The sequence below is a fragment of the Streptomyces sp. genome (assembly GCF_019510245.1).
In the GTDB taxonomy this organism is placed as follows: domain Bacteria; phylum Actinomycetota; class Actinomycetes; order Streptomycetales; family Streptomycetaceae; genus Streptomyces.
In genome coordinates this window covers 1-56,674 of sequence record NZ_JAEKKT010000153.1, presented here as the reverse complement: position 1 = coordinate 56,674, position 56,674 = coordinate 1, and the positions used below count along the sequence as shown (strand labels likewise).

Genomic DNA, 56,674 nt, shown 5'->3' with positions numbered 1-56,674 from the left:
GTGCCCGCCGGCCAGCCGGAGGCCGTCCACGCGCCGCTGAACTTGCCGTTGCCCGTGGTGGAGTGCAGCGTGAGGCCGCCGGAGGAGCTGAGGGTGGCCAGGTCGCCGTAGCTGTACCCGCTCTGGTCGTGGAAGCCCTGGGTGCCTCCGGTGTAGCCGAACTTCCCGCTCGTGGTGTACGTGCCCGAGCCCTCGACGGCGGTGGCGGTCAGCGTCCAGGTCTTCGGACCGTTGAGCGGATAGCCGCCCGAGTCGTTCGTCCCGTCCCAGTCGAGGTCGACGGACGCACCGCTGCCCTTGATGGTGCGGTCGGCGTGCCCGTGGGCGTCCTTCACCGTGAAGGTCCAGTTCGCGGGCTTGCTGAGCTGCCAGAGGCTGTCCCAGGTGGTGCTGCCGGAGACACCTTCCCTGGCGTCCTCGTCCGAGTCGTCCACATCCGACTCGATCCCCGTCAGGGACTGCGTCGGCACCCCGCTCGGCACGATCCGGATCACGTCGTCCGGGCCGACGTACGCGATGTCGCCGCCGAACTTGTCCACGGACCAGGTCAGCCGCCGCTGGTCGGCGGTGTGCCCGGCGGGCAGGTCGGCGATCGCGCGCGCCGCGGCCGCCGTCCCGGTGTGGAAGTCCGTCAGCATGAGCCTGCCCGCGGTCCGGTCGTGCTGGACGAGGTAGCCGTCGCCGACGAGCACCGGGCCGGAGGGCACCTTGATGTTCTTCTTCGCCGTACGGTCGTACACGCCCGCGGCGCCGGTCGGGCCGCAGTTCCAGTAGATCCAGCGGCCGACGACCTGGAGCTCCTTGACCGTGCAGGGCGCGCCGGTGGAGACGGTCGCGACCGTCTTCTTCGCCTCCAGGTCGTATCCGGTGACGACGCCGTTGCCGGTGCCCGGCGTCCACAGCGTCGACCCCCACACGGAGGCGGCGGTGACGGACCGGGTCATCCGGACGTCCTCGTAGCGGTACGGGTTCACCGCGTCGACGTACTGCTTGCCGGTGGAGGACGCCTGGTAGACGTAGTAGCGGCCGGTGGCGTCGACGAAACGGCCGCCGGTGACGGTGGGTTCGGGACCGCCGTCCAGCGTGGTGTCGGTCAGGTGGATCTGGGCCGTCTGCCTGCCGGTGCCGTCGTCCATGAAGTCGCCGACCCAGGTGTTGCCGAAGGTCCGCATCGGCACACAGCCCTGCGGACCCGCGTCGCACGGCACCCGCTGGAGATGGTCGCCGTACGCGTACGTGTCGGCGAACCCGCGGTCCGTCTTCTCCAGCACCGTGGATCCGTCGGCCGAGATCTTCCGGCCGATCACCCACTGGTAGCCGCTCGGCGTGTTCTCCACGGTGGTCAGGAAGCCACCCGCGTAGTCGATGCCCCAGACGCCGTCCGTCGTGATCGGCGTGGGGGTGGTGCCCGCGGCGGCGGTGCCCGCGGTGGTCAGCGAACCGGCGCCGAGGGCGGCCAGGCTGACAAGAGTGAGTGCGATCCGGGCATGCCGGCTCAAGGAACCCCCCAGGAAGTCAAGAAAGTCAAAGGATGTTAACAACCGGCACACAGGCACCAGTAGTGAATTGCCCGTGAACGGAAGGCTGTTGGCGGATCGGCGGCGGGGTCCGGGGACGCGGAAGGGCCCGTACGACAGGTCGTCGTACGGGCCCTTCCTCAGCTCACTCGGTGTCAGCCGTTGCGCTTCCAGCGCGGCTTGTCGTCGCGGCGGCCGAAGGAGCCGGAGGACGAGCCGCGGTGGTCGTCACGACGGCCGACCGGGCGGTCGTGGCCGCTGTGGCCGCCGCTGCGGAAGCCCGGGCGGTCGTCGCGGCGGTCGCGGTTGAAGGGACGGTCGCTGCCACGGTGGCCGGACGGACGGTCGTCACGGCGGAAGCCACCGCGGTCGTCACGACGCTCGAAGGAGCGGCCGCCACGGTCGTCACGGTCACGGTCGAAGGAACGGCCACCGCGGTCGTCACGGCGGAACCCGCCACGGTCGCCGCGGTCGCCCCGGTCGTCACGACGCTCGTCGCGGCGGAAGCCACCACGGTCGTCACGGCGGTCCCGGTTGAACGGACGGTCGGTGCGGTCCCGGTCCCGGTCGAAGGAACGGCCACCACGGTCGTCGCGGTCGAAGGGGCGGCGGTCCTCACGGCGTTCGAAACCGCGCTCGCGGTTTTCGCGGCGCTCGAAGGGGCGGCCGCCGCGGTCGTCACGGCGGTCGTCGCGACGCTCGAAGCCACGGTCACGGTCCCGGTTGAACGGACGGTCGCCGCGGTCCCGGTCCCGGTCGAAGGAACGCTTCTCGAAGCCGCGCTCCCGGTTGTCCCGGCGCTCGGTCTCCCGCGCCGCCGGAACCGTCGGCTCGGCCGCCACGACGGCCTCCTCGACCACCGCGGCCTCCGCCTGGGCCACCGCCGTCTCCGGGTCCTCGCCGCGCTCGCGGGCGACCCGGGCGACCAGCCGGTCGGCCTCGTCGCGCAGCTCGGCGGCCCGGCGCTGCGCCCGCTCCAGCTCCTTGGTGAGCTGGGCGACCTCGCGCTCGGCCTGCTGCGCCGCGTTGGCCGCGGACTCGGACTGGACCTCGGTCATCGAACGGGCGCCGGTGATCTCGGCCACGTCGGGCTCGAAGGCCGTACCGGAGTTGATGATGTGACGCCCGGCGTCGACGCCCGCGTCCTCCATGAGGCGGAAGATCTGGCGGCGCTGGTGCGGGAGCGAGAGGGAGACGACCGTGCCGGTGCGGCCGGCGCGGGCGGTACGGCCGGCCCGGTGCAGGTAGTCCTTGTGGTCACCGGCCGGGTCGACGTTGAGGACCAGGTCGATGCCGTCGACGTGGATGCCGCGGGCGGCGACGTCGGTGGCGACGAGGACGTTGACGTAGCCGTCCTTGAAGTCCGCCAGGGTCCTGGTGCGGGCGCCCTGGGTCATGCCGCCGTGCAGCGCGTCGGCCTTCACGCCGGAGTCGCGCAGCTGCTCGGCGACGCGGTCCGCCCCCAGCTGGGTGCGGACGAAGATGATCGTGCGGCCCTTGCGGGAGGCGATCGCGGCGGTGACCGGCGCCTTGTCCTTGGGCTTCACGATGAGGATGTGGTGCGACATGGTCGTGACCGCGCCCTGGGCCGCGTCCACCTCGTGGTGGACGGGGTTGTTCAGGTAGCGCTCGACGAGGGTCTGGATCTCGTTCTCCATCGTGGCGGAGAAGAGCATGCGCTGGCCGCCGGCCGGGATCTGGTCGAGCAGCTCGGTGACCTCGGGCAGGAAGCCCAGGTCGGACATCTGGTCGGCCTCGTCGAGGACGGCGATCTGCACGTCCTCCAGGGAGCAGGCGCCGCGGTTGATGATGTCGCGCAGGCGGCCCGGGGTGGCGACGAGGATGTCCACGCCGCGCTCCAGGGCGTAGATCTGGTTGCCCATGGACGTACCGCCGCAGACGACCTTCATCTTCAGGCCGAGGACGTCGCCGTAGGGCTGGAGCGCGTCGGCGACCTGCATCGCCAGCTCGCGCGTCGGGGTGAGGATGACGGCACGCGGCCGCTTCTTCTCGGTGCGGCCGCCGGCCAGCGTGGCCAGGGTGGGCAGACCGAAGGAGAGGGTCTTGCCGGAGCCGGTGCGGCCGCGGCCGAGGATGTCCTTGCCGACCAGGGCGTCCGGGATGGTCGCGGCCTGGATCGGGAAGGGGGTCGTCACGCCGTTCTGCGCGAGCTTGCGCACGACGCCCTCGGGGAGACCGAGGTCGGCGAAGGTGGTCTGGGGGGTGGTGTCGGTGGTGTCAGCGGTCTCCTCGGAGACCTGGGTCACCAGCTCGTCGTCCTGGATGTTCTCGGGCACAACGATCTGGTCATTACTGGACACGGACATGCGAATGCGAAACCTTCCGGAGTCTCGTCGGCACGCGCCCGTCAACTCCGTGATTCGCTCACGACCGCCTCAATGCGGTCCGCCACGGCAAGGGAGAGTACGCGCCACACGGCGCGCTCTGCGGTGGCGCCGGGCAAATGGGATCAAACGATCTACCACCATACGCACCCAACACCCACGAAGGCAAACCGAGCCACAACCTCGCAGCTCACAGCAGGTTCACCACAACCCCATCGACGCTCACGCCGATCCCTCGGCGCACAGATCACACAGATCACGTGCGCCGGACTGGATAGACCGGACGCGCAGCCCTACAGACGCTCCCAACACCCGACCCCACCCGTCTTCTTCCCCGACCTGAGAACGCCTTCCCCAAGCAGCCCGGACCCTACGCCGGTGTTCCCGCCGCCGGTGCCGGTTCCCGCTGGACCAGTTGCGTCCCCGTGCCCTCGTGTGCCGACGAGGACGGCTCGGCCGACGGCGGGTCCGTCGCCGGAGGCGGCGGGGTGGGGGAGTCCGGCGGCGGCGTGGGTGAGGCCGCCGGCGGCGCGGGCGTCGTCGGGGCCCCCGTCGGCCCGGCCGGCACCCCCGGCTGCACGCTCCTGCCCGGCTTCACCGGCACCCCCGGCACCGCGCTCGACCCCTTCGACGGCTCGGCGGACGCCGACGCCGACTCCCCCGGCTTCGCCTTCGCCCCGTGCCCGCGCTTCCCGTCGGCCGCCGCACCGCCGTACCCCGCACCGCCCTCGCCGGACACCCCGGACCCGCCGTCGGCCACGTCACCGTCCCGGTGCCCCGCGGAGTGCGACGGCCTCGCCTTGCCCGCGTCGTTCCCCACGTTCACACAGCCGGCGGCGGCCGCGACCGCCATCACCGTGACGGCCAGACGGACGGGTACGTTCAAGGGGCGCACGGCGGCCACCTCCGAGGGCGGAGAAAGAGTCAACCTGCCCAACTCCCGCCGCCCACAAGAGGACACGCAACCGGCTCGGCCCCCGTCAGCCGTATCCCAGGGCGTGCAGGCGCGCGTCGTCGATGCCGAAGTGGTGGGCGATCTCGTGCACCACCGTCACCTCCGTCTCCGCGACGACCTCCTCGCGCGACGCGCACATCCGCAGTGTCGGCCCGCGATAGACGGTGATCCGGTCCGGCAGCACGCCCGCGTACCACTCGCCGCGATCGGTGAGCGGAGTCCCCTCGTAGAGCCCGAGCAGCTCGGGGTCCGACGGATCGTCGGGTTCGTCCTCGACGAACACCGCCACGTTGTCCATCAGCCGGGTCAGCTCCGGCGGGATCCGGTCGAGCGCCTCGGCGACCAGTTCCTCGAACTCCTCGCGCGTCATCTCCAGCACAGGCCCATTCTCCGGTACGGAACGCCCGTGCGAGAGTCGTGAGCCCCGGGCAGGCAAGCCACGAGGCCCGCATATCAGCCCCCGAGCCTGGGCATACGGCACCAATGGCCCGCGTCCGCACCCGAACCCGAGCCCAGTCCCGCAACGGAGCCCAGACCGAGACCCACACCAGAGACCGAACAGGAACGCGCATCCGCACCGGCACCCGGGCCCGTCTCCGGGCGGTCGCCGGCCGGGCCGGAGTCCGGCCCGCGGGCCAGGCCCCCCTTCCCGTCCTGGAGCTGGCCCCCGAGGCGCACCGGCCGGCCGCCTGGAGCCGGGTCCTCGGCCTGACCGCCGTCGTCCTCGTCGGCGCCTGGCTCGGCCTGCTGATCGTCGGGAACGTCCGCGCCCAGGTCGGCCCCATGGACACGACGATGACGCTGCGCCCGTCCCTCACCGGCGGCACGAAGATCAACGTCTCCCCGCTGGGCGCCCTCTACCTGGACACCCACGCCGGTCCCGTCCGCCTCGACGTCAACGTCGACCAGCTCGACCCGGTCCGCGCCCAGGCCCTGGTCGACCACCCCGAGCGCCTCTCCGGGCTCCAGGACGAGGTCGCGCACGACGTCGAGCACGGCACCCTCGACCTGGCCGTACGCTCCGGCGTGGCCGTCGTCGCCGGCGCCACCGCCCTCGGTCTCGCGGTCTACCGCCGCCCGCGCCGCGCCCTGACCGCCGGCGGCCTCGCCCTCGCCCTGCTCGCCTCGTCCGGCGCGACCGCGTTCGCCACCTGGAACCCCGAGTCGGTCCTGGAACCGAGGTTCTCCGGCCTGCTCTCCTCCGCCCCGGCACTGGTCGGCAACGCGCGCAGCATCGTCACCGAATTCGACGTCTACCAGAAGGAACTGGCCCGCCTGGTGACCAACGTGACGAAGCTGTACGGCGTCACGTCCACGCTCCCCGCCTACTCACCGGACCCGGCCACCCTGCGCGTCCTGCACGTCTCCGACATCCACCTGAACCCGGCGAGCTGGAAGATCATCGCCTCGCTGGTGGAGCAGTACAAGGTGAACGTGATCGTCGACTCCGGCGACACCATGGACCACGGCATCGCGGCCGAGAACGGCTTCCTGGACCCCGTCGCCGACCTGGGCGTGCCCTACGTCTGGGTCCGGGGCAACCACGACTCCCGCACCACCCAGCGCTACCTCTCCCGCATGAAGAACGTGCACGTCCTGGACGACGGCCGCGCCGAGACGATCGCCGGGCTGAGCTTCGCCGGGATCGGCGACCCCCAGTTCACCCCCGACCGCTCTTCCGTGCCCGGCGGCGACGCGGCCGAGGAACTGGCCGGCGACCGCCTCGCCACGGCCCTGCGGGAGCAGCGGGCGGCAGGCACCCCGGTGGACGTCGCGATCGTCCACGAACCGTCGGCGGCCCGGATGACGGACGGCGAGGTGCCCCTGGTCCTGGCGGGTCACCTGCACCACGAGCAGACGGAGCTCCTCCCGCACGGCACCCGGCTCCGGGTGGAGGGCTCCACGGGCGGCAGCGGACTACGGGCCGTCGAGGGCAAGTACCCGGACCCGATCGAGGCCTCGATCCTCTACTTCGACCGGGACAGCCGCCGCCTCCAGGCCTGGGACGAGATCAGACTGGGCGGCCTGGGCGAGACGACGGCCGAGGTCAGCCGCCACCTCCCGGAAGACAACCAACCGGGCGCGTCCCCGTCCCCCTCGCAGAGCCCGTCGCCCCCAGGAGGCACGACCGGCACGCCCTCGCCCACGGCGCCGTAAACCGTTTTGGCGATACTCCCCGCCATCCCATATGCTTCTCACGTCCCCGACGCGCTGACGAAGCGCCCAGGCGGGCCGATAGCCCTCATCGTCTAGCGGCCTAGGACGCCGCCCTTTCAAGGCGGTAGCACGGGTTCGAATCCCGTTGGGGGCACGCAAGATCGTGTGCGACACTGTTGCACACAAGCTTGGTCCTGTGGAGCAGTTTGGAGTGCTCGCCACCCTGTCAAGGTGGAGGCCGCGGGTTCAAATCCCGTCAGGACCGCTGAGGTTTCACGTGAAACCTCGTGGCTGGGTAGCTCAGTTGGTACGAGCGATCGCCTGAAAAGCGATAGGTCGCCGGTTCGACCCCGGCCCCAGCCACAACAGACAGCCTCTCCGGGATTCCGGAGGGGCTGTTCTCATTCCGCGCCCGAGCCCCTGCGCTTCTTCCACTCCCGTTGCATCAGCTCCAGCTTTTCGTAGAAGTCGGGGTCCTCGGCGATCGTCCCCGATGTGAAGGGGATGGGCAGCAGGAACGACCTGCCATCGGTCCGGGTGACTCCGATCTGAGTGATGGACCCGTTGCGCCCACGACCCGTGAGCGCGTGGATGCTCTCGATGTCCCGCCAGCCCACGCGCCGGCGTCCGGTCATCCCGCGAGTGCGCAGGCCCTCCGCGTCGATGCGTGTCCAGCCTGTCGGCATCCCCGCCAGTGGCACGAACAGCACGGTCGGTATCAGCCCGAACATGAACCACAGGCCCACGGCGGAGCCGGTCTGGCCGTCGGCCAGGTACCTGGCCGCACGCACACTCACCGCCCCGGCCCACCCCGCCATCCCCAACGCGAACGCCCACATCACCAAGCGCTGCCTGCGCGTGTACCGAAAGACCGTCTCGCCCATCCGTGCAGTCTGGCAGCGGTCCGCCGGCGGACTCCGTTTTGATCAAGATCAGGGCGGAGTATGGCGTTCCTTTGAAGTCGAGCTGTGACCATGACGACCGCATGACAACGCTGAGCCGACCCGCCTCCTCCGGCGATCTCGTGACCCCACCCGCGAACGCTCCGTGGAGACCTCGTGCGCAGATCCCGCCCCACCGTCGGGCTGTCACTCGCCATGATCGTCACGGCGGGGGTGATGAGCGCCGATCGCCGCGCACGGCGTCCTGAGGCTCTCGGCGGCCACGCTGCGGGCCGACTCGAACGGCGTGGACGCGGTGCAGCTCCAGCTCGTCACCGGCAACGCGAAGGCGAGCGGCGCGCTCACCCTCTACCCCCACGGCATCACCCGCCCGGGCACCGCCGACACCGCCTTCGAGCCGGGCCGGGCGGCCACCGCCGAGACGACGGTGCAGGTCACCCCGACCGGTTCGGTCGACCTCTACAACGGCAGCTCCGGCGCGGTGACGGTCAACATCGCCACGGTCGGCCTCCAGTCCCACGCCCAGTATGCCGACACCTACCCCGGCGTCTACTCGCTGAGCTTCACGAAGGGGGATACCGCGGCCGGCCGCGCGCTGGTCAGGGTCGGCACCGGCGGCGAGGCCGACCTCTACAACGCCGCCACCGTCCCGGTGAACGTGTACGCCGACCTGGTGGGCGACTACGACGTCTTCCCCGCCGCGTCCTGAATCTCCTTGGCGGCGTGACCCGCCGCCGCTAGGTTCTGGCGGGTCAACACGTCACCAGGGTGGGGAAGATGAACCGGGATCAGGACATACAGCTGGAGAAGGACCGTGCCCGCTACGGCCTCCTCGCCGTCGTCGTCAGCAACCTCTCGATCGCCGCGGTCGCGGTCTTCGGCGTCTGGCGGCTCAACGGCAACGAGTCGGTGATCATCGGCGTCCTCACCGCCGCCTTCACGGCGGTGAGCAGCATGACCACGGCGTACCTGGGGATCAAGGCCGTCTCCAACACCGCGAAGTCCATGGCAGCGGCCGTCTCCACGCCCCCCACCGGAACCCCCGTCCCTCCCACCCAGCGAACCTCGTAGGGGGTTTCACTCACCCGCGCTGTTCGGTGCCGCCGCGCCCACCCTCCCCCACGCTCGGCTTCGCTCGCGCGGGGGTACCCCCGGCCGAAGGCCGGGGGAGGAACTGCGCGACCAGCCCCCACTCACTCGCAGCCGAAACACAAGGGCGTCCCCCAGAACCCTCGGCCAAACCGCCGGAGGCAATTCGTTCGCCATGAATTTCCCCGAGGTGAGATCCTGGACCGCGTATGTCTACGCATCCCGCCCCCGCCCTCGGCCCCCTCGCCCCCCGCCTGACCGAGCTCTCACTGCGCGACGCGCACCGGCTCGGGCGCAGGCTGGAAGGTGCGCGCAAGATCCGTAAGCCGGAGGCCCGGGCCGCCGTCCTCGCAGAGATCGAGGCAGAGGTGGCCAGGGCCGAGGAACGGATGGCCGCCCGGCGCGCCGTCGTGCCCGCCGTCTCGTACCCCGAGCAGTTGCCCGTCAGCCAGAAGAAGGACGAGATCGCCGAGGCGATACGCGATCACCAGGTCGTGATCGTCGCCGGCGAGACCGGCTCCGGGAAGACCACCCAGATCCCCAAGATCTGCCTGGAGCTCGGGCGCGGCGTACGCGGCATGATCGGGCACACCCAGCCCCGCCGGATCGCCGCCCGTACCGTCGCCGAGCGGGTGGCGGAGGAGCTGCGGACGCCGCTCGGGGAGGCCGTCGGCTGGAAGGTCCGCTTCACCGACCAGGTGAACCCGGACGCCACCTTCGTCAAGCTGATGACGGACGGCATCCTGCTCGCCGAGATCCAGACCGACCGCGAGCTGCGCGCCTACGACACGATCATCATCGACGAGGCCCACGAGCGGTCCCTCAACATCGACTTCCTGCTGGGCTACCTCGCCCAGCTGCTGCCGCGCCGGCCCGACCTCAAGGTCGTCATCACCTCCGCCACCATCGACCCCGAGCGCTTCTCCCGGCACTTCGGCGACGCCCCGGTCATCGAGGTGAGCGGCCGGACGTACCCGGTGGAGGTGCGGTACCGGCCGCTCCTCGAAGAGGACGCCGAGGACGCCGACCGGGACCAGATCACCGCCATCTGCGACGCCGTGGAGGAGCTCCAGGGCGAGGGACAGGGAGACATCCTCGTCTTCCTCTCCGGGGAGCGGGAGATCCGGGACACCGCCGACGCACTCACCAGGAAGAACTACCGGTTCACCGAGGTCCTCCCCCTCTACGCCCGGCTCTCGCACGCCGAGCAGCACCGGGTCTTCCAGCCGCACACCGGTCGCAGGATCGTTCTGGCGACCAACGTCGCCGAGACCTCGCTCACCGTCCCGGGCATCAAGTACGTCATCGACCCCGGCTTCGCCCGGATCTCCCGCTACAGCCACCGCACCAAGGTGCAGCGGCTGCCCATCGAGGCGATCAGCCAGGCCAGCGCGAACCAGCGCAAGGGCCGCTGCGGCCGTACCTCCGACGGCATCTGCATCCGGCTGTACAGCGAGGACGACTTCGTCTCCCGGCCGGAGTTCACGGACGCCGAGATCCTCCGTACCAACCTGGCGAGCGTCATCCTGCAGATGACCGCGGCCGGCCTCGGCGACATCGAGAAGTTCCCCTTCATCGACCCGCCGGACCACCGCAACATCCGGGACGGGGTGCAGCTGCTCCAGGAGCTGGGCGCGATCGACCCGGCCGAGAAGGACCCGCGCAGGCGGCTCACCGACACCGGCCGCAAGCTCGCCCAGCTGCCCGTCGACCCGCGCCTCGCCCGCATGGTCCTGGAGGCCGACAAGAACGGCTGTGTCCGCGAGGTCATGGTCATCGCCGCCGCGCTCTCCATCCAGGACCCGCGCGAACGCCCGGCCGACAAACAGACCCAGGCCGACCAGCAGCACGCCCGCTTCCGCGACGAGACCAGCGACTTCCTCGCCTTCCTCAACCTGTGGAGGTACGTGAGGGAGCAGCAGAAGGAGCGCGGCTCCAGCTCCTTCCGGCGCATGTGCAAGCAGGAGTACCTGAACTTCCTGCGCATCCGGGAGTGGCAGGACATCTACACGCAGCTGCGTACGGTCGCCAAGCAGATGGGCATCCACCTCAACGAGGAGGACGCCCCCGGCGACCGCGTGCACGTCTCCCTCCTCGCCGGCCTGCTCTCGCACGTCGGCATGAAGGACGTGAAGGACGGTGCCAAGAACGAGTACCTGGGGGCGCGCAACGCGAAGTTCGCGCTCTTCCCGGGCTCCGCGCTCTTCAAGAAGGCCCCGCGGTTCGTGATGTCGGCGGAGCTGGTGGAGACCTCGCGGCTGTGGGCCCGGGTCAACGCGAAGATCGAGCCGGAGTGGGTCGAGCCGCTCGCCGGGCACCTCCTGAAGCGGACGTACAGCGAGCCGCACTGGGAGAAGGACCAGGCGGCCGTGATGGCGTTCGAGAAGGTCACGCTCTACGGCGTACCGATCATCGCCGACCGGAAGGTGAACTACGGCCGGATCGACCCGGAGACCAGCCGCGAGCTTTTCATTCGCAACGCACTGGTCGAGGGCGACTGGCGGACCCACCACAAGTTCTTCGCCGACAACCGCAAGCTGCTGAGCGAGGTCGAGGAACTCGAACACCGCGCCCGGCGCCGGGACATCGTCGTCGACGACGACACGCTCTTCGACTTCTACGACCAGCGGGTGCCCGAGCACGTCGTCTCCGGAGCCCACTTCGACTCCTGGTGGAAGCGGAAACGGCACGAGCAGCCGGAGTTCCTGGACTTCGAGCGGGAGATGCTGATCCGGGAGTCGGCGGGAGCGGTCACCAAGACCGACTACCCGGATTCCTGGCGGCAGGGCCAGCTGAAGTTCCGGGTGACGTACCAGTTCGAGCCGGGCGCGGACGCCGACGGCGTGACCGTCCACATCCCGCTCCAGGTCCTCAACCAGGTGAGGGACGAGGGCTTCGACTGGCAGATCCCGGGCCTGCGGGAAGAGGTGGTGACGGAGCTGATCCGCACCCTGCCCAAGCCGATCCGCCGCAACTACGTGCCCGCGCCGAACTTCGCGAAGCGCTTCCTGGACACCGCGGTCCCCCTCCAGGAGCCGCTCACCACGACCATGACGCGTGAGCTGAAGCGGATGGTCGGCGTGCCCTTCGAGGCCGAGGACTTCGACTGGACGAAGGTCCCCGACCATCTGAAGATCACCTTCCGGATCGTCGACGAACGGCGCCGGAAGCTGGCCGAGGACAAGGACCTGGAGGCGCTGAAGCTCCGGCTGAAGCCGAAGGCCCGCCAGGCGCTCTCCCAGGCCGCCGCGGCCACCGCGGAACGCCAGGGCGGCGAGTCCCTGGAGCGCAAGGGCCTCACGGACTGGACGATCGGCACCCTCACCCGCGTCTTCGAGACCCGCCGGGCCGGCCAGCCGGTCAAGGCGTACCCCGCCCTCGTCGACGACGGCGACACGGTCTCCGTCCGCCTCTTCGACACCGAGGAGGAGCAGACCGAGGCGATGTGGAAGGGCACGCGGCGGCTCATCCTGCGCAACATCCCGGTGAACCCGGCGAAGTTCGCGTCGGAGAAGCTGACGAACGCCCAGAAGCTCGCGCTGTCGGCGAACCCGCACGGCACCATCCAGGCCCTGTTCGACGACTGCGCGATGGCGGCGGCGGACAAGCTGATCGCCGACTTCGGGGGGCCGGTGTGGGACGAGGAGTCGTACCGGAAGCTGTACGACAAGGTGCGTGCCGAGATCGTCGACACGACGGTCCGGACGGTCGGCCAGGTGCAGCAGGTCCTCGCCGCCTGGCAGGCCTGTGAGCGCCGCCTGAAGGCCGTACGCAGCCCCGCGCTGCTGGCGAACCTGACGGACGTCCGCAAGCAGCTGGACGCCCTCGTGAAGCCCGGCTTCGTGACGTGGGCCGGCATACGTCGCCTCCCCGATCTGATGCGCTATCTGGTGGCGGCGGACCGCCGCCTCCAGCAGATGCCGACCAACGTCCAGCGGGACACCACCCGCATGGAGAAGGTCCACGAGATGCAGGACGAGTACGCCTGGCTCCTGGAGCAGCTCCCGAAGGGCCGGCCGGTGCCGCAGCAGGTCCTGGACATCCGCTGGATGCTGGAGGAGCTGCGGGTCAGCTACTTCGCGCATGCGCTGGGCACGGCGTACCCGATCTCGGACAAGCGGATCGTGAAGGCGATCGACACGGCAGCTCCGTAACCGACCGGCCACGCTGGGTGAGTTCGACCAGGGCCCACCCCCTCCTGTACAGTCCTTCTCGCAGCACAGCGCAAGACAAAGTGCCGCGAAACCTGGTCCTGTGGAGCAGTTTGGAGTGCTCGCCACCCTGTCAAGGTGGAGGCCGCGGGTTCAAATCCCGTCAGGACCGCGTGAGGCTGAGGCCCCGCATCCCGTCAAGGGTTGCGGGGCCTCACACGTACCACGACCACCCGCCGCCCCGCCAGGGCCGAGGCCGCGCCCGCGGCGCAAGCCGCAATCGGATTCAGCAAATCCCGTCAGGACCGCATGAGGCTGAGGCCCCGCATCCCGTCAAGGGTTGCGGGGCCTCACACGTACCACCACCACCACCGCCCGGCCAAGGGTCGCGGGCCTTTCGCGTGCCCGCGGCGGCTGTCCCGACGGCACGGACGGTCGTGGTCCGGAAAAAAGTGGGCGGGAAGAGGGCCGGATCGGTCGCATGCGGTCGGTGTGGGGCGCGGCGCGTAGCGGTCTGCGCCCTTGACGGCGTCACATTCGCTGGCTACCCAGGAGGGAGGGCTCGGGTTGGTGTCGGCCCCTTCTGGAGGTGGCGTATGGCGGCTTCGGTGCGGCACGAGACGCGGGCGTTACTGAGGGCCCACCTGGCGGCCGCCTCGTCGTACCGGCATCTGACGCGCCACTGCGCGGTCTGCCGCCACCTGCTGCGGCTGGCCATGGACTCCGCCCCGCACGCCGCGGAGCCCCCCGAGCACGCCACGGAGGACCAGGGCGCCGCCGCCCCGTGACGGTGGGCCCCAACCGCCGTTGTCCCAGGGGCCGGTGGAGCGCGAGACTTCTCTAGCGCACCCGGGGCAGTACAAACAACCCGTGCGGTATGTGACGGGTGTCACCGCATGAGTTTCCGAAAGGGCGGTACTTACCCCCTTCCTACAACAGGTCAATTTAATATGTGCAATTGCACCACCCTGTGGACCCGGCTCCGGGCTCCCTCCGGTGCCCCGCACAGCGGATCCGACAGCGATCCCCAGACTCCGACAAGGCTGCTCACAGAGGCGCCGGTCAGGCTCGCCCAAGACCCCATGGGCGCACAAAAAAGATCGCGCTGGACCCGGCGGAGTCCAGCGCGATCTACGACGCACCCTGTGTCGCTTGCCTGAGAAGTTCTTGGCCTGGGCGTGGGCCCTGTTGGGGCAGGTCCCGCGTCGCTTGTAGCTAGGGTTGCGGGCGTCTCGGCCAGTTGGGGGACCGGTCGGTTTGCCCGCTATTCAGTTGGATCAGGCTTCGCTGCGCTGCTGCGGGATGCCCGCCAGCAGGGCGCGCACCTCAGCCTCGCGGTAACGGCGGTGTCCGCCGAGCGTGCGAATCGACGTGAGCTTGCCGGCCTTCGCCCACCGCGTGACCGTCTTGGGGTCGACGCGGAACATCGTGGCGACCTCAGCCGGGGTCAGCAGCGGCTCGGCATCAGGGGTGCGAGCGGTCATGAGCGGCCTCCTCGGGAGAACCGAACCTTCTCGGTTCTTTCCTCTAAATTCTGCACCTTGACCCGCGTTGCCCGAAATGGCGGACGCGAGTCGAGTCGGTTATAGGACGAACGGCTTGTCCTCGGCACTACAACTACACCATCTGTCCAGCCGCGTCGGCCAAACCGATGGAATTGCCCTCCCAGGTAGGCATCAGCCGCGGAAGCCGATGGACCATGCCATAGCGGACAGTCACGCCACTGTGACGATCAGTCACAGGACGATCAGGAGTCACCAGACCCCCCAAAGCACGTAATGCTGAGAATCCGCCCACAGTGCACCACACTTGGACGGATGGAGCCCTCCCCGGACTCCTTGTCCTATTTTGGCACGAGGAGTGGCAAGAGGCGCAAGAGCCGCGTAAGTGCTATCCGTCACCCTTGACGCAAAAGCCCGGATCAGGATCCAACGTCCTGTGCGTTCACTGAAGTGCCGTCAACGTACGTTGTTTCATGGCATCTGGGCCGTGACGTACATCACTCACCGCACACACGTCACGCAGGTGTCATCCGGTCGTAAACCGCATCCGACACTCCGTCACCCAGTACGGATCAGGAGCCACCCGCGCTCAGACCGGCACTCAGTTCGCCGAACGGCGGTCCCGTACCGTCCGCCACCGCTCCACCAGGCGCCCGTACGCCTCCCCGGCCGCCGCTCCGTCGCCCCGGCGCAGCGCCTCGATGCCGGCCGCCACGTCGGCCGCCGAGTGGTCGTCCTCCAGGGCCCCGGCCGACAGGGTGTGCACGAGACCGCCGTAGTCCAGCTCGACCACCGAGCGCGGATGGAACTCCTCCAGCCACCGGCCGACGTCCACCAGACCGTCGATCAGCGGCCCTTCCTCCACGGTGTCCTTGAGCGTGCGCAGCGCCCGGGCCACCCGGCGCCGGGCCTGCACCATGGGGGTGCGGTAGCGCAGCATCGGCGGGACCTCCGCGGTGCCCTTCTCGTACCGGCGCTCCTCGTCGGAGACCAGCACGAACCAGTTCAGCGGCACCTGCCAGGTCGCGGTGCGGATCCAGGGCCGGCAGTCGGGGTTGCGGACCAGCCAGCGCTCGTAGTCCATGGTGGCCTGCCGGCGCACGACCGGCGGCAGCATCGCGTCCAGGACCGGCTTCGGCAGTTCGCCGGAGAGCTCCTGCAGGGCCTGCCAGCCGCGCAGCCGGGTCCGCCACGGGCAGACGCAGACGACGCCGTCGACCTCCAGGACGAAGGCGTCGCCGCTCTCCTGGACCGGCACCGCGATCGGCGGGGTGGGCAGCAAGTCGGCCAGGGAGCGCCGGAGTTCGTCCTGGTAGGAGGGGCGCTCCGGACGGCGGGCGTAGCGCGTCCAGTGGTCGCGCTCCCGGTCCGGGAAGGCTGCCAGCGGCTCGTACACACGCAGGTACGTCGCGTAGGGGACGACCACCGAGGACACCTTGGGCACGCCTGCTCCCTCCCCATCGGACCGGGCTCGAAACCAGCGGGACCCACGACTGAGCCGGCCGGGGCCGGCCGCGGAAACCACAGCAAATCGTCCCACGCTCATACGTGCACAGACGGCACGGGAGAGTGATCCTGAACACTGCGCGGATGGTGTACGGGCAATGGCTCTACGCTCATGCCAGGCCCCCGCCACCCTTACGGGAGCCCCCGCTTCCAACCGCCGCGACACACGCGACACAACCGGGAGTCACCACAGTGACCGACGTTTCCACCGGCGTCCTGCACACCCTGTTCCACTCGGACCAGGGCGGTCACGAGCAGGTCGTGCTCTGTCAGGACCGCAAGAGCGGCCTCAAGGCCGTCATCGCCATCCACTCCACCGCTCTGGGCCCCGCCCTCGGCGGCACCCGCTTCTACCCGTACGCCAACGAGGAGGAGGCCGTCGCCGACGCCCTCAACCTCGCGCGCGGGATGTCGTACAAGAACGCCATGGCCGGGCTCGACCACGGCGGCGGCAAGGCCGTGATCATCGGCGACCCGGACCGGGACAAGACCGAGGAGCTGCTGCTCGCCTACGGGCGGTTCGTGGCCTCGCTCGGCGGCCGGTACGTCACCGCCTGCGACGTCGGCACGTACGTCGCCGACATGGACGTGGTGGCCCGCGAGTGCCGCTGGACCACCGGCCGCTCCCCGGAGAACGGCGGCGCCGGCGACTCCTCCGTGCTCACCGCGTACGGCGTCTACCAGGGCATGCGGGCCAGCGCCCAGCACCTGTGGGGCGACCCCTCGCTGCGCGGCCGCACCGTCGGCATCGCCGGCGTCGGCAAGGTCGGCCACCACCTGGTCGAGCACCTCCTGGAGGAGGGCGCCCGGGTGGTCGTCACGGACGTGCGCCGGGAGGCCGTCGGCCGGATCTCCGACCGCCACCCGCAGGTCCAGGTCGCCGCCGACACCGACGCCCTGATCCGCGTCGACGGCCTCGACATCTACGCCCCCTGCGCGCTCGGCGGCGCCCTGAACGACGCGTCCGTGCCGGTGCTGACCGCCAAGGTGGTGTGCGGCGCGGCCAACAACCAGCTCGCCCACCCGGGCGTCGAGAAGGACCTCGCCGACCGCGGGATCCTCTACGCGCCGGACTACGTGGTGAACGCCGGCGGGGTCATTCAGGTCGCCGACGAGCTGCACGGGTTCGACTTCGACCGGTGCCGGGCGAAGGCCGCGAAGATCTTCGACACCACACTGGCGATCTTCGCACGTGCGAAGGAGGACGGGATTCCGCCCGCCGCGGCGGCAGACCGGATCGCCGAACAGCGGATGCACGAAGCGTCGACGGCGGGCGTCCACTGATCGAACACCGGGTTTCCGGACGGATTTCCGGTACCCGCCGGCGGGCACTTGGAGAGAACTCTCACGTTCGTCGGCGGGTCGTCCGCCAGGAAGTGGTTAAAATCGTGGTTGACCAGCGGGGACGGGGCGCCTCGCGGGTCGTGCAGCCAGGCGCGTGGTGCGGGCGACGTACCGTATGGGCGCGGGCTCAGGTACCGTGGAAGCCCTACGGACCGGTCTCTCCGAGGAGAGCCCGTTCCGGATCATGAACGCGTGTCAGACTCTGGGGCCACCGAGCCCCGTCACCGAGGGGGTCGAGCCATGGGGCGCGGCCGGGCCAAGGCCAAGCAGACGAAGGTCGCCCGCCAGCTGAAGTACAACAGCGGTGGGACTGACCTGTCACGTCTGGCCAGCGAGCTGGGCGCATCGACTTCGAGCCAGCCGCCGAATGGCGAGCCGTTCGAGGACGACGACGAGGATGACGACCCGTACGCCCAGTACGCGGATCTCTACAACGACGACGATGAGGACGAGGACGAGGACGATCAGTCCGGTCCGCACTCCCGGCATCGTCGCGGTGCTTGACTCCGGCGGCTGCTGAGCCGCTTCCACTTACCCGGTCCGGGGTTTCATCGCCGGACCGGGTTTTGTGCTGGCGTCACGCGCTCCGCCCCGAACCCGGCTCCTCAGAGGCCGCAGGGGGCTGGGCTATGCGTAGTCGCCCACCAGTTCCGCGCCGGTGGTGTGCTCGCCGCGCTCGGTGATCTCGCCGGCGACCCAGGCGTCGACCCCGCGGTCGGCCAGGGCGGTCAGTGCCACGTCCACCGAGTCCTGCGGGACGATCGCGATCATGCCGACGCCCATGTTGAGCGTCTTCTCCAGTTCGAGCCGCTCGACGCTGCCGGTGCGGCCGACCAGGTCGAAGATCGGACCGGGGGTCCAGGTGGCGCGGTCGACGATCGCGTGCAGGTGGTCCGGGATCACCCGGGCCAGGTTCGCGGCGAGTCCGCCGCCGGTGATGTGGCTGAAGGCGTGGACCTCCGCCGTCCGCATCAGGGCCAGGCAGTCCAGCGAGTAGATCTTGGTCGGCTCCAGGAGCTCCTCGCCGAGGGTGCGGCCCAGCTCCTCGATGTGCGCGTCGAGGGCGAGGCCCGCCTGGTTCAGCAGCACGTGCCGGACCAGGGAGTACCCGTTCGAGTGAAGCCCGGAGGACGCCATGGCGATCACCGCGTCACCCGTACGGATAAGATCCGCGCCGAGCAGCCGGTCGGCCTCCACCACGCCCGTACCGGCGCCGGCGACGTCGAAGTCGTCCGCACCGAGGAGGCCGGGGTGCTCGGCCGTCTCGCCGCCCACCAGGGCGCAGCCGGCCAGCACACAGCCCTCGGCGATGCCCTTGACGATGGCGGCGACCCGCTCCGGGTGGACCTTGCCGACGCAGATGTAGTCGGTCATGAACAGCGGCTCGGCACCGCACACCACGATGTCGTCCATGACCATGGCGACCAGGTCGTGGCCGATGGTGTCGTACACGCCCAGCTGCCGCGCGATGTCGACCTTGGTGCCCACGCCGTCCGTCGCGGAGGCGAGCAGCGGGCGCTCGTAGTTCTTCAGGGCGGAGGCGTCGAAGAGGCCGGCGAAGCCGCCGAGGCCGCCGAGGACCTCGGGGCGCTGCGTCTTCTTCACCCACTCCTTCATCAGCTCGACGGCGCGGTCGCCCGCCTCGATGTCAACACCGGCAGCCGCGTAGGAAGCACCGGGAACAGAGTTCTCAGACATTGCCTGGGATCTTTCGGGTTGGTTTCTACGAGGCTTACGGGCGACGGATCGCGTCGGCCGCGGCCGTGGCTGCCGGACCGGCCGCCAGCTCGGTCTCCAGGAGCTGCTTGCCGAGCAGCTCGGGGTCCGGGAGCTCCATCGGGTACTCGCCGTCGAAGCAGGCGCGGCACAGGTTCGGCTTGGCGATGGTGGTCGCCTCGATCATGCCGTCGATGGAGATGTACGCCAGGGAGTCGGCGCCGAGCGAGGTGCCGATCTCGTCGATCGTCATGCCGTTGGCGATGAGCTCGGCGCGGGTGGCGAAGTCGATGCCGAAGAAGCACGGCCACTTCACCGGCGGCGAGGAGATCCGGATGTGGACCTCGGCCGCACCCGCCTCCCGCAGCATCCGCACCAGAGCCCGCTGGGTGTTGCCGCGGACGATCGAATCGTCGACGACGACCAGGCGCTTGCCCTTGATGACTTCCTTGAGCGGGTTCAGCTTCAGGCGGATGCCCAGCTGCCGGATCGTCTGCGAGGGCTGGATGAAGGTCCGGCCGACGTAGGCGTTCTTGACCAGACCGTTGCCGAAGGGGATGCCGGAGGCCTCCGCGTAGCCGATGGCGGCCGGGGTGCCGGACTCCGGGGTCGCTATGACCATGTCGGCGTCGACCGGGGCTTCCGCGGCGAGCTTCCGGCCCATCTCCACGCGGGAGAGGTAGACGTTCCGCCCGGCGATGTCGGTGTCGGGGCGGGCCAGGTACACGTACTCGAAGACACAGCCCTTGGGCTTCGCGTCCGCGAATCGGGAGGTGCGCAGGCCGTTCTCGTCGATGGCGACGAACTCGCCCGGCTCGATCTCGCGGACGAAGCTGGCGCCGCAGATGTCGAGCGCGGCGGACTCCGAGGCGACCACCCAGCCGCGCTCGAGACGGCCGAGGACCAGCGGGCGGATGCCCTGCGGGTCGCGGGCGGCGTAGAGGGTGTGCTCGTCCATGAAGACGAGGGAGAAGGCGCCCCGGACCTTCGGCAGGACCGCGTGCGCGGCCTCCTCGATGGTCAGCGGCTTGCCGTCGTCGTCGGTCTGGGCCGCGAGGAGGGCGGTGAGCAGGTCGGTGTCGTTGGTGGCCGCGACCCGGGTGGACCGTCCGTTGTGGTCCTTGGGGAGTTCGGCGACCATCTCGGCGAGCTGCGCCGTGTTGACCAGGTTGCCGTTGTGGCCGAGCGCGATCGAGCCGTGCGCGGTGGCGCGGAACGTCGGCTGGGCGTTCTCCCACACGGAGGCACCGGTGGTCGAGTAGCGGGCGTGACCGACCGCGATGTGACCCTGGAGCGAACCGAGCGAGGTCTCGTCGAAGACCTGGGAGACGAGGCCCATGTCCTTGAAGACGAGGATCTGGGAGCCGTTGCTGACCGCGATACCCGCGGACTCCTGGCCCCGATGCTGGAGGGCGTACAGCCCGAAGTACGTGAGCTTGGCGACCTCTTCACCGGGAGCCCAGACACCGAAGACGCCGCAAGCGTCCTGGGGGCCCTTCTCACCGGGGAGCAGATCGTGATTGAGGAGACCGTCACCACGTGGCACGGCACCGAGTGTAGGCGAGATCGACCACTGGTCCGAATTGGGGATACACAGCCGTAATGGATCTACGACCAGGGGCGCGGTTGTGGCTTTCTCCATTTCCGCAGGTCAGCGCGGTGGGAGGTTTCTCCAGGCGGCTTCCGTTCGGGAGGACCGGTGCCCGCGCAACCCCCTCACACCGTATCCCTGAGTGAGGTGTCGCACATCATTCGGGGGGTCGCGGCCCCGGTCGCGGTCACGTCCTGGACAGCTGGACGCGGTCGCCGCCGCTCGCGGTGAGGGTCAGTTTCCCGCCCTCGCCGGTCATGGTCAGCGGTCCGGAGGTGAGCGTCCGGGAGAGGGCGCGCTCGAAGGTCATCCGCGCGTTGTCGCAGGCCATCCGCGTGGTGCGGACGTGGCTCAGCCGGATCTGGTCGCCGGTGATCTGCGCCGTGCCGCTGAACCGGTTGCACCCGAAGCTGCCGGCCGCCCGGCCGTCCTCGATCTTCACGTGGGCGTGCGCGGGGGCGCGGTGGGTGGTGCCGTCGGCGGTCACGCTGTCGACGGTCCAGTCGATCCCGGTCACGGCGGGCCCGGTTCCCACGGTTGCGCCTCCCTCACTGTCACAGGCCACCGCGAGCAGAGCGATCAGGGCGGCGGCCACTGCCCTCGCCAGGTTCATACGGCGCATGCGCTGTTTCAACCCGTACCCGTACATACCGTTTCGACGGCGCGCACCGGGTGATCGGTTCCCTCATCCCATGACGGGCAGGTACGCCCCGAGGTCCGCCCGCTCCCCGCTGGCGCTGACCCTGGCGTCCGCCAGGGCCGCCTGCCACGCCAGCCGTCCGGTGGCCAGCCGGATCCAGGTCAGCGGGTCGGTCTCGACGACGTTCGGCGGGGTGCCCCGGGTGTGCCGGGGCCCTTCGACGCACTGCACCACGGCGTACGGCGGCACCCGTACCTCGGTCGACCCGCCGGGCGCCTTGACCGCGAGCGCGTCGGCGAGCAGCCGGGTGCAGGCGGCCAGGGCCTGCCGGTCGTAGGGGATGTCGAGTCCCGGCACCGCCGCGGCGAGGTCGTCGGTGTGCACGACCAGCTCGACGGCCCGGGTGACGAGGTAGTCGTCGAGGGAGAGCGCACCGGCGCCGGTGGCGAGCAGCCGGGTGCCGGGGTGCGCGTCGAGCAGGGCGCGGAGGCCGCCGTCGACCTCGGCGAGGTAGGCGTCGAGGTCGGGGTGGTCGGCGGCGAGGCGCCGGGTGAAGTCGGCGATGGCGGCGGCGTTGCCGGAGGTCCCGAACGGCCAGTCGAGCAGCACCGCGTCGGCCTTCGCCGGCTCGGGCTGGTCCAGGGCCCGGTGGACGGCGGTGACGGCCATGCCGATGTGGGCGACGAGATCCCGCACGTCCCACCCTTCCAGCCGGGTGGGGAGCGCGAGCTGCCCGGGGGTGAGGGTGCGGACGGCGTCCCGCACGTTCGAGAGCTGGGCGAGAACCGCCGTACGGATCTTGCCGGGGTCGTACGTCCTGGTGCGCTTCTTGGCGGGAGGCATGGCGGTGAGCGTATTCCTGTCAGGCTGGATTGACAAACACCTGCCCGTCAACCCAGACTGACATACATGGAAGCACAAGAGCTCTCGGAGCGCCTGAGGTCGCACGACCCCGCGGTGGGACTGCGGGCGGTGGGTGCCCTGCACCGACTGGCCGAGCAGGTCGAGGCGGCGGCGGTCGTGCGCGCCCGTGAACAGGGCTGGTCCTGGGAGCAGATCGGGGACGCCCTCGGCGTCTCCCGGCAGTCCGTCCACGCCAAGTACGGGAAGTGAGACGACCATGTTCGAACAGTTCGCGGCAGAGGCCCGGGCGACCGTCGCGTCGGCACTCGAGGAGACCACGCTGCGCGGCGACCGCCGCATCGGCACCGAGCACCTCCTGCTGGGAGTGCTCCACGATCCCGGCGCGGTCCACGCCCTCGGCACCGACCTGGAGACCGCCCGCGCAGCCCTCGACGCCCTCGACCGGTCCGCGCTGGCCGTGGTCGGCATCGACGTCCGGGGGATCGAGCGCGCGCCCGTCCCCGCGTCCCGCAAGCGGACCCCCCTCACGTCGGGCGCCCGCTCCGTCCTCCCCCGCGCCCTCGCCGAGACGAAGAGGGCCCACAGCCGCCGCATCACCCCGGCCCACCTGCTGCTGGCCCTCCTCGACTGCGAGCGACCGGACCCCGCGGCAGAACTCCTGACCGAACTCGGCGTCGACCGCACCGTGGTCCGAGCACGCCTGAGGCAGCCGGGCCGCTGAACCCCGGGGTGGTCAGGGGGCCAGGTCGGAAGCCGGGGTGATCACCCAGTGGTTGCTGTGGATGACCCGGCCGGCGAAGTCGACGTCGATCTCGCCGAGGAGGCGGAAGCCGAGGGACCGGCAGATGCCGTTCGAGGGGCCGTTGGCCATCGCCGGGAAGGCGTGGATGTCGCCCCAGCGGTCCTCGTCCCGGGCCTGTTCGAGGAGGGCACGGGTGGCGAGCCTGCCGAGCCCGCGCCCCTGGAACTCGGCCAGCACCATCCACCCGATCTCCGAGACCGGTTCCCCGTCCCCGTCGTGCGCCCAGATGCACACGTTCCCCGCGACGACCCCGGGGGCGCCGGGATCAGGAACGATCATCTTGATCCAGGAGGTACCGGCCGCCGCCTCCTCGGCATCCCGCCGCACCTTGTCCCTCATCCCGTCCCTGGGCAACGGACCGCCGAGGTCCCTCATCATCACGGGGTCACAGCGCATGCGGACATACGCGTCCACGTCGTCCGGGGTGACGTCACGCAAGTACATGCCAGAAGGATGCGGTGTCCGGCTCGAACCCGGAAGGTTCCGGGAGAGTCCGAACCGATCACTCGTGCGAGTGATCAACGGCGAAACCCGCCCCCGCACCGCCGGAACCGGGCAACGCTGGCCTTCGCCTGGAAGGGGGTGCAACATGACGGTTATGGCCGAGCGCACGTCTCAGATGTCGGTGGAAGAGTTCGAAACGATCGCCTCCACCGCTCCCGAGACCGTCACGTTGGAGTTCATCGACGGACGGATCGGAGTCAAGAAGGTGACGGACGGGGACCACGACACCATCGTGTCCTGGCTGGCACGGCGCTGTATGCAGACCAGGCCCGACCTGGACCTGTACTACGGCCGAGGGCTCCGGGTGGAGGCCTATCGAGAAGGCAGGGCGAGGCCGGACGCAGTACTCGCGCCGGAGGCCCACTTCGCGGGATACGGCGAGTGGGCCGACCCGGACGGCGCGCTCATGGTCGTCGAGATCACCTCGTACGACTCGGACACGGACCGACGGGACCGGCACGAGAAGCCGACCGCGTACGGTCAGGCCGGGATCCCGCTGTACCTCCTGATCGACCGAGACTCGTGCACGGTCACGGTGCACAGCGGCCCGGACCGGCAGGTCGGCGGCTACCGCACCGTCCAGACCTCGAAGTTCGGCGAGAAGGTGTCCGTGCCCGGCCCCATGAACATCGAGCTGGACACGGAGATCCTCAAGAACTACGTCCGGTGAGCCGAGAAGCCCCGCCCGGATGCTTCCGGGCGGGGCCTTCGTCGTTCTGCGGCCGGTTACGCGAGCAGCGCCTCGATCGTGCCCTCGTGGGCCTCGCGCAGTTCGGTCAGCGACAGCTCGAACTCACCCTGGACCTCGACCGACTCCCCGTCCACCACGCCGATGCGGGCGACCGGCAGACCCCGGGCACCGCACATGTCGTTGAAGCGGACCTCCTCCGAGCGCGGCACCGCGACGACCGCACGGCCAGCCGACTCGGAGAACAGGAAGGTGAACGCGTCAAGACCGTCCGGTACGACGAGTCGCGCGCCCTTGCCGCCGAGCAGGGCGGACTCGACCACGGCCTGGATCAGACCGCCGTCGGACAGGTCGTGCGCGGAGTCGATCATGCCGTCGCGGGAGGCGGAGATCAGGATCTCGGCCAGCAGGCGCTCGCGCTCCAGGTCCACCTTCGGGGGCAGGCCGCCCAGGTGGTCGTGGACGACATGGGACCAGGCGGAGCCGCCGAACTCCTCACGCGTGTCGCCGAGGAGATACAGCAGCTGCCCCTCCTCCTGGAAGGCGACCGGCGTGCGGCGGGCCACGTCGTCGATCACGCCGAGGACGGCGACGACCGGGGTCGGGTGGATGGCCACCTCGCCCGTCTGGTTGTAGAGCGAGACGTTGCCGCCGGTCACCGGGGTGCCGAGCTGCTGGCAGGCGTCGGCGAGACCGCGGATGGCCTCCGCGAACTGCCACATCACCGCCGGGTCCTCGGGCGAGCCGAAGTTCAGGCAGTCGGAGACGGCCAGCGGCTTGGCGCCGGTCGTCGCCACGTTCCGGTAGGCCTCCGACAGCGCCAGCTGGGCGCCCGCGTACGGGTCGAGCTTGGCGTACCGGCCGTTGCCGTCGGTGGCGATGGCGACGCCGAGGCCGGTGGCCTCGTCGATGCGGATCATGCCCGAGTCCTCGGGCTGGGCCAGCACCGTGTTGCCCTGCACGAAGTGGTCGTACTGCGAGGTGATCCACTTCTTCGAGGCCTGGTTCGGGGAGCCGACCAGCTTCAGGACCTGCTGCTTCAGCTCCTCCGACGTCGCCGGCCGCGGCAGCTTGTTCGCGTCGTCCGCCTGGAGCTCGTCCTGCCAGGACGGGCGGGCGTACGGGCGCTCGTAGACCGGACCGTCGTGGGCGACCGTGCGCGGGTCGACGTCGACGATCTTCTCGCCGTGCCAGAAGATCTCCAGGCGGTCGCCGTCGGTCACCTCGCCGATGACGGTGGCGATGACGTCCCACTTCTCGCAGATCTCCAGGAAGCGGGCGACCTTGGCCGGCTCGACCACCGCGCACATGCGTTCCTGCGACTCGCTCATGAGGATCTCCTCGGGCGAGAGCGTGGAGTCGCGCAGCGGGACGTCGTCCAGGGTGACGGTCATGCCGCCGGAGCCGTTGGACGCCAGCTCGGAGGTGGCGCAGGACAGGCCGGCCGCGCCGAGGTCCTGGATGCCGACGACCAGCTTCTCCCGGAAGGCCTCCAGGGTGCACTCGATGAGGAGCTTCTCCTGGAAGGGGTCGCCGACCTGGACCGCGGGGCGCTTGGACGGCTTCGCGTCGTCGAAGGTCTCGGAGGCCAGGATCGACGCGCCGCCGATGCCGTCGCCGCCGGTCCGGGCGCCGTACAGGATGACCTGGTTGCCCGCGCCGGAGGCCTTCGCGAGGTGGATGTCCTCGTGCCGCATCACGCCGATGGCACCGGCGTTGACCAGCGGGTTGCCCTGGTAGCAGGCGTCGAAGACGACCTCGCCGCCGATGTTCGGCAGGCCCAGGCAGTTGCCGTAGCCGCCGATGCCGGCGACGACGCCGGGCAGGACGCGCTTGGTGTCGGGGTGGTCGGCGGCGCCGAAGCGCAGCGGGTCGACCACGGCCACCGGCCGCGCGCCCATCGCGATGATGTCGCGGACGATGCCGCCGACACCGGTCGCGGCGCCCTGGTAGGGCTCCACGTACGAGGGGTGGTTGTGCGACTCGACCTTGAAGGTGACCGCGTAGCCCTGGCCGACGTCCACGACGCCCGCGTTCTCGCCGATGCCGACGAGCAGCGCGTCCGACTGGGGCGCCTTCTCGCCGAACTGGCGGAGGTGGACCTTGGAGGACTTGTACGAGCAGTGCTCGGACCACATGACCGAGTACATGGCGAGCTCGGCGCCGGTCGGGCGGCGGCCGAGGATCTCCACCACCCGCTCGTACTCGTCCTTCTTCAGGCCCAGTTCGGCCCAGGGCAGCTCGACGTCGGGGGTCGCGGCCGCGTGCTCGACCGTGTCCAGAGGCGTCCGGCTCATGCGTTGACCAGCTTCTTGAGGATCGAGGTGAAGAACGGGAGGCCGTCGGTGCGGCCGGAACCGATGAGGGGCTCGACCGCGTGCTCGGGGTGCGGCATGAGGCCCACGACGTTGCCGGCCTCGTTGGTGATACCGGCGATGTCCCGCAGCGAGCCGTTGGGGTTGAAGTCCAGGTAACGGAACACGACCCGGCCCTCCGCCTCCAGCTTGTCGAGCGTGTACTCGTCGGCGACGTACCGGCCGTCCATGTTCTTCAGCGGGATGTGGATCTCCTGGCCCTCGCGGTAGTCGCTGGTCCAGGCCGTGCCCGCGTTCTCCACCCGCAGTTTCTGGTCGCGGCAGATGAAGTGGAGGTGGTCGTTGCCCAGCATTCCGCCCGGGAGCAGGTGCGCCTCGGTGAGGATCTGGAAGCCGTTGCAGATGCCGAGGACCGGCAGTCCGGCCTTCGCCTGCTCGATGACCGTCTCCATCACCGGCGAGAAGCGGGAGATGGCGCCGGCCCGCAGATAGTCGCCGTAGGAGAAACCGCCGGGAAGGACCACCGCGTCGACCTGGTGGAGGTCCTTGTCCTTGTGCCAGAGGGCGACCGGTTCCGCACCCGCGAGCCGGATCGCCCGCTGGGTGTCGCGGTCGTCGAGGCTGCCCGGGAAAGTGACGACGCCAATACGAGCGGTCACTTCGCCGCCTCCGCGACTTCCTCCACCTTGACGGTGAAGTCCTCGATCACGGTGTTGGCGAGGAAGGATTCCGCAAGATCGTGGATGCGGGCGAGCGCGGCCTCGTCGACCGGCCCGTCAACTTCCAGTTCGAATCGCTTTCCCTGACGTACATCGGAGATGCCTTCGAAACCCAGGCGCGGCAGCGCACGCTGGACCGCCTGGCCCTGGGGGTCGAGGATCTCCGGCTTGAGCATGACGTCGACTACGACGCGTGCCACTGGCACTCCCGGTGTGTGGTGCTGAGCTGGTTCCTTCAGACTACCCGCACAAAATTTCTACGCGGGTAGAGTTGTAGGAAACTACGTGAGCCGCATCACGATCGGGTGACAGCGGGGGAGCCACACGAAAAGTTCTGGGAAAGTTCCCCGGGTTCGCCCGCGACATCTATTGCGTCGGGACACGCGGACGGATTTAGTCGGGCTTCACTTTGTATTGCCAGGCACTGTACAAATGAATTGGCAATAGCCGATACTCGGCACGTCATCGCCATCGCCGTCATCGCCGGTGAGCTGTAAAGACGTGCCACACGAAGGGACCGATATTCGTGGCGCAGAAGGTCGTGGTCACTCTCTTTGACGACATCGACGGCTCGGAAGCGGCGGAAACGATCGCCTTCGGACTCGACGGCAAGTCGTACGAGATCGACCTGAATCAAGCCAACGCCAAGAAACTGCGCAAGGCCCTGGAGCCGTACGTGGTGGCCGGCCGCAAGCGGTCGAAGTCGGGCAAGGCGTACAAGCAGACGGAGGTCGCCCCCGACCCGGCGGCCGTTCGCGCCTGGGCACAGGCGAACAAGATGGATGTCCCGGCCCGCGGCCGCATCCCGAAGAAGGTGTACGAGGCGTTCAGCGCCGCCCAGTGACAGGGGCGGCCGGCTGCTCTCAGGGTGCGTCAGCCGACCCTGGGAGCAGCCGACTTGCGCTACCCCCCTGCTGATCAGCTAATGTCTGGAGCACGCCGACGGGCCCGGCCGAAAAGCCGAAGCCCACGGAGTACATGCGGGTGTAGTTCAGTAGCAGAACATCCCCCTTCCAGGGGGAAGGCGCAGTGTGCAATTCCTGTCACCCGCTCTGCACCGCCGTCCTGAGCATGCTTGTGGATCAGGTAGGCTGGTGCTAGCACCGATCGGTGGGAGCCGGTCGGGAGCAGTGCGGACGTAGCTCAGTTGGTAGAGCGCAACCTTGCCAAGGTTGAGGTCGCGAGTTCGAGCCTCGTCGTCCGCTCCAGCTCACAGAGGAAACCCCAGTCAATGGCTGGGGTTTTTTCGTGCGCCCACGCCCTGCGTCGAGAAGCCCTCTGACATTTGTCATGGCGCGTGATGACACCGCGCACTGCTCCCCGGCCCTGACCACGGGGACGCTGAAGTCATGGACTACGAACACGTGATTGAGGTCACAGATCTCCGGCGTGTCTACGGGGGCGGGTTCGAAGCGGTCCGCGGAATCACCTTCTCCGTGGCCAGCGGGGAGATCTTCGCGCTGCTCGGCACCAACGGCGCCGGAAAGACATCGACGGTGGAACTGCTCGAAGGACTCGCGCCGCCGGACGGGGGCCGGGTGCGGGTGCTGGGCCACGACCCCTACCGGGAGCGGGCCGCCGTACGCCCGCGCACCGGCGTGATGCTCCAGGAGGGCGGCTTCCCCTCCGAGCTGACCGTCGGCGAGACGGTACGGATGTGGGCCGGCTGTACGACGGGAGCCCGGCCCACGGCCGAGGCGCTCGGCCTGGTCGGGCTCGGCGCCCGGGCGGAGGTCCGGGTCAAGCAGCTCTCCGGCGGCGAGCGGCGCCGCCTCGACCTGGCACTCGCGCTGCTCGGCCGGCCCGAGGTGCTGTTCCTGGACGAGCCGACCACCGGACTCGACGCCCAAGGCCGCCGGGACACCTGGGAGTTGGTACGCGCGCTGCGCGACGACGGGACGGCCGTCCTGCTCACCACGCACTACCTGGAGGAGGCCGAGGACCTCGCCGACCGGCTCGCGATCCTGCACGAGGGCCGTATCGCGGCCGCCGGTACACCGGGCGAGGTGACCGCGGGCCGGCCCGCGCGGATCTCCTTCCGGCTGCCCCGGGGCTACTTCCTGGGCGACCTGCCGCCGCTCGGCCCCCTGGGGGTGTGCGGGCACGAGGTGGCCGGGGACCTCGTCGGGCTGCGCACGCGGGAGGTGCAGCGCACCGCCACCGGACTGCTGGTCTGGGCCGAGGCGGCCCGGATCGAGCTGCGCGACCTCAACGTACGGTCGGCCTCGCTGGAGGAGGCGTTTCTGGGTATCGCGCGGGAGCAGCAGGGGGTGGCGGCATGAGCGGGCCGGGGAAGCACGTGGAAGTGGCGGCCGACGGCGTCGGCGGTCACGCGAGGACCTCGGCCGTGCGGTCCCTGGCTCCCGACCGGCGCCGGCTGCGGGCGCTGGCGCGGGCGGAGCTCACGCTGCTGGTCCGCAACCGGAGCGCGGTGCTCACGGCTCCGCTGGTGCCGCTCGCGCTGCCGTTCACGGTGCGGCCCGCGATCGACCAGATAGACCTCGGGAAGGAGGGGCTGAGCCTCGGCACGGTGATGCTGACCGCCGCGATCGGGTTCTCCTTCCTCTTCGCCGTGTACACGTCCCTGGTGAGTGCGTACGTGGCCCGCCGCGAGGAGCTCGTCCTCAAGCGGCTGCGCACCGGCGAGTTGGACGATGCGGAGATCCTGGTCGGCACCGCGCTGCCCGCGGTCTGCATCGGCCTCGCGCAGGCGCTGCTGCTCGCCGTCGGCTGCGCTGTGCTGCTGGACGCGGGCGGGCCCAAGGCGCCGTGGCTCACCCTGCTCGGGCTGTTCTTCGGCCTGCTGCTCAGTGCCGCGCTCGCCGCGCTCACCGCGGCCTTCACCCGGACCACCGACAGCGCCCAGGTCACCGCGCTGCCCCTGGTCCTGGTGTCCATGATGGGCTCGGGCATCGCCGTGCCCGCGGACATCCTGCCCGACCGGGTGGCCGCCGTCTGCGCATTCCTCCCGCTCTCCCCGGCCGAGCGCCTGGTCCGGGCCGGCTGGACCGGCGAACTGAGCGGGTACGAGGCGCTGGGCGCCGTCGCCACCGCGCTGGCCTGGACCGCGGTCGCGGTGTTTGCTGTACGGCGGTGGTTCCGCTGGGAGCCTCGGCGCTGACGGTGAGGAACGGTACCGGGATGAGCGGGGCAGGTGGCTGGTGGCGGGGGAAGACCACCCCCGCCAAGGTCGAGACGTACACACGGTGGTCGTTCCACTTCTTCGCGGTGATCGAGGTCGCGGCGATCGGGCTGCCGGTGTTCTCACCGGCCGGGCCGGGCATCGCGGGCTGGCTGATGGCGATGGTCGTCGTCCACGCGCTGCTCTGCGCGGTGACCGCCTCCCGGGCCCTGGACTGGACCCGCGGCCGGCGGGGGCAGCCGGTGCGGCTGCTGTGGGCGCTCGCCGCGGCGACGTACGTCTTCGCGGTCGTCGCCCTCGTCCTACGCAAACACGGCGGCGAGATCGCGGGCGCCGGCGTCTTCACCGGCGTGCTGGCCTTCGGCGCCGGGACCATGGCGCTCGGGGTGCACAACCGGAAGCGGGTGCTGTCGCTCGTCGCCGGCTTCGCCTGCGGTGCCGGAGCGGTCTCCTTCCCGCTCGGCTACCCCGGGGCGACCGCGCTGTTCATCGCGTTCGTGGTCTTCCTCGGCGGTGCGTTCCTCGCCTTCACCTCGATCTTCTCGCTCTGGCTGCTGAACGCCGTCTACGAACTCGACGAGGCCCGCGAGACCCGGACCCGCCTCGCCGTCGCCGAGGAACGGCTGCGGTTCGGGCGCGATCTGCACGACGTCCTCGGCCGCAACCTCGCCGTCATCGCTCTCAAGAGCGAACTGGCGGTCCAGCTGGCCCGGCGCGAACGGCCCGAGGCCGTCGAGCAGATGATCGAGGTCCAGCGGATCGCACAGGAGTCGCAGCGGGAGGTGCGCGATGTCGTCCGGGGCTACCGGGACGCCGACCTGGGCGCCGAACTCGCCGGTGCGCAGGGCGTGTTGACGGCTGCGGGGTTCAGCTGCGAGGTGACGGGGGACGCCACCGGACTGCCCGCGGAGGTGCAGTCGGCGCTCGGGTGGGTGGTGCGGGAGGCGACCACCAACGTACTGCGGCACGGGGACGCGGGACGGTGCGCGGTGGGGCTGCGGGTGCGGGAGGGATGCGTGGTGCTGACCGTGGAGAACGACGGAGTTGTGGTCCGAGGGAGTGCCGGGGGCGGTGGGTCCGGGCTGGCCGGGCTGCGGGAGCGGCTCGCGGTGGTCGACGGGACGCTGGAGGCCGGGCCGGTCGGGGCGGACGGGTTCCGGGTGGTGGCCTCGGTGCCGCTGTCCGGTCGCATGACCGCTGATACGAGTGTGAGTGGAGTCACTTCATGACGTCTCCGGTACGGCTGTTGCTCGCGGACGACGAGCATCTGATCCGGGGTGCGCTGGCCGCGCTGCTCGGGCTGGAGGACGATCTGGTCGTCGTCGCGGAGGCGGCGAGCGGCCCCGAGGCGCTGGCCATGGCACAGGCCCACCGGCCCGACGTGGCGGTGCTCGATCTGCAGATGCCGGGCGCCGACGGTGTGAGGGTCGCCACATCGCTCCGGGCCGAACTGCCGGGCTGCCGGGTGCTGATCGTCACGGGGCACGGACGGCCCGGGCACCTGAAGCGGGCGCTGGCCGCCGGAGTGCGCGGGTTCGTCCCGAAGACGGTGAGTGCACAGCGGCTCGCCGAGATCATCCGGACCGTGCACGCGGGAAACCGCTACATCGACCCGGAGTTGGCCGCCGACGCGATCTCCGCCGGCGACTCGCCGCTGACCGCGCGGGAGGCGGAGGTGCTGGAGCTGGCGGCCGACGGGGCGCCGGTCGCGGAGATCGCCGAGCGGGCCGCGCTGTCGCCGGGGACCGTGCGGAACTACCTCTCCTCGGCCGTCACCAAACTCGGTGCGGAGAACCGGCATGCGGCAGTGCGTCTCGCACGGGAGCGAGGTTGGGTATAGTTGCTCTCGCGCCACGGCGCATGCGGACGTAGCTCAGTTGGTAGAGCGCAACCTTGCCAAGGTTGAGGTCGCGAGTTCGAGCCTCGTCGTCCGCTCAGGAGAGAAGGCCCCCGGCTGGTGCCGGGGGCCTTCGGCATTCCCGGGCCGGGCCCGGGGTGCCGTGTCACGACCAGGTGTTGCCCGTCAGCCGCTCGTACGCCTCGATGTACTTCGCGCGGGTCGCCTCGACCACCTGCTCCGGCAGCGGCGGCGGGGGCTGCTCGCTCCTGCGGTCCCAGCCGGACTCGGCCGAGGTCAGCCAGTCGCGCACGTACTGCTTGTCGAACGACGGCTGGGCGCGGCCCGGCTGCCACTCGTCGGCCGGCCAGAAGCGGGACGAGTCCGGGGTGAGGACCTCGTCGGCGAGGACGAGGGTGTCGTTCTCGAAGCCGAACTCGAACTTCGTGTCGGCCAGGATGATCCCCCGGTCGCGGGCGATGTCCCGAGCCCGGCCGTACACCGCGAGGGTGGCCTGGCGCAGCTGGGCGGCGGTCTCGGCGCCGACCTGGCGGGCGACCTCCTCGTACGACACGTTCTCGTCGTGCTCGCCGACCTCGGCCTTGGTGGCCGGGGTGAAGATCGGGGCGGGCAGCTCGGAGCCGTCGGCCAGGCCCTCGGGGAGGGCGAGCCCGCAGACCGTGCGGGACTCCTGGTACTCGGCCAGCCCCGAGCCGGTGAGGTAGCCGCGGGCCACGCACTCGACCGGGAGCATCTTCAGGGACTTGCAGACCAGGGTGCGGCCCGCCCAGTCGGCGGGGGCGCCCTCGGGCAGCTCGGTGCCGATGACGTGGTTGGGGGCCAGGTCGGCGAGCTTGTCGAACCACCACAGGGAGAGCTGCGTGAGGACCCGCCCCTTGTCGGGGATCTCGGTGGGCAGCACCCAGTCGTAGGCGGACAGGCGGTCGCTGGCGACCATCACGAGGTCTCCGGCCGCGTTCTGGTACAGCTCGCGCACCTTGCCGGTGTGCAGATGCACCAGGCCCGGTACCTCCACGGGCTCGGGCTTTTCGACGAATCCGGACACGGTTCCTCCCCGTGGTTCTGTACAGGTGCCCTCGATTCTCCCGTATGCCGGGTTGCGCACGAACAGCGGGGCCGCGCGGACGTCTGTGCGGACGTCTGTGCGGACCGGCCGCGCGGACGTCTGTGCGGACCGGCCGCGCGGACGGAGTCGTGCCGCCCTCCTGGCCCGCATCAGTCGTGCTTGCAGATGCGGTCCAGGAGGTTGGCGGTGGCCCGCTGGACGCGGGGATCGATGTGGCCGGGGCGGTCCAGGGCCGGGGACCAGGCGAAGGTGCCGGCGGCGAAGACCAGGGCGCCGGAGGGGGCCCGGTACAGGGACGTCTCCTGGTGGCGCAGGACGCCGTCGTTGTCGGTGTAGGGGGAGTGGGCGAGCAGGATGCGTTCCTCGTGCTCGGGCAGCGCGGTGCGCGGGAAGTAGCGGTCGGCCTCCCCTGCCACCAGGCCCGGGAGCTCGTCGCCCTCGTGCGCGCCGGTGGCCTCCCAGAGCCAGTGCCCCGCGTTGCGCACGATCAGGGGATAGGGCTCGGGCACCCGGCCCGCGTACTGGATGCCGACCGTCTGCTGTTCGGGCCGGTCGATCTCGCGCCAGAGCACGGGCTTCCCCGGGCCCTTGCGTTTGCGGCAGGTCAGCAGGCGGTCCGCGACCCCGGACGGTGAGGGGCCCAACTCCACCTGCCAGTACATGGTGTTGGCGGAGAGGAAGACGAGGCTCGTGCCGCTGTCCCGGGCCAGCTCGACGGTGCGGCGCATCTGCGGCGACCAGTACTCGTCGTGGCCCGGGAAGACCAGGCCCCGGTAGCGGGTGGGGTCGACGCGGCCGGCGTGCAGGTCGCGGGCGTCGGCGTAGGCGAGGTCGTAGCCGTAGCGCTCGGCCCAGCGGATGAAGTCGTAGGCGTGGCCGACGTGCAGGGGCAGGCCGGCGCCCGCGTACGGCCGGTCGAAGGAGACGGTGGTCGCCGCGTCGGCCTCGCCGAGCAGCCGGCCCCTCTCGTCCCAGGCGTGGTAGAGGCTGGCGCCGGTGCGGCCGTCCTCGGGGTAGAGGTTGTACGCCTGCCAGGTGATGTCCGGCAGCAGGAGCAGCAGGTCTGCCGGGTGGTTGTCGCGGATGGTGAAGGGCACGTGAGAGCGGTAGCCGTCGGTCGTGGTGAGCACGGCGACGTACGCGCCGATGCTCCAGTACGACGGGACCTGCAGACGCCAGGAGAGCCACCAGTGGTGGCAGGAGACCGTGCGGTCGGCGGCCAGCGGCGGGGGCTGGACGATGCCGGACAGCCGGGGGCTGGTGGTGATCTTCGATGCGCCGTCCCCGCCGTAGTGGCCGATGCGGTAGATGTCGACGCTGAATTCCTGCGGCGGGTCGACGGTGATGTGGAAGTCGACGGCCTCGCCCGGGGTGACCGCGCCGGTCGAGGTGAAACCTTTGATCTGGCGGTGCACGTCGTCCGCGGAGCGCGGGCCGCCGATCGCGGTGCGCGGTGCGGGGACCCGGGGGTTCTCGCCGGTGGGCTGTGGCCGGCTGGGGTCCACGTACCAGGGGACGACATGACCGGTGTCGTCGAAATAGGTCTCGCTGCCGCGCAGCCAGGGGACGGGCCCCTGACCGAAGGGGTCCGTGACGGCGTGCGCGAGTGCTCCCGACTCCCAGCGGCGGATCTGGTCCGATGCCATGGTGGCTCCCCTCCCTCGTGCCCCCGTGAAGTGTGCTGATACGAGCCGTGTGCGATGAGTGACGTGCGATGTGCGATGCCTGCGTGCGTCTTTGCGTCTTCTGCTGTTGTGCCTGTGCCCGTGCCGTAGTGCCCGTGCTGCCATGCCGTGACTGAGGCGTCTGTCTTATGTCGGATGCGCTTGCCACATCCGGCAACGGTCCCAGCACATCACATAACGCACGCGTACGGTCACGGTTCGTCGCGAATTTGCCTGAAGTGGAACACTTTGCTCCGCCAAAGCATCGAAAAGCCGAGGTCAGACCAGTCGTACCGGCTTCTCGGGTCGTATGCCGGATTCGACCAGCCAGGCCCGCAGCGGGGCCGGGTCTCCCTCCTCGATGAGGCTGAGGACTCTGGGCGTCAGGTCGGCGGCCCGCTCGCCGTCGACCAGCAGGGCCGGGCCGTCGAGCCAGTCCAGGCCGGGGGTGGCTCCAGCGGTGTCCACGGCCGCGCAGCACACCATCGCCTTGACGTGGTCGGCGAGGAGTTCGCGGGCGGTGCGCGGGGGCTGGAGCGGGAAGAGGGGCAGTGCCCCGTCGTCCCAGAGGGGGCTGCCGGGGCCGCCCTGGCCGGCGGCCGCGGGGCAGCCGGGGCGTGCGGTGTCGGCCGTGCTCGCGTGCGCTCCCTCGTGCTCCTCGCGGGCGAGGGCCGCGGTGAGGCCGGCGGCGAGGGCGGCGCTGCGCTCGGTGCCGGTGGGCTCGTCCGCCTCCTCCTCGTAGCCGGGGGTGCGTGGGTCGCCGTCGTAGCCGGAGGTGCGGGAGTCGCCGTACGCCGGGAGGCGGCGTCTGCCGGGGGCGGCGGTCGGGTCGGTCAGGTGGTCCAGGACCCGGGCCAGGGTGGGACCGCCGGGGTCCGGGGCGCTGGGATCGAGGGTGGCACGGACACCGAGGGCGTCCAGGACGCGGTGCAGGCGGGCCGCCTCGGTGCGCCAGGTGCGGTCGACGACCTCGTCCGGGTACTCCTGCCAGGCCACCGGGGACCAGGCCGGGCCGGGCTCGGCGGGGCCGCCGTGGAAGAGGCGGGCGGCGAGCAGCGAGGCGGCCTCGTCCACCAGCCCCGGCTCCTCCAGCAGGTCGCACGCGGGCCGCTCGCCCAGCCGGGAGGCGAAGCCCTCGGCCAGCCGGTCGCGCCGGGACAGCTCGGTGAGGGCCGCGACCACGCCCGCGTCCAGCCGGGAGGGCCAGCGGCCCATCCGCCAGGCGGGCAGCGCGACCCGGGTGAGCAGCCGGTCCCAGCCGGCGTAGGCCAGGCCGACCTGCTCCTGGGCGACGATCCGCAGTCCGTAGTCGACGGCCTGGGCCCGCTCGGCGGCCGCGGCGGCGACCCCGCGCTCCATCAGCGTGGCGTGCTCCCGGCAGCCCCGCAGCAGCAGCCGGGCCACCCAGGCGACGCCCGCGCACACCAGGCGGGCGGCCGGGCCTCGGGCGGGCGCCGCGGAGACCGCCACCGCCGCGTCCAGGCCCCTGACGAACCGGCGGGCGGCCGCTATGTCCGGGTGCGCCGAGGGTCCCGTACCGGCGACGACCGGGGCGAGGACCGCGCGGAGTTCGCCGACGCGCATCCACCACAGGAACGGGGAGCCGATGACGAGGACGGGGGCGGCCGGGGTGCGGCGGTGCAGGCCGGGGGTGCCGAGCTCGTCGCCGCCCTTGGGCTCGGGCGGGCCGTGGGCCGGGTGGGTGCGGTCCTCCAGCCAGCTGTCGCAGTCCGGGGTGAGCGCTATGGCGGAGGGCGCCGGCACGTCGAGGCGGTCGGCCAGGTCGCGGACCATCCGGTACAGGTCCGGGGCGGAATCCTCCGCTATCGGGACCGTGGGGCTCACGGCGGGGCGGGCGCGGGCCACGACGAGGGCGATGCCGGCGGCGGCGAGCAGGACGAGGACCGCGAGGGCGCCGACGGTCCAGCGGGCGGTGTCCCAGCCGCGGCCGACGAAGTGGCCGGTGGAACCGCCGGCCAGCAGGATCACCGTGGCCGCGGCGGGCAGCAGGGCCACGGCCAGGGCGCGGCCGCGGATGCGCAGCACGGCGAGGGCCCGGGTACGCGCTGCCTGCGCTCCCGCCTCCGCACCGATACCGGTACTGGTCACGTCCGGACCTCACCCCCTCCCTGCTGTCCTCGGCCTGTCCTGGCTGTTGCTCACTCCCCCACTGTGGCACCCGCCACCGACATCGCAATGCCGGTGGGCCAAGTGCCGGAACGCCTGCGCCGCACCCTAGTTGGGGCCTCGGCCCCCGTCAGCCGGATACGGCATCGGTCACTCGATGGAATGGCTTTGGTCAGAGGTGATCGACAGACAGCAACGATCAGGCCCCGGATTTCGGGTCCGGGGCCTGATCAGGGACGGGTCTGCGGGAGCGGCGGGGTCAGGCCTCCGCCGCCGCCTTGGCGGCGATGTCCGTGCGGTGCTGGGAGCCGTCGAGGCGGATCCGCGCCACCGCCGCGTACGCCCGCTCACGGGCCTGGGTGAGGTCCTCGCCGGTCGCCGTGACGGAGAGGACCCGGCCGCCCGCGCTGACCACGTCGTCACCGGCGCGCTTCGTGCCGGCGTGCAGGACGTAGGCGTGCGGCGCGTCCTCGGCGGCGATCGCGTCGAGGCCGGTGATGGGGTCGCCGGTGCGCGGGGTGTCCGGATAGTTGTGCGAGGCGACGACGACGGTGACGGCCGCGTCGTCGCGCCAGCGCAGCGGCGGAAGGTCGGCGAGGGTGCCGTTCGCGGCGGCGAGCAGGACGCCGGCCAGCGGGGTCTTCAGGCGGGCGAGGACCACCTGGGTCTCCGGGTCGCCGAAGCGGGCGTTGAACTCGATGACCCGCACGCCGCGCGAGGTGATCGCGAGGCCGGCGTAGAGGAGACCGGAGAACGGGGTGCCGCGGCGCCGCATCTCGTCGACGGTCGGCTGGAGAACGGTCTCCAGGACCTCGTCGACGAGCTTGGGGTCGGCCCAGGGCAGCGGGGAGTAGGCGCCCATGCCGCCCGTGTTCGGCCCCTCGTCGCCGTCCAGGGCGCGCTTGAAGTCCTGCGCGGGCTGGAGCGGGAGGACCGTCTCGCCGTCGGTGATCGCGAAGAGGGAGACCTCGGGACCGTCGAGGAACTCCTCGATGACGACGCGCTCGCAGGCGGCGGCGTGCGCCTTGGCGGCGTCGAGGTCGTCGGTGACGACGACACCCTTGCCGGCGGCGAGCCCGTCGTCCTTGACGACGTACGGCGCCCCGAAGGCGTCGAGGGCCTCGGCGACCTCCTCGGCGTTTGTGCAGACGTACGAACGGGCGGTGGGCACTCCGGCCCCCGCCATCACGTCCTTGGCGAACGCCTTGGACCCCTCGATCCGGGCAGCCTCCCCGGAGGGACCGAAGACCGGGACGCCCGCCTCACGCACGGCGTCGGCGACCCCGGCGACCAGGGGGGCCTCCGGGCCGACGACCACCAGCTCGGCGCCGAGTTCCAGGGCCAGCGAGGCCACGGCCCCGCCGTCCAGGGCATCGACCTGGTGCAGCTCGGCCACCTCGGCGATGCCGGCGTTGCCGGGGGCGCAGTGCAGCGCGGTGACGTCGGGATCGAGGGACAGTGAGCGGCACAGGGCGTGTTCGCGGGCGCCGCTGCCGATGACGAGGACCTTCACGGGGGCCAGCGTAGCCGGGCGGACCGACTGGAGGTTCCTCCAAGGGGTCCCGGCCGGCCGATGGCCCCCTGCCGAGGCGGGACCTCTTGGTGTCTGCCACCCCCAACCCCAACTTCGGCCTGAACGGCCTCGTCCTCAAACGCCGGACGGGCTGGGGGTAGTTGCTGCCTCAGCCAACGAACGCGCCGAGAAACCCAGGGGCGCGGGGAACTGCGCGAGCAACCCCCACCGGGCCGCAGCCGCCCGACAAACCGGACGGGGGACAGTCACCGCCCCGACGCCGCGCGGGCCGAAAGCCGAAGCCGCTTCCGCTCTTCACCCCGGACGCGCCGAGAAACCCAGGGGCGCGGGGAACCGCGCGAGCAACCCCCACCGGGCCGCAGCCGCCCATCAGGTTGGCGTCGGCTCCGTGCCGTCGGCGTCTGCCTCGGTCACTCGTTCTGGATCTCCTCCACCACCGTCGCCCCCAGTTCCTTCACGATCAGCTCGTGGCCGGAGAGGGCCGACTCGTCCAGGTCGGGGTCGTCCTCCTCGGGGATGTCGTCCTCGGGGGAGACCGGTGGCGGTTCCGGAGCGGTGGGCGCAGGGGCCGGTGCCGCTGCCCTCGGGGCGGGCGACGGGGCGCTCTGGGCCGGGGCGGCCGCCGGGGCCTGCTGGTGGACGGGCGCGGGGCGGGCCGGGGCCGCGGGGGCCGCGCTGCCGTACCCGGTGCCGGGCGGAGCGGCTCCGCCTCCGCCCGTCGGGTCGACGACCGCCTCGATCCGCCACTGCACGCCGAACTGCTCGCTCAGTGCCTGCCGCAGCACGTCCTCGCTGCCGCTGCTGGCGAAGTTGTCGCGGGCGCCGGCGTTGACGAAGCCGACCTGGAGGGTGGTGCCGTCGAAACCGGCGACCTGGGCGTTCTGGCTGAGCAGGATCCAGGTGAAGCGGCGGCGGTTCTTCACCGCCTCCAGGATGTTCGGCCAGAGCATGCGGGGGTCGGGACCACCGGCAGGGACGGCGGCGGGCGCCGGGGCGGCAGCGGCGGCCGGAGCCGGGGCCGGGGCCGCCGCCGAGGGCGGCGGGGTCTGCTGCGCCGCCGGAGCACCGCCACCCGTGGCCGTGGGCCAGCCGCCGGGGCGACGGGTGCCACCGCCGCCTGCGGGGGCTGCCGTCGGCCAGGCACCCGGCGCGGCAGGAGGCGGGGTGGGCGCGGCGGCCGGAGCCGGAGCCGGAGGCTCTGGAGTCTGCACAGGTGCCGGCGCCGGGGCCGGCGCCGGGGCCGGCGCCGGGGCCGATGCCGGGGCCGGGGCCGCTCCCCCTCGGACGGCCGCCCGGGCCGCCGCCGGACCGCCCCCCTGCTGCACAGGCGCCGGAGGCTGCACGTGCGCCTCGGGCCCGGGGACGTACCCCATGGCGGGCGCGCCGCCCCCGCCCGAGAAGTTGACGCCCCGCTCCAGGCGGTCGAGGCGGGCCATCACGGACCGCTCGTCGCCGTATGCCGCCGGCAGCAGCACGCGGGCGCAGATCAGCTCCAGCTGGAGGCGCGGGGAGGTGGCGCCGCGCATCTCGGTCAGGCCCTCGTTGACCAGGTCGGCGGCGCGGCTGAGCTCGGCGGCGCCGAAGGTGCCGGCCTGGGCCTGCATCCGTTCGAGGACGTCGGCGGGGGCGTCGAACAGCCCCTTCTCCGCAGCGTCCGGCACGGCGGCGAGGATCACCAGGTCCCGCAGCCGCTCCAGCAGGTCGGCGACGAAGCGGCGCGGGTCGTTGCCCCCCTCGATGATCCGGTCGACGACCTCGAAGGCGGCGGCGCCGTCCCCGGTCGCGAAGGCCTCGACCACGGCGTCGAGCAGCGACCCGTCGGTGTAACCGAGCAGAGAGGTGGCCATGGCATACGTCACACCCTCCTCGGTGGCCGCTGCGAGCAGCTGGTCCATGACGGACATGGAGTCACGCACGGACCCGGCACCGGCGCGCACGACCAGAGGCAGCACCCCGTCCTCGACGGGGATCTTCTCCTTCCCGCAGACCTCGGAGAGGTAGTCCCTCAGGGTCCCCGGCGGCACCAGCCGGAACGGATAGTGATGGGTCCGCGAGCGAATGGTCCCGATGACCTTCTCGGGCTCGGTCGTGGCGAAGATGAACTTGAGATGCTCCGGCGGCTCCTCGACGACCTTGAGCAGCGCGTTGAAGCCGGCCGACGTGACCATGTGGGCCTCGTCGATGATGTAGATCTTGTAGCGGCTGGAGGCCGGCCCGAAGAAGGCCTTCTCGCGCAGCTCACGGGCGTCGTCCACACCACCGTGAGAGGCCGCGTCGATCTCGATGACGTCGATGGATCCCGGGCCGTTGCGCGCCAGGTCCCGGCAGGACTGGCACTCCCCGCACGGGGTCGGCGTGGGCCCCTGCTCGCAGTTCAGGCACCGGGCGAGGATCCGCGCGCTGGTCGTCTTGCCACACCCACGCGGGCCGCTGAACAGGTACGCGTGATTGACCCGGTTGTTCCGCAGCGCCTGCTGCAGCGGGTCGGTGACATGCTCCTGCCCGATGACCTCGGCGAACGACTCCGGGCGATAGCGGCGGTACAGCGCGAGAGACGACACGCATACGAGGTTATAGGCGCCCACTGACAACCAACCCCGCCCACAAACGCGAGCGCCCCCCACGCACCCGCCAGAGCCAACCTACCCTTGCTGCCTTCCGGCCCTGGGGGAGTTCAGTCAGATAGCGCCGCGTGAGGGGCTCTGCACAGAGTACCCGACGTCAGCGGGTGAGAACGAGTTCGCGAGCACTCCTCTCGGTCATGTAATGTTCCCAGCGGAGGATTCGCCTAGAGGCCTAGGGCGCACGCTTGGAAAGCGTGTTGGGGGCAACCCCTCACGAGTTCGAATCTCGTATCCTCCGCAGCCGCCTGAACAGGCGAAACAGAGCGCCGGACCGTAGCTCGCGGTCCGGCGCTCTGGTGTGCCCTGGTCTCAGTTCCGGTCTCATTTATTTTCGACATTCGACTCATTTCACCTCGCGCAGCGAGCCGCTCCCCTGGTGACCAGCGTTCGCGCCTCAGCGTGCGCCCCGGGCCCTGGCCCGGGCGCCCCGAAGTAGCTCTGCTCGTCTCAGGCCAGCGGGTAGCCCAGGGCGCGAGTGGCCTTGCGCAACGCCGGCAGTTGCTCAGGGGAGACCGCGAGGTGGCGTTCGCCGAGCCGGGTGCACAATGCGCGCAGGCGGCGGTCGCCGACAACGAGGGCTGTCAGTGCCTCATCCTCGCATTCGATGAGGTGGACCTGCCCTGTGTCACGGAGTCGGCCGGTGCGGCGGGCGGTATCGTCCAGCAGCGTGGTGACGGTCTGGGGCAGAGGGTGCGAGGCTGCCTGGTCCACGTAGCGGCGGAGTTCGTCGAGAGTGTGCCCGCGGTCAAGGGCGCTCAGGAGGGACGCAGTGGTGAGCGTCCAGACCCGGTCGGATTTCCTGTCGGCGAACGCGTCCAGGAGGAGGTGTCGGCCGAGGGCAGCCCGTCCACGGCGACGATGTCGAAGTTCGCCAGGACGGTAACCCTGCCCGTAGGAACGGCCGGTGCCGGAGTGGGGGCATAGTCGCCGGTGAGGCCGACGGCGTAGGCGCCGAGAGGAGTGAGGCGGATTGCGGACAGGCCGTCGTAGCGGCTCAGCTGGTCGAGGTAGTCGCCACCCCAGTTGTCCTGGTAGTCATTGCGGGCGCCTGCCGGGGGGACGTACTGGATGTCGATGAGGCGTGGCGGCGTACTCGAAGAGCACCGCCAGGGTGTAACGGCCCTGGAGGAGGGACCAGCCGTGGTAGCCGTCGTAACCGAGGCTGCCGTATTGAGGATCTTCCAGGTACAGCTTCCACAGTGCGCGTTCACTGCGGTGGACGACCGGATCCAGACCTGCCGCGCGCATGTCCGTGAACAGGCCGTCGATGGATGACCACTCACCCGGGGTGATGCCGGCCAGTGCTTGGCCGACGAGCTTGCGGCGCGGTTTGGCGGCGGTCAGGACGTTCGCCGAGCGCTGGCCCTTGATCTCCTCTACGCGGGAGAACTCGTCCAGGAGGCTGTTGTTCAGCCAGCGTTGCCACAGCTGGGGAATGGTCAGGTGCGGTGGCCGGGTCAGCGCGGCCCGTCCGCGCGTGGTCAGCCCCAGTCGGCCGCCGGTGAGCTGGGCGAGGCCGCCTGCCTGGAGCAGCATCGGCCAGGCGAAGGCGGCGATGGCCTCGTGCGGATAGAAGTCGCCGCCGTCCAGTGCGTTGGCGACCGCCGCGACGGTGGCGGCGCTGGGGCGGCGGGTCTTTTCGCTGCAGCGCAGCTTCCCCGTCATGCACAGTCGCAGCGCCGTCAGCAGGTCGGCCTGCGCCTCGTGTTCGGTGTGCCGGACCTGTGGGGTGCCAGTGGGCTCCTGCTGCTGTTCGACCGGTATCACCGCTTGTGTTTCCCGCCTCGTGCCGCTCGCGTCCTGGTTCCTACAGATGGGCAACGTAGTCGTAGTTGCCCGGGCCGCAGGTGCGTTCGAGGGTCTGGACCACCATTCGCGGGTTGTCGTGGGGGCCGGAGAAGTAGAACGGCTTGCCGTCCCGGCCGAAGCCGATGACGGGCCGGTCGCCGGGCGGGGCACCCAGGTGTACTGCGGCGCCGGCGAAACCGCCCGCGGGCTCGAAGCCGAGACCGCGGGCGTAGGCGACCGCATCGTGCACGATCGTCTGCGCCTGCTCCACGCCGATCGGCAGCGGCCGGTGATCGAAGGCCGAGTAGTACATCGGTACGTACGTGGTCAGGGAGCCGGAACCCATCACCTCGGGGTCGATGACGTTCTTGACCCCCAGGCAGTACACGTCCACGAGGAACCCGGTGACGGTCACCCTGCTGGCACGTTCCTGGCGGGCCAGCAGAATCTGGGCGAAGCCGCCCGTGTCCGTGTCCGGGTCCGGTTTCCGGCCGAGGGGGTCGGCCACCGCCCAGTCCGGGGCTCCGGCCAGGTCCAGTCCCGTGCTCCAGCCCGCGTTGACCCAGCAGCCCACCACCGGCCGTTCGTCCGGCGGAATGTTCGCCTGTGCCGCCTCGGCGACCCGTCTCACCAGCGCGGTGGCCTGGGCCGGGCGCAACCCCAGCACCTTGGCGATCTGCTTCGGGGCGCTGCCGCGCTCCCTCAACTCCCGGACCCGGGCCAGCAGTTCCTCGTCGCGCGCTGTCACTGTCACAGTCTGCCACCTACGTGTCGCCCCATGCGAAGCACCGGGCGTGCCCGCGGTGCTGCCATCCTGGGTTGGGGTGATACGGGACACGGACCGGAACGGGTGGGTCGCCATGGCTGAGTCAGTGAGCAGGACCGTCGAGCAGGTGCGAGGGCTGGTCGGCTGGGTCGGCGCCGGCCGCAGGCTGACCCAGACCGGCCGTGTGACGCTCGCCGATGCGCGGCACTGGTGGAGGTTCTGGACACCGGCGACCGGATGGACCCGGTGATCGGAGACCGTACGTTCAAAACGAAGTCCAGCGAGGAGCTGTACCACCTCACGCTGCTGGTCGAGTGGGCGAAGGCGGCGCGGCTGCTACGAGTCGCGAGCGGGCGCCTGCTGCCGGTGAAGAAAAACGCCAAGCTGGTGGATCGCCCCAACGAACTGCGTAGCGCCCTGTTCGCCGCGCTGGCGCGCATCGGGCCGGCCGTGACGGTGTCCGGCTGGCTGGAGTCACTCTTCTCACACGAGTACGACCGTGGTCTGCGGGTGCTGCTGCACCGCCTGTACACGGCCACGGCTTCGGTGCCGCTCAGTGACCTGTACGAGGTGGTGTGGCAGGCGGTCAGTCCGCTGTACGTGCTCGACGACCTGTCCCCCGACCGTGTGGGGCATCTGCGCACCGCCAACGACCACGACACCCAACGGGTCCTGAAGGCCCTCGCCTCCCTGGGCGCTGTCCATCTCACGGAGGACAGCGCTGAGTTGACGACGGACGGCCGCACCGAGACGGCCCGGATGCGCGGCGAGCCCGAGCCGGGCGACGCGGTGCTGCAGATCCTCGTCGAGCTTGCCGACGTGGACGCCCCCCGGGTCTGGCGGCAGTTGCTGGTGCCCGCCGCGATCCGCCTGGACCGGCTTCACTCCGTGATCCAGGACGCGATGGGCTGGCAGAACTGCCACATGCACGCATTCACCATTGACGGCGTCCAGTACGGCCGTCCCGGTGGTGAACTCGGATTCCGCGACGAGCGCACCGCGACACTGGCCGCCCTGCTCAAACCGGGCGCCCAGTGCGTGTACACGTACGACTTCAGGGACTCCTCGGAGCACCTCATCACCATGGAGCAGTTCCACACAGCCGCAGCCGGGCTTCACTATCCGCACTGCGTGGACGATACCGGGGCGTGCCCGCCCGAGGACTGCGGCGGCGCCCCCGGCTACAGCGATCTCAAAGTGATCCTCGCCGACCCGGCGCATGAGGAGCACCACGCCATGCTGGAGTGGCTCAGACTTCGATCCGCCACGGAATTCGCCCCTGACCGTTTCGCGCTGGACGAGGCCAACGCGCGGCTGCTGAGCCTCACTGCACCGTGAAAGACGAGCCGTCCGGCCACGCCACCATTCGCGGCGGGCACTGGTAAGGGAGTCAATACCAGGAGTATGGTCTCCTGTATGGCGACGACCAAGAAGGTGACGGTGACGATCCCCGAGGATCTCCTCGACGAGATCCGGGCAGAGGCGGCGGAACGTGGCCTGTCGGCGTACGTCGCCGAGGCGCTGCGATTCAAGCGCGACCGGGACCGGCTGCGCGAACTGTCCGACTGGCTACAGGAGGAACACGGCCCCCTCACCGAGGACGAGCGCACGAGCGCGTTCGAAGAACTGGAGGAACTCGACGCCGAGCACGAGCGCCGCCGCGCCACCGGAAAGCACGACGCCGGAGAGGCCGCGTGAAGAAGCGGGCCGCCGAGCATGGGCAGCAGCCGCTGCGCGTCTTCGTGCTCGACTGCGAAGCCCTGTCCCTGGCCGTGCGGGGCGACCGGAAGATGATCGCCTGGCTCGACCTCGCGGCCCGGGGTGAAGCCGAGGTGGTGACGTCTCCGATGACGCTTGTCGAGGCGTACGACGGCAGGACCACCGAGCAGCGCTGGGACTGGGTGCTCTCCCGGCTCAAAGTCGCCGACATCGGGAAGGACGAGGCCCGCCAGGCCCGCCGCCTCCTGGCGGATGTCAAGCTGCACGGCCACAAGGACGCAATCGACGCAGTGCTCGCCGTCATCGCGCGACAGCAGAAGGGGCAGGTCACCGTCTTCACCTCGGACGTGGACGACCTGGAGAGGCTGGTTCCGGAGTCGATCGTCGTCAAGAAGGTATGACCTGGCGCTCTGGTCTCAGTTTTGGTCTCATTCACCCGCGTCCGGCGCCGTACGGAGCCCCTTCTCACGCCCGCTCCGCCGCAGGTCAGAACGCTCCCGGACCTCGCTGGACACCCAAACGAACATTTGGAAAGCGCGTTGGTGGCAACCCCTCACGAGTTCGAATCTCGTATCCTCCGCAGCCGCCTGACCAGGCGAAACGAAGAGTCGGACCGCTTAGGGCGGTCCGACTCTTCGGCATGCCCTGGTTGCAGTTTCGGTTGCATTTATAGGCGACATTCGATGCATACCCGTCAAGCAGGAAAGGCGCACGCTTGCATCCCCGGGGCGAGCGACGCAGACGCCGTCACGGAGTCACGGAGTCACGGAGTCACGGCAGCGGTCATAGCCCGATCATCCGGACCTTGCTGCCGCACAGCTGGGTCATGTCATCGACATCCGACGTGAGGATGGCGACCGGGCCGGGCTGACGCAAGGCCGCTTCGGCGACGGTGGCATCGATCGCGTACTTGTGTCCGTGCAGACCGGCACCCTTGAGCAGTTGTGCCGCCGCCTTGGCCGCCGCCTCCGTGACCGGCTCCACCTTGACCCGGGAGAGCGCCCATTGCAGCCGGGGCAGATTCACCCTGGAGTGGCTCACCTCCACGATGGTGTTGGCGCTGACGACAGGGTCCGCTCCCATGTCGTGGAACACCTGGAACATCGCCAGAACCCTCCGGTCCTGCGCCACCCAGGCCGACAGCCCCTCGCTGTCCAGGACGACGGTCTCAATGTGCCCGCTCACGCGGCGCTCGCGCCACCAGCGGCCTGGGTCGTACCGAAGATCCGCGCCCGCGCCTCGGCCAGCTCCGCCTCGCTGAAGGCCCCGTGCTCGTCCGTGTGGCTGCGCAGGTCGGCCCCCAGGAGCTGGTGCCGGATCTGTCTGGCGACCGCTTCGGCCACGTAGCCGGAAATGTTGTCCGTGATCTTCTTCAGCTCCGCCACCTGCTCTGTGGGGAGTGTCACCGTGATGCGCGTGGTGTCAGCCATAACGGCAAGCATACTGCGGTATGCGCGTTGTCTGCTGTCTGTTCCCCACAGTCGGTCCGGTCAGCTGCAGTCGAGGCCACTGTCCGTTCGAGCAGGGGCTCAGCTGGGCAGTTGTGCGGCGCGCCAGTTCAGCGGACCCAGTAGCGGTATCCCTCGATCCGTTGCGAGCCCTCGGGAGCGGATTCCGGCAGCGGCAGATCCAGAACCCCGATGTCCTGTCGGGCCGCCCCCCGGACGCAGCGCGCTACCACGCGCCCGTCCTCGGCCAGATCGACACCGATCACGCTCACCTCGACGCCGAGAACAGTCGTGGTGAACGGCACGGCAAGGCTCTCCTCGATCATCGTGAAGAAGCCGGTGAGCTGCTCATCCTCGCCGTAGGCATCGAATGGTGGCCTCTTTGATCAACGCCTTCAGCGCGGCCGGGTTCCGGGTGCTCATGGCCTCACCCTAGCGCTGCACCGTACGGTTGAGGACCGGCGTGTTCAGCAGCGGCATATCCGCCGTGGGCAGCGTCGCCGGCAGTCAAGCCGAGGCCCGCGGTTGCCAGCGTGTGACGTCACCTGGTCGGGTTCGGTAGTGAGCGGGCCTGGGGAGGGTGCGGCGAGAGACAGGGCGGAAGAGAGCGGTACGAGCCGTCGTACGCGAGCCGAGTACCGGCGTGAGGAGCGCACTGCCGCTGGCCCGGCAGGAAACATCCGCCTTCGTGAGGGAGCTGCTCGGCGCTGGCTGGGCGGCGGTGTTCCTGCCCGGTGAGCCCGCACGCCTTGGGCGGCTGCTGCTGTGGAGGCCGGCCGGGGCAGCAGCCGGAGACAGTACGGCGCCCGCCGGCCTGGAGACCGAGGCGGTGGAACTGGTCCTGCCGCACGGCCGCTCGGTCAGGCGGCGCAGGGTCGAGGGGTACGCGCTGCCTGTCGCCGTCGCTGTCTCCGCCCTGGTCGATGCGGAGCCGAGGCATCCCTCCGGCGACGCCTGGCAGGCCGCCACTCGCTTCGCGCTGCGGCTGCTCGCCGACGGCCGCCTCCACCCGGCCCTCACCCCCGCCGGTTACGACACCTGGCAGGTGGGTCCCTGGACATCCGCGCAGCGCCGGACGCTGGACGCCCTGGCCGCCGCCATCCCGCCGCACGCCCACTGCCTGCCCGAGCCTGGCCCTGCGCCGGTACGGATCGCCGAACCGGCGCCGCTGGTACGCCAGTTCTGCGACGCGGTCGCCGATGATCTGGTCCGTACGCCGGCCGCGCCGCTCGCCATGGGAGCGCTGCCGTACGCCTGGCGCGAGGCCCGTGCCGTGCCCACCTTGCGTGAGTGGGCCGAGGAAACCCAGGCGGCGCTCACCGCCGAGGTCAGTGTCTCCCTGCGCGTCGACGTACCCGAAGGACGCCGACGGCAGTTCCGGTCCGTCCTGCAGCTGCACACCGCGGCGGATCCGGCGCTCGTCATCGAGGCCGCACGGCTGTGGAGTGAGCCGACGGAAGTGGAGCGGCTGCTCGGCCCGCGCGCCGAGACCGAGACGCTGCTCGCCCTGCGTCGTGGCGCCCGCGCCTGGCCTCCGCTGCGGAGGTTGCTCGACGATGCCGCTCCCGATCAGCTCCGGCTGACCGACGACGAAGCCTTCGATCTCCTTGGGGACGCCACTGACGCGCTGCGCGCGGCTGGTGTCGACGTGCATTGGCCGCGCGAACTGGTCAAGGCGCTCACTGCGGCCGCGGAGATCGGGCAGCGCAACACCCCCGGTTCCACCGCGGGCGGCCTGCTGGACACCGAGGCCCTCCTCGACTTCCACTGGCAGGTCTCCCTTGGCGGCGAGCCGCTCACCGAGGCCGAGATGGATGCCCTCGCGGAGTCACGCCGTCCCCTCGTCCGGCTTCGCGACCAGTGGATGGTCGCCGATCCGAAGCTGGTGGCCCGCGCCAGGCGCCGCCGGATGGAACCGCTCACCCCCATGCAGGCGTTGAGCGCCGCCCTGACCGGCGAGGTCGAACGGGACGGTGACCGGGTCCCCTGTGCGGCGGTCGGTGCGCTCGGCGACCTGGTCGCTCGGATCCGCGACCCCGAGTCCCGCACCCCCGTGCCCCAGCCCGCCGCGCTCAAGGCCACGTTGCGCGAGTACCAGAAGCGGGGCCTGGCCTGGCTGGCCGAGATGTGCTCACTCGGCCTCGGCGGCTGTCTCGCCGACGACATGGGCCTGGGCAAGACCATCACCCTGCTCGCTCTGCACCTGCACCGCCAGAGCCACCCGACCACTGCGGGCCCCGCCCTTGTCGTCTACCCGGCCTCCCTGCTCGGCAACTGGCAGCGCGAGGCCGCCAGATTCGCCCCGTCCACCCCCGTACGCCGCTACCACGGCGGCGACCGCCACCTCAAGGACCTGGCCGGCGACGAGGTCGTCCTGGTCACCTACGGGGTGCTGCGCCGCGACCGCGAAGTGCTTGGCGAAACAGCCTGGTCGCTGGTGGCCGCCGACGAGGCCCAGCACGTCAAGAACCCCTACGCCGTCACGGCCCGCGAACTGCGCGCCCTGCCCGCCCGCGCCCGCGTCGCTCTCACCGGCACCCCCGTGGAGAACAACCTCTCCGAGCTGTGGGCCCTGCTCGACTGGACCACCCCCGGGCTGCTCGGCACACTCACGCCCTTCCGTGACCGGCATGCCCGCGCCATCGAGGCGGGCGAGGATCCCGAGGCAGCCGAGCGCCTGTCCCGTCTCGTACGTCCCTTCCTGTTGCGACGCAAGAAGTCCGACCCCGGCATCGCGCCCGAACTGCCGCCCAAGACCGAGACCGACCGCGTCGTCCCGCTGACGGCCGAGCAGACCAGCCTGTACGAGGCGGTGGTCCGCGAGACCATGGCGAAGATCGCGGAGTCGGAGGGCGGCGCCCGGCGCGGTCTGGTACTCAAGCTGCTCCACGCGCTGAAGCAGATCTGCAACCACCCCGCCCAGTATTTGAAAGAGCACGGCCTGCGCCAGTCCACTCCGCTGCGGGGCCGCTCCGGCAAGCTCGACCTGCTGGATGAACTTCTCGACACCATCACCGCCGAAGGCGAATCCGTGCTGGTCTTCACGCAGTACAAACAGATGGCGGCTCTGCTGGACGAGCATCTCGCCGAGCGCGACGTCCCCGCTCTCTTCCTGCACGGCGGCACCCCCGTCGCGCGGCGCGAGGAGATGGTGGACCGCTTCCAGCGCGGTGAAGTGCCGGTGTTCCTGCTGTCGTTGAAGGCGGCGGGCACCGGACTCAACCTCACCCGCGCCACTCACGTCGTGCACTACGACCGCTGGTGGAACCCGGCCGTCGAGGACCAGGCCACCGACCGCGCCTACCGCATCGGCCAGGACAAACCCGTCCAGGTACACAAGCTCCTCGCGGAGGGAACCGTGGAGGACAAGGCGGCGAAGCTGCTCGAAACCAAGCGCGCCCTCGCCGACGCCGTCGTCGGCTCCGGCGAGGCAGCCCTGACCGAACTGTCCGACGCCGAACCCGCCGAACTCGTCGCCCTGGGAAGGCAGTCATGAGCCCCGCCGTCCCCGGCCCGCGCCGTGCGCCCGCCCGCCGCAAGCGAGCCTTCGCCGCGACCTGGTGGGGCCAGGCATGGGTGGCCGCCCTGGAGGACTCCACCCTGGACGCCGGACGGCTCTCGCGCGGACGCACCTACGCCCGCAAAGGCATGGTCGGCCCGATCACCGTCGCTCCGGGCAAGGTCAATGCCGCTGTCCAGGGCAGCCGCCCGCGCCCGTACGGCTCATCGGTCCACCTGCCCGTCCTCACCGACCCTCAGTGGGACACCCTGCTCGACACGATCGCGGCCCGCGCCGGGCATCTCGCAGCACTTCTCGACGGCGAGATGCCCGCCGAACTCGTCGACGACGCCCGGCACGCAGGCGTCCCACTGCTCCCACAGCCCACCGAGCTCGATCCGGAGTGTTCCTGCCCCCACTGGGGACACCCCTGCAAGCACGCCGCCGCGCTCTGCTACGCCATCGCCACCACCATCGACACCGATCCGTTCGTGCTCTTCGCGCTGCGCGGCCGCGGTCGCGAGGAGGTCTTCGCCCAGCTGCGCGCACTCCGTACGGCGGCACAGGAGACCGACGCCCCACCGGCACCGGTCGGCACCCCGGCCGCCGCCGCGTACACCCGCTGGGCCGATGAGCCCCCCGAACTGCCCGAACTCCCGGAACCGGCCGCCCACACCACGGCACTGCCCGTCGCCCCACCACCCGGCACCGGCCTGGCCGCCGCGGACCTGGAACGCCTCATGGCCGACGCCACCGCGCGCGCCGCCCGGCTCCTCGCGGGCGACACCGCCGACCTGCACCTGACCCAGCACCAGGACGCCGTACGCATCGCCGCGGGCGACCCCGGACCCGAGTGGCTCCACCACCTGATCCAGAACACCGGCTCCAACCCCACTGCCTTCGCACGCCTCACCCACGCCTGGCGCCACGGCGGCCCCACGGGCATCACCGTCGCCGAACAGCCCCACACCCCCGACCCGACGGTGATCAAGGCCACCCGCACCGCCCTGGACGCGGCCCTCGCCGAGATGACCGACTCCCCCACGCACCTCAAAGCCTGGCGCAACCGCCTCACCCTCACCCACCGCGGCATCCAGCTGCGTCTGGGCCCCGACGCCCGCTGGTACCCCTACCTCCAGGACGACGACGGCGAATGGTGGCCCGCGGCACCAGCCGACCATGACCCGGTCACCGCGCTCACCGCGGGCTGGTCGCAGAACGGGGAGTAAGGAGGCGATTCCGCGCTGACCAGAAGCCACGCGCAGAAGCTGGACACACTTACGCTGCTCCGCTTCCGTGGTTGCAGTTCTGGTTGCATTCACCGGCGTACAGCCCCGTTCAGAAGCTCCGCCGGCACCCTCTCCACCGCAGGTCAGGACGCTCCCGTCCCCTCCCGAACCCCCAGACGAACATGTGGAAAGCGTGTTGGGGGCGAATCTCGTATCCTCCGCAGCCGCCTGTACAGGCGAAACGAAGAGCCGGACCGCTCAGTGCGGGGCCAGCATGCGCACCCGCTCCCGCCCGGCCTGGCCCTGCAGAGAAAGACCACCGCCCTGCGCATATCTCATGGCCACGGCGTACCGCAGGGATCTAGCAATGTCAGCCCCGACAACTGAACGGAAAGGTCAGTAACAGCCACCACCCTCGGCATGGATCGGCGCACTGGTTGAACAATGGCCAGCTGGGCTTGGGGGCACGTCCAGTACAGGGTTACGGTCGAAGAAGCCGAAGGGTTTCAACGTGAACCCGGCATAGTCCATCGGCATTACCGGCCAATCCTCGGGACGCGGGAAGTGCGTCAGCCCGAAGGTGTGCCAGAGCACGATATTTTCGTCCTCGATGCTTTCATCAGCTTCGATCCAGTCGGGCAACCCGCCCCCGCCAAGGCTCTGGTTCACGAAATCGCCAGCTGGGTAGCGTTCGTCGGGCGAGTACTTGGTTACCCAGAGGTGCTTGGTCGCGAAGGTCGCTCGCGACACCGTTGAAGATGATTCGTCCGCAAGTAGCAGAGGGTAATTGTTTGAGTGAAGCTCGTAGGCGGTCGGCTGATCGAGACGGTTGCGGGCGTCCGAGCTGGCCACTCGCCACACGCGCCCCGTCGCCGCGTTCGCTTCCCGCGCGCCTTCTTTCTCTGTCCGCAACCGGACGACGCTCCTCGTAAAGGCATTACCGTATGGGTTTGTCGCGCTCATCGGCAGTCGCTTCGCCTCATGCTCCTCGACGAAGTTAGCCGATCCGTCGATCATCATGTCCAGTCGAGCACAGAACATATGCTGATGGAATGGAGCACCCAGTTCCGGGGCAATCTCCGTTGCGTATGGACTGCCACCGTGAGGAACTTGCGAAGTGAATACGACACCCGTCGCCTTGGCCTCAAGTTCGATACGGCCATCAAGGTACAGATACCAGTAAAACCCGTAATCGTAATTGCCGATGGTGGTGAACGAGGAGATCACAAGACGGCGAGAGCGCCTTGATTCAGACATGCCGTTGAATATGTCGTTGTGCTTCCATAGCAGGCCGTAATCCTCCTCATGAATACACACCGCATTCGGTATGCGCTGCGGTTTACCGAACTCGTCGGCGATCGTGACGTCCAGGTATCTGATCTCTCCGAGGCAGTCACAACCGAGCTGGAGTGAGTTGGTGTTGCGGAAGAACATGTACTCACCCGCATCAAAATAGTTCAGGTAGAACCGGGCCGGCGAGGGATCCGCGTACACGACGATCATCTCGGCAAGAGACGCACGATAGATGATCGGGCGTTCCCGTCCGGCGTCGTTGAAGGAAATCTGGTGAAGCGTGAGGCCCTCTCGCGCGTCGAAGCCAAGCCGCAGCTTCCAGTTCTCCCATATAAGTACGTCGTCCTCGATGGAAAAGCTGGGCCCCTCGGGCTGCGTAATCTCAATCGGCCTAAGCGTCGTCCGCTGGGATGACGAGTGCGGTGGAGCGTCCCACTGACCCCTCTCGCGAGGCACTGGTGCAACACGGTCGTCGACGATTCGTCGGATCTCGCGCTTAGCCAGATCGACGTACGCAACCAAACCGTCGACAGGATGAGCCCAAGGAAGATCATCCTTATCGAACTGTGCAAAGCCTCCCACTCTGGAAAGGCGGTGTCCGATCTCTGACTCGTCCCCGAAGTAGCCGGCCGACAACGGTACCGCGCGCACCTGATCCACCCTCAGGCCACGACGGGCAAGAGCTGCAGCCCATTCGGCGGACTGCGACACAATCTCCTCTGCGGTCCCGACTTCGCTGTTGAGCAGAGGGACTTGGCCAGCAGTCATGGGGTCGACCAGATCTGCTCGGACGACTCGTTCATCGTTCAGCGAGACAACAATGTCGGTACCCACGCCCGTTGTTGTGTCCACCAGCATGATCCGTGCTCGGCGATCCACCTGTTGTGCAGTGGAATCAAAGGCTAGGACATCCTGCTTGGAAGGCTCCTCCAGGCCCACATACACGTAACGAATCGCGTCCGCGTCCAATCCCGCACTGCGCACGATCTCGCGTGCACCGAGAATTTCTTCCTCGGTTAGCCGGGCCAATGGATGAGCTCTATCCATCGGGATGGCTGCGGAAGTGGTGAACATGCTGTTGGTCATCTGGTTCTCCTAGTTTCTCTGCTTACGTGGCGACTGCTTGTGCAGCAATATGGGTAATGAGCGGGGCCTACATCTCGAACATGAACAGAGCAAAGCGCGTTCCATTCTCGGGGCGCTGTCACTCGAACCGTTGCCGGGGTCGCACCCCGGAGTCTCGCCACCGCGAGGAACATCAGCTGGTTCAGCCGGATGCTCTTGGAGCGAAATATTTGCTGATCATCTCGAATCCGAGCTTCTCGCCGTAACCGCTCTGATCAAAATCATCGAACGGCGAGCACGGATCGGGCCGATGGCAGCAACTAGGCCATTCGATCCGCCAAATTATTCATCACGCCTCCTTTTTGTGCTCGAGAGGGGGACGTCCGTGACAATGCTTGAGCCGCGGGGCTCACATGCGCGCTCGTTTCGTCAAATAGGACAGGTCCACGTAGTTCGACTCGGCGTGGTTACGACTCTTCGCAGTTGCGATGGCGATCGAAAGCCTCATAGAGGCTCGTTGATGATTCCGCTGCCATCCATTCGCCCTGTCTCAGCACATCGAGAGTGGCGTATATCTCGATCCCGGCGAGGGGCGCAGACGGCACCGAGAAGGAAACGCTCCTTCTGTCCGTAATGGTCGTTACGTTACAGATCGCGTGGGATACGGTGAGGTGGCACTCTCAGCCACCTCTCGACTTGCGGCGTCATGTATGCAGGGTGACGCCGTTCTGCAGACCTACGAGATCATCGAGGTCTTGACGCAGTTTCACAGCGGTTAGTCCTCCCGCTAAGGAGGCCTTAGTATCACGACTTTCTAGCAGTACGGCCTGCGCGGTGTCCGCTGAACGGGCAATCCGTTCTGCCCTGTAGCTGATCTGTCGCGCGCGGCCGGCGGCATCGCCCACACCACTCTCACCCGAGCCACAGACGTGCTGACGGAGAAGCGGGTCGCGGCCGCCAAACTTCCGCTGTCTGGGGGGATCTCCGCTGAGCCGCATCCAGGAGCAGTGGACGAGTTGGCGGGGCCGCGCGATCGAACCCCTGGTGCCGGAATTTCTCGCCCGTCTCCTGCCGGACGGGCTCCTGCCTGCCGCAACGGCGATCGGCGGCTATTGCTGGATCCGCAGCAACGATGTCGAAATCGACGTGGTGGGTGCCGAGCGGCAACCGGTGGCCAAGCAGCTGCTCTTCCTCGGCTCGGTCAGGTGGCTGGTGAACCCCCCGTTCGACAGCCACGACCTGACGGCACTGCACAAGTGCCGGCCAGCTCGATTGTTCCTGCCTTCAGGCGGTGTACGGCCCCAACGAACCGCCCAACGCTTGGTGTAGGACATGAGCAGGAACCAAGTGCTTGGTTGCAGTGCTCGTTGCATCCGCCGCTGTTCAGCACGGTCTGCTACCTGCCTTCAGCCACAGTTTCATCTACTTGCAACACTTGTGGCCCTTTTCGTGACCGCCGCGAGGACAGCCGGGGGCAAAGGGGTGCCCGTTGTCCGCTCTATCAAGGTTCCCGCATGACGCGGAGCGCAACCGCCCGAGCCCGGCGCTTCCATCAGGGATGTCTATCCGGCGGACGGCCCCAAGCCCTGGATACCTGGCAAGTCGCCATGGACGACGCTGACGTGGCTGTCCGCGTCACTGACCTACTGGGTGGCGAACCGCAGCCGAACGAAGCAGGAGGAGGCGGCCTTGCCTACGAACACCTGACAAGCCGCGACAGCGTACACATCATCGTGGACGAACCTGAACGCCGTGGCGGCTCATATGGCTTCCTTAAGCAGCCGTAAGGGGATCGTCCACCGTGCGACGGCTCGCAGTTCCTGTCGCCAGAAAAGAAGAAGGGGCGGCCGTGCGGATGCCCTCCGCCGCTTCAGGACAAGATCTCGGCAACGGGCGAAACGAGGTTCTGGATCACTTTTGGTGCCGGAGCCACGGACGGCGGATGAAAAGTGAGCCACTCTGCGATCTCTTGATCATTCTGACTTCACTGGTTCTGAAGTCGGGAGGAAGAGAGGGTGATCCACGTGGAGGACTGGGCTGAGATCCGCCGGATGCACCGGGTGGAGGGGATGTCCGCTCGGGCGGTGGCCCGTCAGCTGGGGATCTCCAGGAACACCGTGCTGCGGGCTCTGGCCTCGGACCGCCCGCCGCAGTATCGGCGGGCGCCGAAGGGCTCGGCGGTGGACGCGGTGGAACCGGCCGTTCGGGACTCGCCGCGGCAAGGTTCTCCTCGGCGAGGGCGTGCAGGGGCAGACTGTCAGGTGCGGTCATCGTGCTGATCTCCTTCGAGCTTCGACAACTCGAAGATCAGCCGGTGGCCGTTCTCATATCCGGGCCCTCACTCCGACGCCAGGCCAAACAGCCGGATCAGGTGGGAACCCGTACACCACTTCCCAGGACGCAACCCGTTGCGGGAGATGTTCGGCGTCTGAACTCGCCAGCGCAGAAGCCTTGCCGGTTGTCTGTCCTGCCGCACTCGACCTGCCTCATGCACGCGCGGAGTGAGTCTCAATGATGGTGTCAGGCCGATTGGGTGACTGGTGGA

At 69.9% G+C, this 56,674-nt stretch carries 48 protein-coding genes, 8 tRNA genes, 1 other RNA gene and 2 pseudogenes (1 of these 59 cut by a window edge); 31 read left to right on the top strand and 28 right to left on the bottom strand.

From position 1 onward, the window contains the following. The 4 genes from JF597_RS28125 to JF597_RS28110 all read right to left on the bottom strand — a co-directional run. On the bottom strand, positions 1 to 1,499 hold the 5' portion of the coding sequence (locus JF597_RS28125; RefSeq protein WP_294001975.1) for a VCBS repeat-containing protein. 625 nt of this gene lie to the left of the window's left edge; only the first 1,499 of its 2,124 coding nucleotides appear in the window; the start codon lies at positions 1,497 to 1,499; the stop codon falls past the left edge of the window. Positions 1,500 to 1,672: 173 nt separating this feature from the next. Continuing rightward, on the bottom strand, positions 1,673 to 3,844 hold the full coding sequence (locus tag JF597_RS28120) for a DEAD/DEAH box helicase (protein WP_294001974.1): 2,172 nt from the start codon (positions 3,842 to 3,844) through the stop codon (positions 1,673 to 1,675). Between the two features lie 388 nt (positions 3,845 to 4,232). Continuing rightward, positions 4,233 to 4,757, bottom strand: a complete 525-nt coding sequence (locus tag JF597_RS28115) for a hypothetical protein (protein ID WP_294001972.1) — start codon at positions 4,755 to 4,757, stop codon at positions 4,233 to 4,235. 85 nt (positions 4,758 to 4,842) lie between these two features. Beyond that, positions 4,843 to 5,196 carry a metallopeptidase family protein gene (locus tag JF597_RS28110; protein ID WP_218162377.1) on the bottom strand — a complete coding sequence of 118 codons (354 nt, stop codon included), beginning with the start codon at positions 5,194 to 5,196 and terminating at the stop codon, positions 4,843 to 4,845. Positions 5,197 to 5,300: 104 nt separating this feature from the next. Between JF597_RS28110 and JF597_RS28105 the strand changes: the two genes are divergently transcribed. The 4 genes from JF597_RS28105 to JF597_RS28090 all read left to right on the top strand — a co-directional run bounded on the left by JF597_RS28105 (position 5,301) and on the right by JF597_RS28090 (position 7,337). After that, the gene (locus tag JF597_RS28105; RefSeq protein WP_294001968.1) at positions 5,301 to 6,974 is read left to right on the top strand and encodes a metallophosphoesterase; all 1,674 of its coding nucleotides are present in this window, start codon (positions 5,301 to 5,303) and stop codon (positions 6,972 to 6,974) included. A gap of 81 nt (positions 6,975 to 7,055) precedes the next feature. Further along, a tRNA-Glu gene (locus JF597_RS28100) sits at positions 7,056 to 7,128 on the top strand. A 36-nt stretch (positions 7,129 to 7,164) separates the two neighbouring features. Next, positions 7,165 to 7,239 (top strand) — tRNA-Asp (locus tag JF597_RS28095). Positions 7,240 to 7,263: 24 nt separating this feature from the next. After that, positions 7,264 to 7,337, top strand: a tRNA-Phe gene (locus JF597_RS28090). Positions 7,338 to 7,375: 38 nt separating this feature from the next. Here JF597_RS28090 and JF597_RS28085 read toward each other — a convergent pair. Next, positions 7,376 to 7,858: a PH domain-containing protein gene (locus JF597_RS28085; RefSeq protein ID WP_294001967.1), complete on the bottom strand. Its 483-nt coding sequence runs from the start codon at positions 7,856 to 7,858 to the stop codon at positions 7,376 to 7,378. A gap of 304 nt (positions 7,859 to 8,162) precedes the next feature. On the opposite strand from JF597_RS28085, the gene JF597_RS28080 reads away from it, so the two are divergent. The 5 genes from JF597_RS28080 to JF597_RS28060 all read left to right on the top strand — a co-directional run bounded on the left by JF597_RS28080 (position 8,163) and on the right by JF597_RS28060 (position 13,904). Beyond that, the gene (locus JF597_RS28080) at positions 8,163 to 8,585 is read left to right on the top strand and encodes a hypothetical protein (protein WP_294001966.1); all 423 of its coding nucleotides are present in this window, start codon (positions 8,163 to 8,165) and stop codon (positions 8,583 to 8,585) included. Between the two features lie 68 nt (positions 8,586 to 8,653). Further along, positions 8,654 to 8,947: a hypothetical protein gene (locus tag JF597_RS28075; RefSeq protein ID WP_294001965.1), complete on the top strand. Its 294-nt coding sequence runs from the start codon at positions 8,654 to 8,656 to the stop codon at positions 8,945 to 8,947. A 227-nt stretch (positions 8,948 to 9,174) separates the two neighbouring features. Beyond that, a complete protein-coding gene (gene hrpA, locus JF597_RS28070; RefSeq protein WP_294001964.1) occupies positions 9,175 to 13,119 on the top strand; it encodes an ATP-dependent RNA helicase HrpA in 3,945 nt (1,314 codons plus the stop codon). Between the two features lie 94 nt (positions 13,120 to 13,213). Then, a tRNA-Asp gene (locus tag JF597_RS28065) sits at positions 13,214 to 13,288 on the top strand. 424 nt (positions 13,289 to 13,712) lie between these two features. Further along, positions 13,713 to 13,904 carry a DUF6274 family protein gene (locus JF597_RS28060; protein ID WP_294001963.1) on the top strand — a complete coding sequence of 64 codons (192 nt, stop codon included), beginning with the start codon at positions 13,713 to 13,715 and terminating at the stop codon, positions 13,902 to 13,904. 489 nt (positions 13,905 to 14,393) lie between these two features. Here the strand turns inward: JF597_RS28060 and bldC are convergent, their stop codons facing one another. Beyond that, positions 14,394 to 14,600 (bottom strand): developmental transcriptional regulator BldC, encoded by a 207-nt coding sequence (bldC, locus tag JF597_RS28055; RefSeq protein WP_003949541.1) that lies wholly within the window; start codon positions 14,598 to 14,600, stop codon positions 14,394 to 14,396. Between the two features lie 619 nt (positions 14,601 to 15,219). Next, entirely contained in the window at positions 15,220 to 16,062 is an 843-nt protein-coding gene (locus JF597_RS28050; RefSeq protein ID WP_294001681.1) for a hypothetical protein, read from the bottom strand. Between the two features lie 254 nt (positions 16,063 to 16,316). On the opposite strand from JF597_RS28050, the gene JF597_RS28045 reads away from it, so the two are divergent. Beyond that, positions 16,317 to 17,408, top strand: a complete 1,092-nt coding sequence (locus JF597_RS28045) for a Glu/Leu/Phe/Val dehydrogenase (RefSeq protein ID WP_294001678.1) — start codon at positions 16,317 to 16,319, stop codon at positions 17,406 to 17,408. 300 nt (positions 17,409 to 17,708) lie between these two features. Next, positions 17,709 to 17,972, top strand: coding sequence for a DUF3073 domain-containing protein (locus tag JF597_RS28040; protein WP_294001675.1), 264 nt, complete (start codon positions 17,709 to 17,711; stop codon positions 17,970 to 17,972). A gap of 123 nt (positions 17,973 to 18,095) precedes the next feature. On the opposite strand, the gene purM is transcribed toward JF597_RS28040, so the two are convergent. The 4 genes from purM to JF597_RS28020 all read right to left on the bottom strand — a co-directional run bounded on the left by purM (position 18,096) and on the right by JF597_RS28020 (position 22,258). Further along, positions 18,096 to 19,166 carry a phosphoribosylformylglycinamidine cyclo-ligase gene (purM, locus tag JF597_RS28035; RefSeq protein WP_294001672.1) on the bottom strand — a complete coding sequence of 357 codons (1,071 nt, stop codon included), beginning with the start codon at positions 19,164 to 19,166 and terminating at the stop codon, positions 18,096 to 18,098. Positions 19,167 to 19,200: 34 nt separating this feature from the next. After that, a complete protein-coding gene (gene purF, locus JF597_RS28030) occupies positions 19,201 to 20,730 on the bottom strand; it encodes an amidophosphoribosyltransferase (RefSeq protein WP_294001669.1) in 1,530 nt (509 codons plus the stop codon). Positions 20,731 to 20,962: 232 nt separating this feature from the next. Next, positions 20,963 to 21,310 (bottom strand): META domain-containing protein, encoded by a 348-nt coding sequence (locus JF597_RS28025; RefSeq protein ID WP_294001666.1) that lies wholly within the window; start codon positions 21,308 to 21,310, stop codon positions 20,963 to 20,965. Positions 21,311 to 21,460: 150 nt separating this feature from the next. Next, complete coding sequence (locus JF597_RS28020; RefSeq protein WP_294001664.1) at positions 21,461 to 22,258, bottom strand: maleylpyruvate isomerase family mycothiol-dependent enzyme; 798 nt, start codon at positions 22,256 to 22,258, stop codon at positions 21,461 to 21,463. Between the two features lie 66 nt (positions 22,259 to 22,324). Here JF597_RS28020 and JF597_RS28015 point away from each other — a divergent pair, with 66 nt between their 5' ends. After that, the gene (locus JF597_RS28015; protein ID WP_181803533.1) at positions 22,325 to 22,528 is read left to right on the top strand and encodes a helix-turn-helix domain-containing protein; all 204 of its coding nucleotides are present in this window, start codon (positions 22,325 to 22,327) and stop codon (positions 22,526 to 22,528) included. Between the two features lie 7 nt (positions 22,529 to 22,535). Continuing rightward, the gene (locus tag JF597_RS28010; protein ID WP_294001661.1) at positions 22,536 to 23,000 is read left to right on the top strand and encodes a Clp protease N-terminal domain-containing protein; all 465 of its coding nucleotides are present in this window, start codon (positions 22,536 to 22,538) and stop codon (positions 22,998 to 23,000) included. A gap of 12 nt (positions 23,001 to 23,012) precedes the next feature. On the opposite strand, the gene JF597_RS28005 is transcribed toward JF597_RS28010, so the two are convergent. Further along, positions 23,013 to 23,525 (bottom strand): GNAT family N-acetyltransferase, encoded by a 513-nt coding sequence (locus JF597_RS28005; protein WP_294001659.1) that lies wholly within the window; start codon positions 23,523 to 23,525, stop codon positions 23,013 to 23,015. Positions 23,526 to 23,670: 145 nt separating this feature from the next. Here JF597_RS28005 and JF597_RS28000 point away from each other — a divergent pair, with 145 nt between their 5' ends. Then, positions 23,671 to 24,255 carry a Uma2 family endonuclease gene (locus JF597_RS28000; protein WP_294001656.1) on the top strand — a complete coding sequence of 195 codons (585 nt, stop codon included), beginning with the start codon at positions 23,671 to 23,673 and terminating at the stop codon, positions 24,253 to 24,255. A gap of 56 nt (positions 24,256 to 24,311) precedes the next feature. Here the strand turns inward: JF597_RS28000 and purL are convergent, their stop codons facing one another. The 3 genes from purL to purS are packed head-to-tail and all read right to left on the bottom strand — an operon-like array spanning position 24,312 to position 27,507. Further along, positions 24,312 to 26,570: a phosphoribosylformylglycinamidine synthase subunit PurL gene (purL, locus tag JF597_RS27995; RefSeq protein ID WP_294001653.1), complete on the bottom strand. Its 2,259-nt coding sequence runs from the start codon at positions 26,568 to 26,570 to the stop codon at positions 24,312 to 24,314. Next, positions 26,567 to 27,247: a phosphoribosylformylglycinamidine synthase subunit PurQ gene (gene purQ / locus JF597_RS27990; RefSeq protein WP_294001650.1), complete on the bottom strand. Its 681-nt coding sequence runs from the start codon at positions 27,245 to 27,247 to the stop codon at positions 26,567 to 26,569. Before purQ ends, purL begins: the two co-directional genes overlap by 4 nt. Then, the gene (purS, locus tag JF597_RS27985; RefSeq protein ID WP_015659417.1) at positions 27,244 to 27,507 is read right to left on the bottom strand and encodes a phosphoribosylformylglycinamidine synthase subunit PurS; all 264 of its coding nucleotides are present in this window, start codon (positions 27,505 to 27,507) and stop codon (positions 27,244 to 27,246) included. The genes purQ and purS overlap by 4 nt, the downstream gene beginning before the upstream one ends. Before the next feature lie 326 nt (positions 27,508 to 27,833). On the opposite strand from purS, the gene JF597_RS27980 reads away from it, so the two are divergent. The 8 genes from JF597_RS27980 to JF597_RS27945 all read left to right on the top strand — a co-directional run bounded on the left by JF597_RS27980 (position 27,834) and on the right by JF597_RS27945 (position 32,384). Continuing rightward, positions 27,834 to 28,151 (top strand): Lsr2 family protein, encoded by a 318-nt coding sequence (locus tag JF597_RS27980; RefSeq protein ID WP_189262718.1) that lies wholly within the window; start codon positions 27,834 to 27,836, stop codon positions 28,149 to 28,151. A gap of 136 nt (positions 28,152 to 28,287) precedes the next feature. Further along, positions 28,288 to 28,359: transfer RNA gene (locus tag JF597_RS27975), tRNA-Gly, on the top strand. Positions 28,360 to 28,439: 80 nt separating this feature from the next. Then, positions 28,440 to 28,515 (top strand) — tRNA-Gly (locus tag JF597_RS27970). A 141-nt stretch (positions 28,516 to 28,656) separates the two neighbouring features. After that, positions 28,657 to 29,589, top strand: a complete 933-nt coding sequence (locus JF597_RS27965) for an ABC transporter ATP-binding protein (protein ID WP_294001617.1) — start codon at positions 28,657 to 28,659, stop codon at positions 29,587 to 29,589. Continuing rightward, positions 29,586 to 30,428 carry an ABC transporter permease gene (locus tag JF597_RS27960; protein WP_294001614.1) on the top strand — a complete coding sequence of 281 codons (843 nt, stop codon included), beginning with the start codon at positions 29,586 to 29,588 and terminating at the stop codon, positions 30,426 to 30,428. Before JF597_RS27965 ends, JF597_RS27960 begins: the two co-directional genes overlap by 4 nt. 20 nt (positions 30,429 to 30,448) lie before the next feature. Continuing rightward, positions 30,449 to 31,678, top strand: a complete 1,230-nt coding sequence (locus JF597_RS27955) for a histidine kinase (protein WP_294001612.1) — start codon at positions 30,449 to 30,451, stop codon at positions 31,676 to 31,678. After that, a complete protein-coding gene (locus JF597_RS27950; protein ID WP_294001610.1) occupies positions 31,675 to 32,289 on the top strand; it encodes a response regulator transcription factor in 615 nt (204 codons plus the stop codon). Before JF597_RS27955 ends, JF597_RS27950 begins: the two co-directional genes overlap by 4 nt. Positions 32,290 to 32,311: 22 nt before the next feature. Next, positions 32,312 to 32,384, top strand: a tRNA-Gly gene (locus JF597_RS27945). Positions 32,385 to 32,452: 68 nt separating this feature from the next. Here the strand turns inward: JF597_RS27945 and JF597_RS27940 are convergent. From JF597_RS27940 to ffs, 6 genes are all read right to left on the bottom strand, one after another. Beyond that, positions 32,453 to 33,352 carry a phosphoribosylaminoimidazolesuccinocarboxamide synthase gene (locus tag JF597_RS27940; protein WP_294001608.1) on the bottom strand — a complete coding sequence of 300 codons (900 nt, stop codon included), beginning with the start codon at positions 33,350 to 33,352 and terminating at the stop codon, positions 32,453 to 32,455. A 170-nt stretch (positions 33,353 to 33,522) separates the two neighbouring features. Then, the gene (locus tag JF597_RS27935) at positions 33,523 to 35,019 is read right to left on the bottom strand and encodes a N,N-dimethylformamidase beta subunit family domain-containing protein (RefSeq protein ID WP_294001606.1); all 1,497 of its coding nucleotides are present in this window, start codon (positions 35,017 to 35,019) and stop codon (positions 33,523 to 33,525) included. Between the two features lie 297 nt (positions 35,020 to 35,316). Beyond that, positions 35,317 to 37,146, bottom strand: a complete 1,830-nt coding sequence (locus JF597_RS27930) for a hypothetical protein (RefSeq protein ID WP_294001603.1) — start codon at positions 37,144 to 37,146, stop codon at positions 35,317 to 35,319. A gap of 277 nt (positions 37,147 to 37,423) precedes the next feature. After that, positions 37,424 to 38,677, bottom strand: a complete 1,254-nt coding sequence (gene purD / locus JF597_RS27925; protein ID WP_294001601.1) for a phosphoribosylamine--glycine ligase — start codon at positions 38,675 to 38,677, stop codon at positions 37,424 to 37,426. 431 nt (positions 38,678 to 39,108) lie between these two features. Next, entirely contained in the window at positions 39,109 to 41,259 is a 2,151-nt protein-coding gene (locus JF597_RS27920; protein WP_294001599.1) for a DNA polymerase III subunit gamma and tau, read from the bottom strand. A gap of 45 nt (positions 41,260 to 41,304) precedes the next feature. Then, positions 41,305 to 41,403, bottom strand: an RNA gene (gene ffs, locus JF597_RS27915) — signal recognition particle sRNA small type. A gap of 72 nt (positions 41,404 to 41,475) precedes the next feature. Here ffs and JF597_RS27910 point away from each other — a divergent pair. After that, a tRNA-Ser gene (locus tag JF597_RS27910) sits at positions 41,476 to 41,560 on the top strand. Positions 41,561 to 41,769: 209 nt separating this feature from the next. On the opposite strand, the gene JF597_RS55690 is transcribed toward JF597_RS27910, so the two are convergent. From JF597_RS55690 to JF597_RS27895, 3 genes are all read right to left on the bottom strand, one after another. Beyond that, on the bottom strand, positions 41,770 to 42,081 hold the full coding sequence (locus JF597_RS55690; RefSeq protein ID WP_366916455.1) for a helicase-associated domain-containing protein: 312 nt from the start codon (positions 42,079 to 42,081) through the stop codon (positions 41,770 to 41,772). A 276-nt stretch (positions 42,082 to 42,357) separates the two neighbouring features. After that, positions 42,358 to 43,089 (bottom strand): hypothetical protein, encoded by a 732-nt coding sequence (locus tag JF597_RS27900; RefSeq protein WP_294001595.1) that lies wholly within the window; start codon positions 43,087 to 43,089, stop codon positions 42,358 to 42,360. A 40-nt stretch (positions 43,090 to 43,129) separates the two neighbouring features. Next, positions 43,130 to 43,864 (bottom strand): hypothetical protein, encoded by a 735-nt coding sequence (locus JF597_RS27895; protein ID WP_294001593.1) that lies wholly within the window; start codon positions 43,862 to 43,864, stop codon positions 43,130 to 43,132. 106 nt (positions 43,865 to 43,970) lie between these two features. Between JF597_RS27895 and JF597_RS27890 the strand changes: the two genes are divergently transcribed. From JF597_RS27890 to JF597_RS27875, 4 genes are all read left to right on the top strand, one after another. Beyond that, positions 43,971 to 44,126, top strand: a complete 156-nt coding sequence (locus JF597_RS27890) for a hypothetical protein (RefSeq protein ID WP_294001591.1) — start codon at positions 43,971 to 43,973, stop codon at positions 44,124 to 44,126. After that, on the top strand, positions 44,087 to 45,214 hold the full coding sequence (locus JF597_RS27885; RefSeq protein ID WP_294001589.1) for a plasmid pRiA4b ORF-3 family protein: 1,128 nt from the start codon (positions 44,087 to 44,089) through the stop codon (positions 45,212 to 45,214). Before JF597_RS27890 ends, JF597_RS27885 begins: the two co-directional genes overlap by 40 nt. Positions 45,215 to 45,292: 78 nt before the next feature. Continuing rightward, entirely contained in the window at positions 45,293 to 45,574 is a 282-nt protein-coding gene (locus tag JF597_RS27880) for a CopG family transcriptional regulator (RefSeq protein ID WP_294001587.1), read from the top strand. After that, positions 45,571 to 45,996: a PIN domain-containing protein gene (locus JF597_RS27875; protein ID WP_294001585.1), complete on the top strand. Its 426-nt coding sequence runs from the start codon at positions 45,571 to 45,573 to the stop codon at positions 45,994 to 45,996. Before JF597_RS27880 ends, JF597_RS27875 begins: the two co-directional genes overlap by 4 nt. Before the next feature lie 382 nt (positions 45,997 to 46,378). Here the strand turns inward: JF597_RS27875 and JF597_RS27870 are convergent, their stop codons facing one another. The 3 genes from JF597_RS27870 to JF597_RS27860 form a co-directional block, all read right to left on the bottom strand. Further along, positions 46,379 to 46,780 (bottom strand): DNA-binding protein, encoded by a 402-nt coding sequence (locus JF597_RS27870; RefSeq protein ID WP_294001583.1) that lies wholly within the window; start codon positions 46,778 to 46,780, stop codon positions 46,379 to 46,381. Further along, positions 46,777 to 47,025, bottom strand: coding sequence for a hypothetical protein (locus tag JF597_RS27865; protein ID WP_294001581.1), 249 nt, complete (start codon positions 47,023 to 47,025; stop codon positions 46,777 to 46,779). The genes JF597_RS27870 and JF597_RS27865 overlap by 4 nt, the downstream gene beginning before the upstream one ends. A gap of 128 nt (positions 47,026 to 47,153) precedes the next feature. Continuing rightward, entirely contained in the window at positions 47,154 to 47,369 is a 216-nt protein-coding gene (locus tag JF597_RS27860; protein ID WP_294001579.1) for a hypothetical protein, read from the bottom strand. 317 nt (positions 47,370 to 47,686) lie between these two features. Here JF597_RS27860 and JF597_RS27855 point away from each other — a divergent pair, with 317 nt between their 5' ends. Both JF597_RS27855 and JF597_RS27850 read left to right on the top strand, forming a co-directional pair. Then, the gene (locus JF597_RS27855; protein WP_294001577.1) at positions 47,687 to 50,539 is read left to right on the top strand and encodes a DEAD/DEAH box helicase; all 2,853 of its coding nucleotides are present in this window, start codon (positions 47,687 to 47,689) and stop codon (positions 50,537 to 50,539) included. Beyond that, complete coding sequence (locus JF597_RS27850; RefSeq protein WP_294001575.1) at positions 50,536 to 51,771, top strand: SWIM zinc finger family protein; 1,236 nt, start codon at positions 50,536 to 50,538, stop codon at positions 51,769 to 51,771. The genes JF597_RS27855 and JF597_RS27850 overlap by 4 nt, the downstream gene beginning before the upstream one ends. Positions 51,772 to 52,167: 396 nt before the next feature. Here the strand turns inward: JF597_RS27850 and JF597_RS27845 are convergent, their stop codons facing one another. Further along, positions 52,168 to 54,150: a primary-amine oxidase gene (locus JF597_RS27845; protein ID WP_294001573.1), complete on the bottom strand. Its 1,983-nt coding sequence runs from the start codon at positions 54,148 to 54,150 to the stop codon at positions 52,168 to 52,170. 851 nt (positions 54,151 to 55,001) lie between these two features. On the opposite strand from JF597_RS27845, the pseudogene JF597_RS27840 reads away from it, so the two are divergent. Further along, positions 55,002 to 55,398: pseudogene (locus JF597_RS27840) on the top strand (ATP-binding protein); the annotation flags it as partial. 782 nt (positions 55,399 to 56,180) lie between these two features. Then, positions 56,181 to 56,336: pseudogene (locus JF597_RS27835) on the top strand (helix-turn-helix domain-containing protein); the annotation flags it as partial. Between the last annotated feature and the right edge of the window lie 338 nt (positions 56,337 to 56,674).

Coding starts and splice junctions, on each gene's coding strand:
- JF597_RS27955 (WP_294001612.1), top strand. CDS start 30,449: ATGAGCGGGGCAGGTGGCTGGTGGCGGGGGAAGACCACCCCCGCCAAG.
- purM (WP_294001672.1), bottom strand. CDS start 19,166: ATGTCTGAGAACTCTGTTCCCGGTGCTTCCTACGCGGCTGCCGGTGTT.
- JF597_RS28005 (WP_294001659.1), bottom strand. CDS start 23,525: ATGTACTTGCGTGACGTCACCCCGGACGACGTGGACGCGTATGTCCGC.
- JF597_RS28075 (WP_294001965.1), top strand. CDS start 8,654: ATGAACCGGGATCAGGACATACAGCTGGAGAAGGACCGTGCCCGCTAC.
- purL (WP_294001653.1), bottom strand. CDS start 26,570: ATGAGCCGGACGCCTCTGGACACGGTCGAGCACGCGGCCGCGACCCCC.
- JF597_RS27865 (WP_294001581.1), bottom strand. CDS start 47,025: ATGGCTGACACCACGCGCATCACGGTGACACTCCCCACAGAGCAGGTG.
- JF597_RS27960 (WP_294001614.1), top strand. CDS start 29,586: ATGAGCGGGCCGGGGAAGCACGTGGAAGTGGCGGCCGACGGCGTCGGC.
- JF597_RS27950 (WP_294001610.1), top strand. CDS start 31,675: ATGACGTCTCCGGTACGGCTGTTGCTCGCGGACGACGAGCATCTGATC.
- JF597_RS27845 (WP_294001573.1), bottom strand. CDS start 54,150: ATGACCAACAGCATGTTCACCACTTCCGCAGCCATCCCGATGGATAGA.
- JF597_RS28015 (WP_181803533.1), top strand. CDS start 22,325: ATGGAAGCACAAGAGCTCTCGGAGCGCCTGAGGTCGCACGACCCCGCG.
- JF597_RS28060 (WP_294001963.1), top strand. CDS start 13,713: ATGGCGGCTTCGGTGCGGCACGAGACGCGGGCGTTACTGAGGGCCCAC.
- JF597_RS28120 (WP_294001974.1), bottom strand. CDS start 3,844: ATGTCCGTGTCCAGTAATGACCAGATCGTTGTGCCCGAGAACATCCAG.
- JF597_RS27860 (WP_294001579.1), bottom strand. CDS start 47,369: ATGATCGAGGAGAGCCTTGCCGTGCCGTTCACCACGACTGTTCTCGGC.
- JF597_RS27850 (WP_294001575.1), top strand. CDS start 50,536: ATGAGCCCCGCCGTCCCCGGCCCGCGCCGTGCGCCCGCCCGCCGCAAG.
- JF597_RS28020 (WP_294001664.1), bottom strand. CDS start 22,258: ATGCCTCCCGCCAAGAAGCGCACCAGGACGTACGACCCCGGCAAGATC.
- JF597_RS28105 (WP_294001968.1), top strand. CDS start 5,301: ATGGCCCGCGTCCGCACCCGAACCCGAGCCCAGTCCCGCAACGGAGCC.
- JF597_RS27965 (WP_294001617.1), top strand. CDS start 28,657: ATGGACTACGAACACGTGATTGAGGTCACAGATCTCCGGCGTGTCTAC.
- JF597_RS28085 (WP_294001967.1), bottom strand. CDS start 7,858: ATGGGCGAGACGGTCTTTCGGTACACGCGCAGGCAGCGCTTGGTGATG.
- JF597_RS28010 (WP_294001661.1), top strand. CDS start 22,536: ATGTTCGAACAGTTCGCGGCAGAGGCCCGGGCGACCGTCGCGTCGGCA.
- JF597_RS28000 (WP_294001656.1), top strand. CDS start 23,671: ATGACGGTTATGGCCGAGCGCACGTCTCAGATGTCGGTGGAAGAGTTC.
- JF597_RS27935 (WP_294001606.1), bottom strand. CDS start 35,019: ATGGCATCGGACCAGATCCGCCGCTGGGAGTCGGGAGCACTCGCGCAC.
- JF597_RS28040 (WP_294001675.1), top strand. CDS start 17,709: ATGGGGCGCGGCCGGGCCAAGGCCAAGCAGACGAAGGTCGCCCGCCAG.
- hrpA (WP_294001964.1), top strand. CDS start 9,175: ATGTCTACGCATCCCGCCCCCGCCCTCGGCCCCCTCGCCCCCCGCCTG.
- JF597_RS27890 (WP_294001591.1), top strand. CDS start 43,971: ATGGCTGAGTCAGTGAGCAGGACCGTCGAGCAGGTGCGAGGGCTGGTC.
- JF597_RS27880 (WP_294001587.1), top strand. CDS start 45,293: ATGGCGACGACCAAGAAGGTGACGGTGACGATCCCCGAGGATCTCCTC.
- bldC (WP_003949541.1), bottom strand. CDS start 14,600: ATGACCGCTCGCACCCCTGATGCCGAGCCGCTGCTGACCCCGGCTGAG.